We start from the raw sequence: 57,671 nt of genomic DNA, 5'->3' as shown, positions 1-57,671 counted from the left end.
CTTACCCGGCCACACAGCGAAGAAAGGAACTCTATGGCCACCCTCGAGAGGAGAGTTCTTGCTCCCGTTCCAACCGCCGCCCGGCTGGTAGCCGTGCTCCCGGGTCGCTTTACCGTCACGTAAGCCACCGTTATCGGAGGTGAAAACCAACAGTGTGTTCTCAAACTGACCAGTCGCTTTCAAAGCATCGACAATCCGTTTCACCTGCAGGTCGAGCTCGACAACCATGTCGAGGTGCGGAGTCGGCGTGGCGCCTTCAACTTTCTTCCCGTCAAACTGATCCGGCGGAACATGCGGGATATGCACCATCGGCGAACAGTAGTAGAGGAAGAAAGGTTCCCGCTTCGAAGCACTCGCTTCGATGAACTCAACGCACTTTTGGGAGAGAATATCACCGATCTCGCGAGCGTCCCACTTGGAATCTCCAGGGCCGAAACCTTTGTCGCTCACATCCTTTGCGCGGATCGCGGTCTCATCATTGAGATAAATGATCTCAGAGTCCCTTGCGATTGGATACCATTCCTCGTTCTCGTATAGCAGGTAGAGCGGCCCCTGAATCCCACACGGGCTGATAAAATCGTAATCAAAGCCAACGTAGCGAGGTCCACTACCCGCCCAGCGCGACACATCGACTTTGTCCAGAATATCACCGTTCTTCGCCCCACGGTAAATCTTGCTGCGGCTGCCTCTCTCGTAGAAGTCACCGCCCATATGCCACTTTCCCACCATGCCAGTGTTATACCCGGCGTCGCGGACGACCGTGCCGAGCGTCACTTCACCCTCGCGAAATGGCGTCGGCGCGAAGGTGCTCCACACGCCACCCGGCGAGTAGCTGCGGTAGTTGTTGTTACCACTCATTACTGCGTAGCGCGTGGGTGCGCAGAGTGCCGTCGCCGAATGCCCGTCGGTAAACCAAAGCCCCTGCTCCGCGAGAGCGTCGATATTCGGCGTCTCAAAGATCGGCTCTTCGCCTTGGATCGTCCGGGCGTGGAAACTGATGTCCCCAAGACCGAGGTCGTCCGCCATGATAAAAACGATGTTCGGTCTCGTCGGCTCCGCCCACGCAGATCCAGCAAAAATGAATAAAAGGAGGAGATGTAGTTTTTTCATATCTAGTTCGCCTTTCTTGTGGCTTTAAGTTCGCGGATGTAGGGGGTCTGTGCCTGCTCCAATTCAGGAATGAGGCCACTTCGAGCTGTCGAAAGCGTTAAAACGGCATTTGGCCATGTTCGGTTTTTTTGAGACCTCATACTAAAACCCGTGATCAAATAACTGCTCGATCTTCTTCGGATCAGCCCACGGATCGCCCGTAACAAGATAATAGATCATGCCTGCATCCGAAATGTCCGCTTTCTTTGAAGCGCGCATTCGCTCCCAAATAAATTGGATCGCCTTATTGGTCATCTCATCCTTCGAATCGTAGTCCCGCAAAAAATACCAAGGCTCCCAAAGAACCGTTCCGTCAGGCCCTGCGCTTCCTGAAGACAGTCCTTTGTAGGCTTCGAATTTTTGGTTTTGATCGTGGATTTTATCGAAGATAACTCCGTCGTCCGTAAACTCCTCGATCATTTCCCACCAAGTCCAGCCGTGGTGGGACTCGAAATCAGCAGGTTGATCCGCATGCCGGTTGTTCCAGGTTGAGTGAGAGATGCAACGGACGTGTGACAATGATTGAGGATTCAAATCACGAGCCCTGGATAGAGCCTCTCCTGTAACCTGCATCGGACCCGCTGCTACGATTACCAACGGATCTTCAGCCGTCGATCTCACGATCTGATCCCTCATTAAATCGTAGGCCCGCTCGGGATCGTCGACTCCGGAAATGATTCGCTTAGTATCAAAACCAAACAGCCTACCGCCCTCTACGGCACTCCTCTTCATTTGCTCGGCACCACCCCAGTCACTACTTCCCCAAATGTGGTCGCTGTGAATATAGAGCGCGAGACTGTCCTGGAGGCCGAGAGAGGCTAGGATCGCTAAAGAAGCTGTGGTGGCGCCCCAATCGTCAGGATCGTGGTGGTTGCCGTCCGAACTAACAACTATTCGTCCCGAGCGATAAACGACATCGGCATCTTGAACTGGAATCCGCAGTCGAGCGATACTGCTCTCACCAGTAGGGGCGTAGGCCTCCACCTGAAACTCGCTCATACCTACATCTGCCTCGAGAGGTATACCCGAAAGAACTCCATTAGGTGCAACATGCAGCCAATCAGGGCCGATAATCTTACGGAATTTCCATTCCGTCTCAGAGTCTATCAAACTCTTCCGTAGCGAATTCCAACCATCGTAGTTCCTCCCGACTGTCGCGGCTTCCCGGTAAAGCTCCGCATCAACAAACCCCGAGGCTGGTGAAATCTGATACTCAAGATGCCCCTCGCCCGCGTCTTCCTCAGGATAACCATCGGTATCCGTCTCAACCAGTTTCCAATTTCCAAGATCAGAGTCGGTGCTCTCCATTTCGATGACGACCAACCCATCATCCTCTTCAAAAACCAACTCACCCTGAACGGTTGCAATGGCCCCAAAAATCAAAGCGAAGAGCAAAATCCTGTGTTTAAATGGCTTCATCTACGGGGTTGTTCTAAGGTCTAAAGTTCAAGCTGACCATCGTGGGCGTCAGGCGCGAAGTTGCTGCGGAATATCTCGACGCCGTCCGCCTTTGGACCCCAGTTCACTTCGACGCGATTGTCCCCCAGCACTATGTTACCCAGCTTCTCGCGCATCGCATTCGCGACATCACGGTATTCTGGATTGAAAGCCAGATTATTCACTTCGCCGGGGTCAGACGGCATATGATAGAGCGCGGGATCGACATCTTCATACGCTGCAGTGAGGCCCCAATCCATGTTTCCACCATGGCTTTTGTCCGGGCGGGTCTGCATTGAAAACACAAAATCTTTCATCCGTATAAAGGCACGTGGTCCGGTGACTGCGTGACTCTCCCCGGTCACATAGTCTCGAGATGGCTGCTCACCGGAAGCGATCCTTGCCATATCAAAACCGTCGAGGTAGTCGAACTTCGGATCACCTAGATCTGCACCTGCTGCCGCCAGGATCGTGGGTGCAATATCTACAAACTCAGTGAAATCACGGACGACCTTGCCAGCGGGGAACGCAGCGCGATCTGAAGAGACAACAATAATTGGATTCTGTTGATCGATATTCCACGGCGTGAATTTTGAAACGGAGCCATGTTCATTCAGTTTCCAACCGTGATCGCCACAGACATAAACGATCATCCAAGGCTGCCCATGCCTGTTACTGTACTCCACAAAGTCCTTCGCCGCTTGACCGACAAGGGCATCCCCGTAGGCACAGAAAGCGAAATAGTCCTGAATCATCTTCTGCTTCTCTTCATCGGTGTAGTGATCGGACGCTCCAAAGCTCGTAGCTCGCTTCAGCTGTTCGGGCATCGTCTCAAGCTCCTCTTCCGTCAACTCAGGGAGTTCGTAGGTATAGCGTTGAAAACGCTCGCGATAATCGGCCGGTGGCAAGACCGGGGTGTGAGGAAAATCGTATCCGAGATGAACGAACAGCGGCTTTGACGGATCGACACCATCAAACTCCAGCTCGCCCATCTTGAAAGTCTGGTTCTCGTTCGCAAGCAGCTCGGAAAGTGAGACGTTGTAGTAGGCGTCCCGGGTTTTCCCTGCAGGCTGGGGGCTCACACCACTCAGGATCATGCCCTTGTCTTTCGCAGGTGGCTTCCTCGCGTTGTGATGACGAAGCAAATCGAATTCTTCGTTTAAAAAGACCGTGTCACCCTTTCGGTCTGGAAACAGCTCCTCTACCTCAAGCGAAAAGTATTTGATCTCCCCGTCAGGTAGAACAAAGAACCGCAAATTAGAGAGCGGCTCATCAAGCTTCACACCATCGAGTTCATTGATCCAGACCCTTCCCCAATCCACGAGTCCCTCAGCCGCTAGCTCCCGAAACGAAATACTCTGCGCGTAAGGATTGAACGCTTTCATCCACCCACCTGGCTGTTCCTGACGAAGACGAAAGCCCAGCTTGCCAATCTGTACAGTGTGGTAGCCGAGCTCTGCAAGATGCTCGGGGATACTCGGTTCACGATGCGGCGCTGTTGTATTGTGATACTCGAACTCGTAGATCCCTGAGCGGAATGGATACCTCCCATAGTGCATCGAAGCACGCGACGGCGCGCAGCCCATGGCTTGGCAGTAGGCGTTGATGAAGGTTGTGCCTGCGGCAGCAAGCTTGTCCACCTGCGGCGACTCTACGTAGCCAAGCGGACTCATTTCCTCCCCAGTCAACATCTGATTGAAAGCCCGAATCGAGTCATAGCGTTGATCGTCGGTCACGATCCAAAGAATGTTTGGCTGATCTGAAGCTCCAACGACTTGAACAGCGATCAGGATTGAGAGTAGTGCGGGGTATAGCTTCATCGTCTAAAAGTTTCCGGTCGAGCTACTCTGCTTTTCGCCGGTAGTTGATCTTCGGGAATCGATTGGGGATCCCCGGAGCTTCGTGTTCGTCAAAGTAGAGGTCATAAACTGGGAGGATCGCCTCGAGTTTCTCACGCTCGCCGAGATGCACCTCGGAGACCTGGTTCCAATTCGTGATGGGGGCAAAACTGGTCAGATCGTTGGGAGTATTTGAAACATCCCACCATTTTTCGGCACCGTCTTTGAGCACGTATTTGCCTCGGATGAACTGCTCGGGGCCGCGGAACGAGTACACCCATTTGCGGTGCTCGCGCTCCTCACCAAAGAGAAAAGGCACAAGGCTTTCTCCGTCGATCTCGTAGTCGGCCGGCAGTTCGCATCCCACAAGCTCCGCAATGGTCGGCAAGACATCAGTCAGACTCACCAAGGCGTCCTGCTTTCCGCTTTTGGTCATACCGGGCGAGTAGACAATGAAGGGAACATGAGCACCGCGTTGCTGGATGGGACTGTTTTTACCAAAGCCACTGGTGCCGTTGTCTGACGTGAAAATGATAATCGTGTTTTCTGCCTCGCCCATCGCTTCGAGCTTTTCGAGGTAGCGCCATATCTGGTAATCGATGTAGTTGAGGTGGCTGTGCATGCCAGGCTCTGTCACGGTTCCATGGGTGTCATACTCACCGTCATCGCCGGTAATCTTTACTTCAGCACGCGTGTATTTCTGACCATCCCACTCTATCACTGGAGTTCCGGGCCACTTACTGTCGGAGTCCGGATTGAGCCAGTCGAACGCATCATGCCCAAGGTGACTGGTGTGATAGATGAGAAATGGCTTCCCCTCGGCGTGGGCGCGGTCCATGAAATTGAGGGCCAAGTCCTGTTCCACATCAGGCCCGTAAGTCGTAACATCAAAGGCCGCCCGAGCTTCCGGAGTGTTCGGCCACCAGACAAGTTCTCCCGGATTTGCCGGATGATTCAGCACTTTAACATGAGGGAAAAAGTTCCAGCCATGCTGTTTGTAAGTGAAGACCTGTTCATCCGTGTCGTCGTTGATGAGTAGGCGCTGGCCATCCCGCTCCTCAAAGAGCAGGCGAAAGTCGGTGTAAGGATTATCAAGATGCTCCCAGTTCCCTGGCGTGAAGGCCCCCTCGTGGAAACCGTAGGCCTCGAAAGGACCGACCATTTGTGTCTTACCCGTCCAGAAAGTTGCGTAGCCAGCCTCATTCGCGACATGACTGATCAAAATAGGAGAGCTCTCGTAAAGCGGCCAGGTGGTGAACCTGCCACGCGGATCCTTGTAAACACCACGGTCCTTGTTGTTCCACCACTTCGTGCGGTGGGCATGACGGCCCGTCATCATCATCGCCCGACTTGGACTGCAAATCGTTGCCGCCCAGGCGTTGGTAACCCAGACGCCCTCCTCCGACAACCTATCGAGCACCGGGGTCGACGCACGTTTCGCAGGATCACTGGTATCTCCACCACGGATACCATCACACCAGACTGAAGATCCGTACAGGGGTAGCTCCCGGGCGCTGATATCGTCCGCAAAGTAGATGATAATATTGGGCTGCTTTTTTTCCGCCCCACAAACTAAAGTGCTGAAGCAAAACGCGAGTCCGGTAAGGAGCACTCTATTCATCCGTCACTACTATTTGATAAACTAAAGCGCGTAGAACTCCTCCCAACCCTCGCGGGGTGCAGGGTCAAGAAGTGCGTTAGCCGCATCGCTATTGGTGAAGCGTTTCGATTCCCGATCAAAGTGCAGCTCCCCGCCGAGGCGCTGGGAGATCATACCAATCGCGAGCACCTGCGAAAGTGTGCCTGATACGCTAAACGGTGACCGCGCGTCCTCCTCACCCTTGCAGGCAAGAATGAAGTTGGTCCAGTGGTTTGAGTTCTTTTGTGGGAAGCGCGGAAGATCGCGGCGCAGATCCAAGAACTTTTCGCGCGGAACGATTCGGAGAGGCTCCGAGTGAGAAACTGCACGGAAGACGAGGTCATTACCGTACATGATCTTACCGACGTAGGCGCTCCGGGGTGGTCTCGTGCCCTCGGGTGCGACGTAACCAGGCTGTTCACTTTTTAAATCGCGGTATTGCTCGGAGATCACAGGGAAGTTGCCCGGACCGTCGTACCAGTTTAGCTCCACGGCCGGCATATCCTCACGCTGCGGAAACTGAAACCGGATTGTCGAGTGGCTGGGATAAATAAGGGGGTGGACTCCATCGCGCATGAGCGAGGTGACTTTATCGGGATAGCCCAGTTTCAAAAACCGGTGCGGCGTATCGATTACGTGTGCTGCCCAGTCACCGAGCTTCCCGCAACCAAAGTCATACCAACCCCTCCAATTGTTCGGATGGAGCCACCTGCTATAGGGACGCTCTGGAGAGACTGAGCACCAGAGATCCCAATCGAGTCCATCGGGAACGACTTCATCCGGAAAGCTGTCGAACTTTGAATTCTTGGACCATCCGTTCCAACGAGACCCCTGGACCTGGTAGGCATCAATTTTTGTGATGTTGTTGATCACACCTTCTTCGGTCCAAGACTTGAATTGAAAGTAGTTTGCCCCAGAGTGGCCCTGGTTGCCCATCTGCGTGACCACACCTGAGCGTTCAGCAAGATCCATCATCCGTTCACATTGCCCAAAAGTGTGGGCGAGAGGCTTTTCACACCAAACCGCCTTGCCATAGTGCATCGCCATCATCGACGCTGGGAAGTGGGTGTGATCCGGGGTTGAAACGATGACCGCATCTATGTCGTCCGCCATTTCTTCAAACATGACTCGAAAGTCAGTAAACTGTCGTGCACTTGGATGCTCGGAAGCCGATTCCTGACACTGAGTCTGCTGCAAGTGGACATCGCAAAGCGCGACGACGTTGATCAGGTCTCCTGCCCCAGCGAGAAACGCTTTACGATTCCGATATCCCTTGTTTGCCGTTCCTATGAAGGCGACGTTGACCCGTTCACTAGGGGCCGCTCCACTAGTTGCCTTACTGCCTAGAGCAATGAACGAGGGAAGGACAGCAACCGCGCCAAATGCACTGGAGCGTTTGATGAAGCCACGACGACTAAGTGTATGCATAGGGTAAATCCGCGAGCGGACATCATGACCTACTCCCGTTGACCCCAACCCTAGCAAAATCCCAGTGAGGCAACCACATAGCCAAAAGATACGTTCTCTTCGAACACATAGAAGCACATCGCGATTAGCTTGAACCGCCAGGTGGGTGTTGAAATGAGAGCAGCGCACCTTTCTCGCCACAGTTCTTCAGCAAAGGCGGAAGGCGGCTTGATGTGTAGTGGGCTGAAGCCCGTGAACACCAAGCTAACGCAGCGAACTCTCATTTTAACTCCTTCCAAAGGGCTGTTCACCTGACGTTCCAAGCTAACCGCGAAGTGCTTCCAATACCGGATTCGTAAAAATGATCAAGGCCCAGACAGTCGACTCAACAAATCCACTACTCGTCCAGATGCAGGATACCCCGCTTGAACGCCTGAACGACTGCTTGCGTCCGATCCGCCGCACCCAGCTTCTCTCGAAGATTAACAATGTGCAGCTTCACCATGGGCAAAGATATTTCGAGCTTATCTTCGATCTCCTTGTTGCTGTAACCCGAAGCCAACAATTCAAGAACCGTCATTTCCCTTTCCGTAAGATTCTTGAGCTTTTTCCGGCGCGCCAGCTTCTGGGCGATGCTTGACGGATAGTAAGTCCCGCCGGCAGCAACTTCATGGATCGCCTCCAAGACATCTTCCACCTCTCCGGCCTTCTTCGTAAGATATCCCTTCACTCCGGCCTTCTCTGCTTTCCAAATGTCCTCTTCCGAATCGAAAACCGACAAAAGGATAATCTTCGCGTCTGGAAACTCTCCTATCAACTGGCGCGTGCATTCGACCCCGTTAATCCCAGGCATCTGGTAATCCATCGTAATTACGTCTGGCTTCAATTTTCGGACGAGTTCAATTGCCTCTTCTCCGCTACCTGCCTCTCCCACCAATTCCAGGCCAGGCTCGATCGTAATCGTCTCCGTCAAACCAAGGCGTAGGAGAGCATTGTCATCCACTACCAGAACCCGAATCTGCTTTGCTTTCGTCACGGTCTCTCAAGTTCCATTGTATCGGGTATCAGCAAAACAACACTCGTTCCTTTCGACGCTTCACTCTTGATTTCCAATTTACCCTTTAAACTTACAGCGCGCTCCTTCATTCCAATCAACCCGAAATGCCCTGCCTTCTTCCGCTGATACGGATCAAAACCCACCCCATCGTCAATGATCGTTAGTCGAAGCGAGCTCGTTCTGTATTCAATCGACACGTCAATTCGTTTTGGCTCGCCATGACGGATTGCATTAGTTGCAGATTCCCGAGCGATAAGCAAAAGATTGCGTTCCGCCGATTTCCGAAGTTTTCGGGCAGAACCCAAGACTTCAACCGTGACCTGAGCTCCGCTACCTTCGGTAATCAATTCAAGGGCCACATCGAGGGCCGATGGCAGATCCATCCGCTCCAATAGACCCCCTCGAAGGTCCAAGATCGACGCCCGTGCCTCCTCGCTACAGTGAGCGAGCATCTCCTGCGCTGTCCTCACTGTTCGTTGGCTTTGCGCTGAGTCATGTGCGATCTCCTCAAGTCGACCCTTAAGATGGGTTTGCAAATTTGGATCCGCTTGCTCGCTCAGATTGATTGATCGACGAACCGACTGCTCTGCCTTGTTCGCGAGACGCTGGAGGAGTTTGTAGGCACCCCGCAGCTGAATCGCCATCGCGGCCAGCCCTTGCTCCAGGTTATCGTGAAGTTCACGTGCGATTCGTTGGCGCTCGTCTGAGATCGTCTGGCGCTCGATCTGACTACTGATTGTCGACGTCTGGCGCTCGACAGTTCGACGCAGCAAAAAGACCCAAACAACAAAGAGCGACATGAGGACAAGAGCGATCAACAGCAGCAAGACCAACCGGAGAGGCGTCCAGAAGGGAGCTGCTTTGAGAACCTTCACATCTTCGAGCCCTCGAAGCTGTAGCGATAAGCCATCTACAAAGATGATGCCAAGTGCCTCTGGAGCGACCTCGAGGCGACAGATACCTGTTAGGGAAAGAAGCGCACCTGGCTCAACTCCGCTCAAGGTCTCACCTTCCGGAAGATAGGCCTCGAAAAGATGTGGGCCTGACCGACACAAAAGCGACACTCGTTCCTTCTCTTCAACATCGAGAACCGAGATCTCGAAACTCTTCCCGATATCGACCAATTCAGCTTCCAGCTGAATCAACTCAAAATTCAGACCTGAATCAATTTCATTTCCGAGGACGACCTGCTTCGGTTCAGGCGGATCTCCTTCCCGCATTCTCTCGACCTCAATTGCGCGAAACGCCGGGCTGACGGGTTGCGGCCATACCAGACCACCGACGACCACCGTGTCACCTAGCGAAACATCAGGCACTTCCTTTGGCACAACCAATAGCGAACTCTCTTTGCCCCGCAGAAAAAGCTCGGAATCGCTAACGTAGGTCACCACTCCTTCCGTCTGAACGGACTGCCTCAACCGTGCACCCACTCGCATTAGCTCATGAATCCCGAAAGAAGGCATATCCTCAACCAAAGCACCCTCCCGAAGCGGGATAAGATCCTGAGCTGAGTTTACAAAGAAGATTCGCCCTGTAAGCTGCCGATTCGTGTTAAAAACCGATCCCGCAACGGCATCAAACCGCACCAGCCGAAACATCAATTCACGCACCCGCTGAAGCCCCTCTTCCGTCTTAGGCAACTGCGCGTAGACGGTAATCCCATTCATATCCAGCCCGATCACGATAGCATTCAATCTATCGAATACGGTAACGGAAATTAGGCGCCCCATTACCGAAACCCAGTCCGAGTCGATATTCGTATCAAAAATCTGGTAGAGGTAGAAAGGTCTCGCCTCGGGTAGCGGTGCACGGCCCGTCTTTTGAAAGGTCTCAGGTTGAATCGACGGCGTAAAATGCCCGGGCTTCGTATATCCTTCAATGCGGACAAGATCACCTGCCGTAAGATCCTCGAAGGATTTTCCCGGTGGGAGCCCTTCGACGTAAATGCCAGATTGCCCGTCATGCAGGAAAAAACCGTGCCCCGCCGGGTGGACTCTGATCGCCTGTCCCTCGAGGACAACCCTACGAGACTCTTCGGCTTCACTCTCTGTCAAGACTCGGACTTCACCAATCAACCGGATCGGTTCTGTCTCTTGCGCGAACACCGGTGCAACGCACCACGAAGCTCCAAGAAAAAACACCAGACGGAACCATCTTTTCACAGTTTCTCTCATGAGGAGCAAACAAGCGTCGAGGTAAACAGCATCAGGCGAGATGATTCCGCAACTTGAAGAAAATCGCAAGGCTCAGCTCGTTCATGAAAGCAAGAAAACCCGCGCCCACGGCAGCCCGTCCTTTAGCCTGTCCAACGGTAAACACTATGGTCAGAACTGACAAACACTCACTGTCGAACCAGAGGATTTAGTGGGATTGGACTTGGACGAGAGACTTTTTGCGGCTAGGAAGACTAGTTCCCCCACCAGCTGTAGACCAGTTCCCCTACCACATCCACTAGGGCGAGGGATGCAGCGTTAATGAGAAGGAGCATACCGAACTTCTCTAACGGTCATGAAACTAGCCGACCAAGACTCCATTCAAATGCTAAAGTCTGGAATTGCTGACCTCCAGAATCAATTCAAAGTAGAACAACACTAACCACCAATTGAAATATACTTGGAGGTATAATTCCAAATTAAAGAAGGACTATCTGATGCAAAACTACTCCTCTTACATTGAAAACCTTGACGGCAAGGTTCTCCTTGGCTGCGACGGTTTCATCGACGAAGTGTATCAAGTCGTTCAGCAGCGCCAGAGTGTCAGCGATTTCTCCGCTATGGAAAAGCTAAGATTATTCGGCGAGTTGATCGTTTCGCGAGCCGAAGGAGGAGTAGGACTAGAAATTGTGCACAAGCGTCGCTGTGAGGGCGGTTTTGTAATCAATACAGGTCGAGTAGCCGGATTGCTTGGCATCAGGCCTACCCTTCTTGGTCTATTCGGCCAAGACAAGATCGACCCCGCGTTCGCCTTTTTCGACGATATCTGCGAATTGGTGTCGCTCGGTGACCCAGCTCTTACGATTGCTTTCGAATTCAACGACGGCAAAGTTCTGATGAGCGACCTCAAGACAGTTGCTAACCTGACTTGGGATGACGTGGTCGAAAGACTCGGAGAAGAGACTCTCAAGAAACTCTTTTCCAGCGTTGATATCCTTGGGCTTGGTTACTGGTCACTCACCCCAGACTTTGATAACTTGCTAAGTGGTTTCATCAATCTGAGCGAAACCGCTAGACCACCGAAGCGCATGTTCTTCGACTTCGCGGATATAGGGAAGAAATCTGCCGAATCCTTAGCCGAAAGTCTGGAGCTCATCCGAGAGCTAAATATAGGAATTCCCATGACGCTGAGCGCGAATGAGCATGAAGCTGGTGAGCTGTTTCGTGTTTTCGACGTGCGAGATCCGGGCGAGAATCCTGCAGCAGTCAACTCAGCGCTCTTGAGGGTCCGTGAGGCTATTGAAATTGATGAAGTCATCGTTCACACCCCCACCTTTGCAGCCGCGTCGAGCTCCACTGGTGAAGAGGCATTTGTTGTGCAGGATACTCAGACAAAGGTTGTCCGAACCGCAGGTGCGGGAGACAGTTTCAACGGTGGATATCTCTGCGCCTCTCTAGGAGATCTCTCGATCAAGGAACGCCTTGTCATAGCAAACGCTACTACGGCCTTTTTCGTTACCCACGCTCGTCCGCCAAACAAGGAGGAACTCATTGCCCAAATTGAAATGGCAAGCGATAAGTGAACTGAAACGAATTGAGGATCTGCTTATTCCAGAATGTACTCACTCTAAGATGTAGTTCACCGATCAGGAGGTTGATGACACTGCGCTTTACAGAGCACTTCGCGGATAGGTTGACCTGTCGGGTGGGAAACAAAAATGTAAGCAGCGCACTTGTCTCGCCGTAGCTCTTCAGCGAAGGCTGACGTCGGCTTGGTATGTAGCCGGCTGAAGCCCGTGAACACCATCCTTTGTGTCGTGAACGGCTCTCAAATTCAACGCTTTGCCAGAACCTCGCCTTCGTAGCTCTTGATATCGTTCATAAGGTCGGTCTCGCTAGGCACGTCGCTGCGTTTACAGAATTCATCCCAAACGAAAGCCCAAGGCATCGACTTGCATTGCTCTAAGAGGGCTAGGCGCGTCGTGTAATCTCCCACTAGCTCGGCTCCTTTCAAATCTTCAACTGGCTCCAGAAGGGCCATTAGTAATGCCTTTTGCGCCGAACGAGTGCCGATTGCCCAAGCCGCGATACGGTTGATTGAAGCGTCGAAGAAATCCAAGCCGATATGCGTGCGAGGAAGCGCATCGCAGCGAACCAGCTCCTGCATGATCGCCTGAGTCGGATCGTCGAGCAACACGACATGATCACTGTCCCAACGTACCCCACGAGAAACATGGAGAAGCAGTTCCGGCACATACATGAGCACCGACGAGATCTTGTCGGCAATGCTCTCCGTCGGATGAAAGTGCCCGGCATCGAGACAAAGTGCTGTCTGGTTCTTCGCAGAATAACCCAGATAGAATTCATGCGACCCCACAACAAAACTCTCTGATCCAATACCGAAGAGCTTCGACTCAACCGCATCAATGTTGTGGTTCGAATTCAGCGGTTCCGCAAAGACGGTATCCAAACTAAGTTCGAGTCGCTGCCGATAGCTCAGCCGGTCTGTAGGCAAATCCTTCATGCCATCTGGTATCCAAACATTGGTGACGCAGGGACTCCCCAACTGCTTGCCAATTTCCGCACCAATCGCCCGTGAGCGCAAACAGTGCTCGATCCAAAAATCCCGCGTCCCTCGATCCGGGCTACTTAGCGTAAGACCATCATCTGCTCTCGGATGCGAAAAGCAGGACGGGTTGAAATCCATACCGATACCCTGCGCCTTTGCCCATTCGATCCAGCCCTGAAAGTACTTCACTTCGATCGCATCGCGGTCGACCCGCTGGCCACCGAAATCGCCATAAATTGCGTGCAGGTTCAAACGATGCTTTCCCGGTAGTAAGGAGAGCACTTCTTCAAGATCCTGTTTCAGTTCAGAAATTGAGCGGGCCTTGCCGGGATAATTTCCGGTTACAGCGAGCCCGCTACCGAGCACGGTATTATTTCCCTCAAAGCCACCAACATCGTCGCCCTGCCAACAGTGCAGGGAAATCGGGGTGCGGGCTAAAGTTTCGAGGGCGCTCTCGACGTCAACGCCGAGCGCAGCGTACTTTTCACAAGCGTGATCAAACATGGTAGTCTTAGTTTTAGAGTAGGAACTGTCTGGACACCATACTCTACCCGCTATCTCGATTTCGATAAATGCACTTTTCGGAACAGTGTTTGCACAATTTGGCTGCAATTGATGTAATCAGAATGATATGCGGGAAAAATCCTCCAACAACCGTTATCTTGCCGCCGACCCCGAAGTAGAAAAATGGGGCTGGCAGATTGTCGATGCAGGAGCGCAAAGCGTAGAGCCCGGAGTCTCCTACCCACCAGAGAAACACCCTCAGGCCTACCTTTTCGGCGCAGACGGGCGGAGAACGTTGATGGAGTGCCAGATCGTTCTCCTTACCAGTGGAACGGGGCAATTTCAATCCCGCTCCCAGAGGACTACTCGCCTCGGTGCGGGCGACGCTTTTGTTCTCTTCCCCGGCGAGTGGCATCGCTACAGGCCTGATCCTGGGACCGGATGGAAGGAGCGCTGGGTCGGTTTCCAAGGGCGGGAGGCTCTTCGGCTCGTGCAGGAATTTCTTCCTCGCAGCCACCCAATCTACCCAAGTGCTGGAAGTAGCGAAATGAATGAGATTTTCCAGAAGCAATACGACTACCTGAACAACGTCGATCCAGGTTCCGAACAGGTGGCAGCCAGCTTGATTCCCCAACAAATCGCCCTCTTGCGCCGCAGCCGAATCGCCAAAAACAGCCAACAGAGCCGGCGGCGTGAAATCATTGTCTCGGCTAAAGCCGCGATCTTATCGGACCTCAGCAAGAGGACTGATTTTACTCATTTGGCCACCGAAATCGGCCTTTCCTATTCGCGATTCAGACGAATTTTTCAAAGCGAAACGGGGCACGCCCCTCGTGAGTTCGAGAACGTCATGAAGCTGACCCGTGGACGGGAACTCTTGAGCGGAGGTAGGCACAACGTTAGTTCTGTAGCCGACCTTTTGGGTTACTCTTCCGTCTACTATTTTTCGCGGGCCTACAAGAAACACTTCGGGCGTCCACCCTCGCAGGATTCATCGATAATCTGAATCGTGATTTACCCACTCAGCGCCCGAACCGGAATCTAGCAAGCACCTTCTTCTGTGAGCTTCGTTCAAGCAACTTTCGATTCGGTCGGCATCGGCCTCGGACAACTTTCGAGCGCCTCCGAAAGCTACGTTAGCGACAAGTATCCTCGCCCATTTTTCGAACATCACCTTGGTGTTGATTACTTCGAGGTCGGATTGACTGGGAATGTGCGTGCCATAATTTTCCAGTAGGGTAACTTTGGACGCTTTCCCATGCTCGGCCTCGAAACTGCGTAGAGAACCGCCCGCTGCAAGTGCGCGAGAGTCGCTCGAACGCTTTTGGGGTTCAAAAACAACCAGTACTTTGGATGGGAAATAAAATGAGAGTTCGACAAGTTTTTCGAGTGTGCCTTCTTCGCACTCAAACTCGGTCTAGCGGAGAAATGCTTCATGCAGGCCACCATCAACGATCATGACATGCCCAGTGGTCTTGGAAGCCCGGTCGCTGGCCATGAAGTGAATCGCTTCGGCCTGATCCTCCGGCGTTATCGGTTCATTCGTCAAAGTTCGTGACGCATAGAACCTCGCAAGTTTATTGCGAAGGTCCTCGGTCTCTTCCGAATCGGTGTAATCGATATTGTATTTCTTTAGCGATGCCATGACCCGATCCCGTGGAAACATTAGCGAACCCTTAACGACTGTAGCTGGCGCGATGCCGTTCACCCGAGCATAGGGAGAGAGCTCCACAGCGAGCTCTCGGATGATATGGTTAGCCGCTGCCTTTGATGAGTCGTAGGCGACAGATCCCTTCTTTGGAACAACCGCATTGACCGAAGTTGTAATCACAACTGAACTTTTCATGTGTGGGCCTTGAGCCTCAAATATCTCCCGCGCAGAATCAGCCACGAGGTAGGGTCCGAAGGAATTAATGCGGAAAACGGTCTCCCACTGGTCGACGCTAAATCTACCGTCCACATTCGGAGCGAGGAAGATACCAGCTGTTAGCGCCAGCACATCGATGCCTCCAAAAGCGTAAACCGTATCAGCGTAACAGGCCTCGATACTCGTTGGGTCCGTAATATCGATTTTGCAGGCGATCGCGTTTCCACAATTGGACAGACCGGTGCCAGCGACACCGATTCCGAGACCGGTTTTTTCGAGGATCGCATCGGCAGTTTCCTGCGCAGCATCAAGATTTAGGTCGGCGCATACCACGTGGGCTCCATCCTCTGCGAAGCGGAGAGCCGTCTCGCGACCAATTCCAGAGCCAGCTCCTGCGACGATGACAACCTTGCTCGCAAATTCCTTCTCTTTTGGCATGCGCTGGAGCTTCGCCTCCTCAAGGAGCCAGTACTCGATATCGAAGGCCTCCTGTCGTGGAAGACCAATGTACTCATCAATCGCCTCCGCTCCACGCATAACGCCAATAGCGCAATTGTAGAACTCAGCAGTCACGCGCGACTCGGATTTGTTTTTACCAAAAGAAATGAGGCCGAGACCTGGAATCAGGATCACAGTCGGGTTCGGGTCGCGCATAGCTGGAGAATCGTCGTGCTTGCAACTCTCGTAGTAGGCTGAGTAGTCGGCTCGGTATTCTTTTAGACCATCGAGAAGTAGCTCCTTCAGTTTCTCAAGGTCTCCGGACTGTGGATCCCAATCGATAAAGAGTGGCTTGATCTTGGTGCGCAAAAAGTGATCTGGACAGGAAGTGCCAATTTCAGCCAAGCGCGGAGCATCTGCCGAGTTTACAAATTCTAGAACGGCGGCGTCGCGGTGAACGGTCGCGATGAAACGTCTCTGCTGGGAGACATTTCCACGCAAGAATGGCAGCAACTCCAAGGTCAAATCTTTCGCGCGATCCTCATCGATTGAGCTGTATTTTTGACCGCTAAAGGTCTTCGCTCCCTTGTCCTTCGAATCAATAAATCGACCGGCCTTCTCGATGAGCTCAAGCGTTAGCTCATAGCAGGCCTTGTCATCATCAGCCCAGTTGATCAGGCCGTGCTGCCCCATGTTAATTCCAACAGCGGCTTTGTTGCTCTCGAAGATCGCCTGCATCTTTAGACCAAGATCGAAACCCGGTCGTTGCCATGGGAGGTAATCCAATTGATCTCCGTAGATTTCTTTGGTCAGTGCTTCGGAGTTTTTGCATGCGGCGATCGCTATAAAGGAAATCGGGTGCATGTGGTCGACGTGCTTCGCGCCAATAAAACTATGGAGCGGTGTATCGATCGACGAGGGGCGCGGATTCAGGTTGAAGGTTGTGTGCGGATACATTCCGACCATCGCATCTTCAATGGGTGTCTTCACTCCATTTGGCGTTGTCTCGGCATAGATATTCTGAAGAGCGATCAGCTTCTCCTGATAAAGCGAAGAGAAGTTGGCCTTCTTTGAAGTTCGAAGGTCACCACCTGAGCCTTTTACCCAAAGAACCTCAACCTTCTCGCCGGTGAGCGGGTCCGTTTCTGCAATTTTTGAGGACGTGTTACCACCACCCGTGTTGGTAATTCGCTGATCCGTGCCGAGAATGTTTGAACGGTAAACCAAACGTTCGACGGGCGTGAGCTTGTCAGCATCGGTGTCATTCCAGAGGTAACTAGCATGTATATATCCTGATGATTCACTCATAATCCGTGGATTTCTTTTTGAATATTTGATCTTTTTGATCAAAACCAAATATTTTCCATATTAGTCAACAAATTTATTGCAATAAACCAAATTTATCCAAACAAACTCCGTATGTTAGCCCAAGAGCGACATCAACAAATTCTCAACCTTCTGGAAGAACGCGGCACCGTTCGGACGATCGATCTCGCCGAAGAATTCGAGGTAACCGACGAGACCATTCGAAGGGACCTGCAGAATCTGGCCGACAGTGGTCGACTGGCGCGTATCCACGGCGGAGCCAGTAGTTTGAGTGGGCGACCCAAATTGCAGTCCTTCACAGAGCGGCGATCTATCAACGTAGAGAATAAACGGAGGATCGCCCGTTCAGCTTCGAAGCTCATCCAGCCGGGCCTGACCTATGCTTTCGACAGCAGCACGACGGTCTTTGAATTGGTCTGTGCCCTACCCGATGACCCTTTCCGAGTTGTGACCAACGCCTTTGCTGTGGTCGACCAGCTTATCGGCCATGAACAAATCGAGGTAATTTGCACCGGCGGACGCTATCACCCAAAAACCCACACTTTCGTTGGCGGAGATAGCATCGATACCCTTCGTCGGCACAACATTAACACCGCCTTCATCTCCTGTATCGGTTTTGACGCTACCCGTGGGGCCAGCGAAGGTTTCGAGCAACAGGCCACCTTCAAAGAACGCCTCGTACGTTTTGCCGACAAGGTCATCCTCTTGGTTGACTCAACAAAGTTGAGCGAGCGGTCGGAGTACTTTTTCGCGGGGATCGATCAGATCTCAAAAATCATCACTGACAACGAGGCCGATCCCTCCCTTGTTCGCGAACTCGTCGCAGCCGGCTGCTCCGTGACGCTCGCAGAATAAGCGTTCCACCAAATGAGTTTAAACAAAGTCTATCTCGCAGTTGATCTTGGCGCCGGCAGCGGACGTGTTCTCGCAGGCGAGTTCGATGGCAAACGAATAGAGCTCCATGAGCTCAACCGCTTCGAAAATACTCCGGTTCAGCTACCAACAGGCTGGCACTGGAACATAACGAATTTACATCAACGTATCCTCGAAGGACTCACGCTCGCAGGCGAGCGTTTTGGGGATGCCGTCGTCAGCATCGGCATCGACTCATGGGGCGTTGACTACGGGCTAATCGACAAGAATGGCCGTCTCCTCGGTCTACCCTACCAATATAGAGACAGCCGGACCGATGGAATGATGGATCGCGCCGACCAGATCGTTGGCAACAAAGCCATCTACGATGCGACTGGCGTCCAGTTCATGTCTTTCAATTCGCTCTACCAAATCCTTTCGGAAGTGGAGTTCAAAAACCCTTCAATAGATGCCGCTGAGGATCTTCTTTTTACGCCTGACTTACTCGGCTACTGGCTGACAGGCAATAAGACCCAAGAGCGTAGTATTGCCAGCACCTCTCAACTCTACAACCCGAAGACCGGCGATTGGGACCACAATTTGATCGAGAAACTTGGCATCCCAAGTCGGCTTTTCAAAACACTCAGTGATCCGGGCGACGTCCTTGGAGAGCTTACGGACTATGTTGCCGCAAACACGGGCTTACAAAATGTGAAGGTCGTCACGGTTGCCGGACACGATACCGCAAGCGCGGTCGCCGCCATTCCAAGTCAGGCAGAGACCCCTGCCTACCTCAGTAGTGGCACCTGGTCTTTGATGGGGCTGGAGCTGCCCGAACCGATTATTAGTGATGAGTCCTTCTCCGACTCGTTTACGAACGAGGTTGGAGTCGGAAAAAAGATCCGTTTCCTTAAAAACATCTGTGGCCTTTGGCTAATCCAAGAGTCGAAATCCTATTGGAAGATTGAGGGCGAAGATATTCCTTACAGTAAGATGGCCTTACTCGCCGCCGACGCACCTGCCTTCAGGTCATTGATCGATCCAGACGACGAACGGTTCGCAGAAGCTGGTCGTATGCCAGAGAAAATCCAGCAATACTGCGAAGAGACCAACCAACCCGTTCCTGAGACGAAGGGCCAAATCATCCGTTGTGTTTATGAGAGCCTCGCCCTTCGCTACGCGGAGGTTTGGGATAAGCTGATGAACTACACTAAAAAGCCGCCTACGACGCTACACATCGTCGGCGGTGGGTGTCAGGATAAGCTCCTCAATCAATTTGCTGCCAATGCTATCGGAACGAAGGTCGACGCCTGCCCGGTCGAAGCAACCGGACTGGGAAACATCCTCGTGCAAATGCTTAGTGACGGCTCTATAAACGACATCTCCGAAGGGCGACAGATTGTCCTCAACTCATCCCTCTTGGAAACCTATGAACCGTCTGACCCAGAGGTCTGGCATGAGGCAAAGGAGAAATTTCTGCAAACTTCGATCCATTGATTGAAACCAGAGAATGAAAAGCGGAACCCACATTGAAAACCCGGATGTTATCCTGATCGGGAGTGGCATCATGTCAGCTACTCTCGGCGCAGTTCTCAAGGAACTCGACCCCAGCCTTCGGATCCAGCTTTACGAATGCACCAAGGGTCTCGCAGACGAGGCATCCAACGGCTGGCACAACGCAGGCACCGGACACGCCGGACTGTGCGAGCTCAGCTACACGCCGGATTACGGAGCAGATGGGGAAGTCAATGTCGCCAAAGCAATCGAGATTTTCCACCAGTTTGAGCACTCCCTTCAGTTTTGGGGCTACGCCGTGCGGAAGGGAATGATCAAAAGACCACAGGATTTCGTAAATCCCGTTCCCCACCTAAGCTTTGTCTATGGGCAGGAGCAGGTCGACTTCCTGCGCTCCCGCCACCGCCAAATGTCCGCTCACCATTTCTTTAGCGAGATGGAATACTCGGAGGACCGTGAAAAGATCCGTAGGTGGGCACCGCTCATTCTCGACGGCCGCGATCCCGGTCAACCTGTGGCCATGACCCGCATGCCCAACGGAACCGATGTCAACTTTGGTGCACTTGCAAGCGGTCTTATCGAATGGCTCGGCAAGCAAGAGGGCTGTGGCTTTGCCACGCTCCACCGCGTCACTGATTTGACGAAGCAAAATGGCCACTGGAAGGTTTCGATCAAAGACCTCGAAACAGGCCGAAGCTTCACCAACTCTACAAAATTTGTGTTTATCGGCGCCGGTGGAGGCAGCTTGCCGCTCCTGCAAAAGTCCCGCATCCCTGAAGCAAAGGGCTTTGGAGGCTTTCCCATTGGCGGTCAGTGGCTCATTTCCGAAAGCCCGGAACTGATCGAGCAGCACAACGCCAAAGTCTATGGCATGTCGCCCGGAGCCGCACCGACCATGGCCGTGCCCCACCTCGACACTCGGATCATCGGCGGCAAGAACGCACTCCTCTTCGGACCGTATGCGGCGTGGACCACAAAGTTCCTCCATGAAAAGGGCACCGTCTTCGACCTGCCCCGCTCCATCCGCCCGGACAATATCGGTTCACTCATCAAGGTGGGCCTGCACAATATTCCACTCGTGCGCTATCTGGTTCAGCAGGGCACACAGAGCATGGAGACGCGCCTCGGCGAGCTCCGAAACTTCTATCCTAGCGCGAAGGCCGAGGACTGGAAACTGATCGACGCTGGCATCCGCGTGCAGGCCATCAAGAAGGAAGACGGAGACGCCGGCATTGTTCACTTCGGCACCGAGGTTTTGACCCATGCCGACCGCAGCCTATCCGCCTTACTCGGGGCCTCGCCCGGAGCCTCCGTTTCGACCCACATCATTCTCGAAATCGTTCGCAAGTGCTTCGCAGATCGGCTTTGCGAAACGAATGGCCACGAACGCATGAAGGCCATGATCCCAAGCTACGATGAATCACTCGTCGAACCGGCAATGGCAGAGCGCCAAAAAAAGCTGAATAGAGAGGCCACGAAATCACTCCAGCTGGTTTCCTGATCCAGATGGTGACGGTTCTCTTGGGATAGTGTTCAAATACTCGTCCGGGTTGAGTTCGGGACTGTAGGAGGGCATGAAGATCTGTTCGATGCGGTGCTTGTTCTTTTCGAGCCAGCCTTTGATGGCTTTGCTGTGATGGACTCTGAGGTTATCGACTACCAGATAGACCTTTCGCTTGAGGAACTTGATCATTTGGCGCAGGAACCTCAGAAAAATGTCCGAGTCGAAGGTTTTGGTCAGAGGAATCCAATCCATCTTGCCATGCTTGTTTACCGCACTGATCAGACTCGAATGATAGCGCTTCCACCAGCGATTCAACGTGGGCTGATGCACTCCAACTTCCTTCGCGACCAAGGTTTGGCTTTTACCCTCCTTCAGGCCACAGATTGCCTGCCGGCCTATCTCTTCTTGAGCCTCTGGGCTAAGGGTTCTTGTGTCTCGATTTTCAATGCAATCATCCTAGGCACTCCTTGTACCAACTTATGATCTATTCTGAGAGCTGATCAATATTCTTCGCCTCAAGCGAAATGCTCCTTGAACAGATGTGCAACCTCGTCGAACACCCTGAGATATGGATCATTATTCTCCGCACACGTAATGCACGGTACCTCGACGGCACTGCAACCATGGCGATGCGCGACCTCATACGCTTTGCACCCAGTCGTAACCGAGACGTCATCATCAGCGGAGCCCATGAATAAGTCGAACTTGTCTTTCAAAACTCTGGCTTACTCAAAGAACTTGGCGAAGCTAATTTCCACCAATGGCATCCTGATCAGCCAAACGTATCGACCCGCAATGCCCTTGAGCGAGTAAAAGAACTATTGGGCAACAGCAACGCAAACATCACCATATTTGCAAAGGACTAGACCCACACAGCACTATGCGATTGAAACGTTTAGCCCCTTTGCTCGCATAGCTTTTGTCAGCATATGCTCACGATTTGTAATCAAATGATCAATACGTCGCCAAGGTAGGGTTTGCATATGCGAAACCTCTCCGAACTTTGAAGTATCGCTCAGCAAAATGATCTTCTCAGCTCGCGAGGCCATAGCCTGCTTCACTTCAATTTCCTGCGGGTTCGGATCTGTAACTCCTGCTCCAACATCGACCGCCGTCGCCGTGAGTAGAAACTTTGCCGCCCGCCGACGACTGAAGAAAGTAGCTGCCTCACGTCCAACCATTGTTCCCGACTCCGGACGGAGCAAACCACCTGAAACATAGACGGTCGGTCTTGAGACATGAGGCAGCAAGGCCTGCGCAACAGGTAAACTATTGGTGAGGATGGTCAACCCTCCTGGAAGGGCTTGGTCTCTGAGCGATGCGATCGTTGTCCCGCCATCGAGAATGAGTATATCCCCCTCATCAATACAGTTGGCCGCTACATAACTGGCAATACGTTGTTTCGCCGCACGTGCTCGATCCGACTTTGCCGTGTAGTCCAGTTCATCGGCCACCGTATTTGCCATTGCTCCTCCGCGGACGCGGCGCAGTTGCCCTCGTTCTTCAAGCAACTTCAGGTCTCGCCAGACCGTCATCGGCGTCACGCCAAGCGACACCTCTAAATCGGCACAACGAATTTCCCCCTGCATTTTTAAAAACTCTAGAATTCGCCGATGGCGTTCGTGGGCATAATCAGCCATGTTATAAATAAGTAGTTATGTTATGTTTGTTAAATACTCTCGATTTCCAACAACTGCCTGTCAACAGTCGTTCGCATGCTTGAACAATTCAAGGAACTCGCCCGATACTACAACGGATCGACTGCCGAAATGAACGGAGGCCAAGTCGTCGAACGCACTCTCAGTCAACTCAAAGGATGTTTCGCGGATGAAGCAGCCTTCGAGGCAGCTCTGGAGAAAGAAGACAGCCTACTCTATCGAGTCACCGCAATCGAACCAGCCAAAGGCAACGGCGACCTACACTACGGCCTCGGCATTCTCTATCCAGGTAAGATCGGCAACGAATACTATCTGACCAAAGGCCACCTACACAGCACCCGCGAAGCAGCCGAGGTCTACATTGGCCTCTCCGGCGCGGGCTACATGTTGCTTGAAGACGAGAAGACTGGCGAGTCCCGCCTCGAACCGCTCGGCGAAGGCTCCGTTGTCTACGTGCCGGGCTACACCGCTCACCGCACGATGAACACGGGAGATGCGCCACTCACCTACTTTGGCGTCTACCCTGCCAACGCAGGGCACGACTACGGTCTCATCGCCAAGCGCAACTTTCTCAAGGTCCTCGTAGAAGAAAACGGCGAACCAACCCTCAAGGACCGCTAACTTCCCACGAGACCGTCAGACTTTCCCACCTTCAACCTTCCACATTTCATGAACTACGTCACCAAACCCTTCCCCGCCGAGAAGCCCGAGCCGGATCACGTCGTCCGCCCTTGGGGGCAATTCAAACAATACGCCTTTAATGAAGACTGCACCGTTAGCCTCATGGAGGTAAAACCAGGTATGCGTCTATCGCTTCAAAGTCACACCGGTCGAGCTGAGCTTTGGATCGTGATGGATGCCGGCGCACAAGTGCAGGTGGGCGATAAAATCCGCGAGTGCCAACCATGGGAAGAGATTTGGATTCCCGCTAACGAAAAGCACAGACTCTCCTGCGTCGGCGACACGCCATGCCGTGTGCTCGAAGTCGCATTCGGGAACTGGCAGCAATCCGATATCGAGCGCTATGAAGACGATTTTGCCCGCCCCGATAAAGGAGAATGAGCCATGAGCTACTTACAAAAACTCGGCATGGGTGAGGCCAACTATGACCTCAAGCCCTACATTCCTGTCAAAGGATACGAGAGACAGTGCTGGACAGATTGGTCCAGCATTGGCACGGAGCTGAAACGCTCCATCGACGCTCTGGGTAAGAACAAGGTCGTCGTCGCGATCGAGTGCTACTCCGGCATTATCGAAGAAGAGGTCGTTCCCGCTCTGCAAGCAGCGTTGCAAGCAGACATCTGGATCGGCACTGAAAAGGACTCCTTTAAGGCACCGGAGGAGATCGACGACTTGCTCGCACCCGAACTCGGCGGTGACGATCCTATTTTCGGTCGCATCACACGCCTGAGCCTGAAGGACTACCTTGATGCGGGCAAAGTTGAGAAAATTCAAAAAGGTATTCAAAGGTCGAATACAGGAATGACTGTCATCTACGGCCCTGCCGCGCTGCTCTGTTGCGAAGCACCCGATCTTGTCGTCTACGCAGACATGGCTCGCTGGGAGGCGCAAGTCCGTCAACGCGACAATAAAATCAGCAATCTCGGCGTCGACAACAAAGAACTCAAGGCTTCTCTACAATACAAGCGCAGCTTCTTCATCGACTGGCGCGCCTGCGACAAACTCAAGCGCGCGACTTTCGATCAGTGGGACTACCTGCTTGACACCTGTGCCGAGGGCGAACCAAAGCTCATTACGGGTGACGCCTTCCGCGCTGGCCTTGAACAGGCCACCAAGCAACCGTTCCGTGTAGTTCCTTTTTTCGACCCTGGCGTTTGGGGTGGTCAGTGGATGCGCGAGATCTGCCAGCTCCCGAAGGACAAGCCGAACTACGCATGGTGCTTCGACTGCGTGCCGGAAGAAAACAGTCTCCTCCTCGGTTTTGGTGAAACGCGCGTGGAGATCCCATCAATCAATCTCGTATTCCGTCATCCCGATGCACTACTCGGAGAGCCCGTCCATGGGATGTTCGGCGCCGATTTCCCGATTCGCTTCGACTTCCTCGACACGATGGAGGGTCAGAACCTAAGTCTTCAGGTGCACCCCACAGTGGACTACGCTTACGAGCACTTCGGCCTGCGCTACACGCAGGACGAAAGCTACTACATCCTTGATGCCGGAGAAAACGCCGAGGTCTATCTTGGCCTCGCCGACGATGTCGACCCCGAAGCGATGCTCGCCGACCTCAAGACCGCATCCGAAGACCCCAGCAAGCCCTTCCCTGATAAAGAACACGTAGCGCGTTTCCCCGCGAAGAAGCACGACCACTTCCTCATCCCTGCGGGCACCTGCCACTGCTCCGGCTCCGAAAGCATGGTCCTGGAGATTAGCCACACGCCCTACATCTTTACCTTCAAGATGTGGGATTGGGACCGTGTCGACCTCAACGGACTGCCCCGCCCGATCAACCTCGAGCGCGGCACAGTCAACATCAAGTGGGAGCGCAACAAGACCTGGGCCGCCAAACATCTGGTCAACCGCAAGATCCTCGTAGCCGAGGGCGACGGCTGGCGCGAGGAACACACCGGCCTCTACGAAAGCGAGTTTATCGAAACGCGCCGCCACTGGTTCACCAAGAGTGTCGAACACGATTCCGGGGGCCACAGCGTCAACGTGCTCAACCTCGTCGAAGGCATCGAAGCGATTGTCGAAAGCCCGACGGGTGCCTTCGAGCCCTTTATCGTTCACTACGCCGAAACTTTTATTGTCCCCGCCGCTGTGGGTGCCTATACCATTCGGCCCTACGGCAAAAGCGAGGGCAAGGAATGCGCCACGCTGAAGGCCTTCATCCGTATCCGCGCATGAGCGACTCCCCTTCCATCTACCTCGGCATCGACTGTGGTGCGACCACCACAAAGGTCGGAGCCATTGATACCGACGACACCCCGATCACCCGGGAGCTAAGGCAACGGCCTACACGTGGCGAAGAAGGTGCCGGGGCGATCATCGAGGGTTGGGTTGCCAATGCAGAAGGCTTTATCAAAGAGCAGTCTCTCGACTGGTCTCGGGTAGCGGGTGTAGGTCTTGCCATCCCGGGGCCTTATCTCAGCTACGGAGTCCTTGGGAAACAGGCCAACCTACCTCACTCACTTGAGGGCTGGCGCTTTCTCGATGATTTGACAGCCGCGATTCAAGCGAATGCAGGTCGCGCCATCCCCGTCACCACGGCCAACGACGGGCAGCTCGCCGGCCTCGGTGAGGCGCGCCCAATTCAGGCAGAAACGCCCGGTTCGGTGCTCATGCTTGCGCCCGGTTCGGGTCTCGGCTGCGCCTTCGTCCATGCAGATGGCAGGCTCCTCGAAGGCGATAACAACGCCGCAGCGATTCTAGCGCACATGCCCGCCCCTCATGCTGCACTCGGCCTCCCCGCGTTTCCCTGCGGCTGTGGCCGCACATGGGGCTGCTTTGAAGTCTACACCGCGATTGCCGGGCTTCCGCATCTGATTCAGGCCTGCCTGCCGGATCATCCCGACCACCCTTTTGCATCGCTGGATACGATCACCAAAAAGGAATCACTGCAGCTGCGTGGACTTGCCCAACAAGGCGATGCGCTCGCTCTTGACGTCTTCAACATTCAGGCGCGTGCAATGGGTTATGCAGTAGCAACGGGTGCAATGGCCTACGACCCCACTCACATCATCATCGGCGGTGGGCTGATGGATCCAGAGTCGACGACACCACGGTTTCGTATTCAATATATAGATACAATTCGGAAGACCGCTGAAGAGGTAAGCTGGAGTTCTGTTGAACAACTCCATTTTCACGAAGCACGATTAGGCGAACTCTCGCAGGCCATCGGAGCAGCTCTACTGGCCCGTAGTTTCGCTTAGCCCTCATTGTTCACAAGGGGTGTAGTATTTGCTGATTCTCACTAAGGAAGGTCGGCCATGATCCTCGGGGAATGAAGAGGGTGTTGATTTGTGAATATTCGGACCTGATTTCGGCTGACTTTGACCTCGAAAATAAGTTTTCCCTGATGGATGGGCAAGGCAAAGCAGGGTGGATGTATTTTAGAGAGGTGGATTTGTAGGAGGTCGTAGGGCCTCGGTCTTGCTACTAAGGCCAAGCCTGAAGATTTTTCCAGACCCGTGCGAAATCATCCTGATCGGGGCACCCCTGAGGCGACTCGAAACGGATAGCCGGAGGCTGGTTTCACTATGGCGGCGATTTTGAAGAGCTTCAGGCGGATCGTGGCGCAGGCTGTCGTGGTAGTTCAAATCTTCGTATCTGATCGCCAAGGCTCCGCTGCGCTGGCGCAGCAACTCCTCTACGCTGTGTTCGATCAGATCTGGATCGCGTTCGTCGCGGAAGCAACCAGCCAGTGCCCGGATCGTTCCGGTGCGTAACTCCAGCTCGCGAAGCAAAAGTGCGCCCTGATCAAAACCGCCTACTTCAATAAATTTGGCAGAGCCATACTTAATGGAGCCCAAAAGGTGATCAGTAGCAAGGCCCCAATCATGATGATTCCGAAATGAACAGGATTAATACCGAGAGAAAATCGCAAGGCAGGGATGAGCACCGATATACCTTTTCAAAATGCGCGAACCAATCCGTAATAAAGGTAAAGTGAACCCTCGAATCTAACTTAGTTTCAAGCGATCAACCCTTTGCTCCAGAATCTCTCTGTAGCCTTCTTTGGCCCCTTCTGAAAGATAGCTACTACCGAGCAACTCTCTCCACTTGGGAAGTGCTGCACTCAATCCGTTCAGAATGGTCTCAATTTGGTTTTCGCTGAGACCCAACCTCTCGTTGCAAAAATAACTCAGCCACAGCTTCCGCGTCAGATGCTTCTTTTTGCCGCTAATAGGCAAAGCACTCTCCTCTTTGGCTCCACCCAAGACCAAAGTGGAATTTAAAAAATCATAGCCTGGTGCCAGCGACACGACTCCACCGCGATGCCACAGCGAAAAATTCTTCAAATGCATGTCCTCGTTTCCCGTAAGGAAACAGAAGAGTAAGCGCTTAGCCAACTTGGGCTTCTCGAGCGCCGGGAATGTACAGAATCTTTCGACCAGCTCAGCGACCCTTTCCAATGAACTATCATACTTTGTATCTCGATTCGCACCAATCAGTTGGGCGAAGTCTTCAACATGCACCCTCTCCGAGCGTCCTACCCGGTCATAGCGCTTCACAAAATAGACCCAACTATCGTCTACCGCCCGAAGAAGACCGTGAGCAGGAACATCGATACCTGCTGTGGCAGCCATCCTCATTGTGAGTGCTTCGTTGGCGGGAACTTCCTCAAAAGTCGGTGGGTTGGGTTTGAGAATAAACTTCCCTGCGCTATCAACCAATTCGATCGATTGCTTACTAATTCGCAGAACCGCTGAAAGTTTCGGCTGAACTCCTTGTATCGACATCTTGTCCGCACGCATACGAGCCTGCTTGATCTGCTCTTCTGCAGAATATTCCAATGCGTGCAGACCCGCCAACCGAGGATGCATCATCTTCAGACCCGCTTCCGAATACAGCTTCCCTTTGGGTGCGGGCTCCAAAGTGATCGGACAACTAGTCATGATGGCCAGCCTCCTCTTCAGACGACTCTTTAGCTGGACGGACCGAAAGGGAGCCAACCAGATCCTCGCCAACAATCATCAATTGGCCAAAAAGGTCGTAACGATCGAGCTTGTGGATGCGCAGCAAAGCTTCCAGTTGAAGGCCTTCCGGCAAGAGGCCATCAAACAACGGTGGGAAGGTTTTGAATAGATAAGGCTGTGTCTGCTTAGGCATCGTCAAGGAAACAGCCAATCCAACGTAGTTCGGCAGATAAGAAAACCGCCACGAATCATCACCCTCCTCTTCCAAATACCCAGCGAGTTGCCCCTGTTGGTAGACCTCAGCACGGCGCCCGATAGACCTTTCATCCGCACTCATTCAGAAGCCCTTCTCCGAGATTTCCATTCCTCAACAAGTGGCCCGTTCGGCTCCAGTTCAAGATTAAGGGAACTAAGCACAGACTCCAAGTTTCTCCAAGTAGTCCTACCTGTTCCAGCCTCAATATCCTGCACCACGAAGCGACTCACTCCAGCCAACTTGGCGAGCTCAATTTGCGTCAGACCGGCTTTCTTTCTATGGAAAACGATCAGCGATCCTATATCTGAAGCGCGCATGGTATTTCAGGCTTACTGGGTTAACTCCGTATCAGAATCTAAGAAGATCTAAATTTATCAAGTATATTGCATGTTATTACATGCATATTTCTAGATAAATTAGGAATCGAGGCTATTTTTCCTAATATCCAGCCAGTTTCGCCTGCTATATCAGGCAAAATTAATCGAAATGGGATAACCTACCTCAATGGCAAATCCGAGAGGGTATCTGTTTACACTACCAGAGAGGCATTATTGAAGGTTGGTCGAACCTCAGGACTCAAATATGATTCCTACTTCCCCAACAGGCAAAGCTCAAACACCAGCCTAAAACAACACAAGCCTCTCATAAGAAGAGCTTTACGTATATAAACCAGGAGATCGAAGTCCCTAAATCCTTGAAGTATCGCTTTGCTATTGTCGTCGGTAGATCAGGGAAAATACTTCGAAGCAATATGCCAACAAAGCCCTCAAAGAAACTCACACTTCACGATCATCTTTCTCGCCTCAATCTGAAGCGCGCCGAAAAATTACTCGGCCAAGATGCGAAGCGCCTGCTTAGCGAAGGGCGTCAATACGAGATCAATATCTCACAACAGGTGAAACTGGGGCGCAAACGCATACAGATACGCTTTCCAGAAGCAATCGGCGGAACACGAACTGCGGTCGTCACGCTCGACCTCTCGGAGCACAAACGTAACCGGCTCCAAATCACCTGCACTCATTGCGAACAGGAGAGCGAACTCAAAGGTGCTGTAATCGGCCTAATCTTGGAAAACAAACTCGAACTTGGCCTCTCCATTCCTCCGGGTGAAGAACCCGCATTTGAAACACTCGATCCAAAAGCGCTCAGGGCCTATGCCCTCGTCCAGCGTGAAAAGCGAGCGAGAGAGGAGCGGATGAAAATCACCAGTCAAGACCCGAGCACCCCGTGGACTGACTACACCATCTACAATTACCAATCCGGCAAAACCTACCGCGCCGCGCTTCGCAGCTTTGAGCCCGGCGATGCCTATTGCAGTTGCCGCGATTTCAAGACGAACCAGCTCGGCACCTGTAAACACCTCATCAAGCTAAAGGCCTACGTCCGTCGAAAATTTTCTGCCGAACAACTTGCTGAACCCTATGTTCAGCATGAGTTTGCCGTGGCTCTCGACTACGGAGAAACCATCACCCCTCGCCTACTCCGTCCTGAAAAACCAAAGCTATTCACCAAAACACGGACTCGGCTCAAAGCATACGCCTCACTTCCCAATCCGGCAGCACCCGAAGCCGTTCGCCGTCTGATTGAACTAATTCGCCAAATTGAAGCCGACGGACATGAAGTACGCATCTACCCTGATGCGGAAGAGTGGATTCAGGCGATCTTACTGCGCGACCATCTCGAAACAAAGGCCGCCATCATCCGCGAAAACCCTGAAGAGCACCCTCTTCGAAAATCCCTTCTAAAAACCGAACTACTCCCCTATCAGTTGGACGGTATCGCCTTTGCCGCCGGAGCTTGCCGCGCCATCCTTGCCGATGACATGGGTCTCGGTAAAACCATTCAGGGTATTGGCACAGCCGCTTACCTCAAAGCAGAGGCCAATATCAAGAAAGTCCTCATCATTTGCCCAGCCTCGCTCAAATCACAGTGGCTGACCGAGATCGGACGCTTTTCTGATCTGAGCGCACGCCAGATTCTGGGCTCCGCAGCCGAACGACCTCAGCAATACGCGAGCGAAGCCTTTTTCACGATTTGCAACTACGAGCAAATCATGCGCGACATTCTAAGCGTCGAGTCCTGCAAATGGGACCTCATCATACTCGACGAAGGCCAACGCATCAAAAACTGGGAGGCAAAAACCAGCCGAATTATCAAAGCACTGCGCTCCACCTTTGCGCTCGTGCTCAGCGGCACACCAATGGAAAACCGCATCGATGAGCTCTACTCAGTCGTTGAATTTATCGACGACCAGCGCCTCGGCCCAGCCTATCGCTTTTTCAATCAGCATCGATCAGTCAACGAAGACGGCCGCGTTACCGCCATCGAAAATCTGGATCAGCTGCGTAAGCGCATCGCCCCGATTCTTCTCCGTCGCACACGCGCCGAAGTCCTAGGCGAGCTTCCCCCTCGCACCACCCAAATCGTGCGTATCCCCGCAAAAGAGGAGCAAGCGGAACTTCATGCCGTCCATGCGCAAACCGTGGCAGCCATCACCCGGAAAAACTATCTCACTGAGATGGATTTCATCCGCCTGCAAAAGGCACTGCTCATGTGCCGCATGGCAGCGGACAGCACCACACTCGTAGACAAGCAACGCCCTGGCCACTCATCAAAGCTCGAGAAACTCAAAGAGCTGATCGAACAGTTGACCGCAGAGCCCGAGCGTAAAGTCGTCGTTTTCTCCGAGTGGACGCAGATGCTCGATCTCATCGAAGAGCAACTCGTCGAAGCTCAAGCAGGCTATGTCCGGCTCGACGGAAAAGTGCCTCAGAAGAAGCGGCAGCAGCTCGTTAAAACCTTCCAAGGAGATAGCGACTGCCGCTTCATTATCATGACGAATGCAGGCTCGACGGGTCTGAATCTCCAAGCAGCTGACACCGTCATCAACGTCGATCTTCCCTGGAACCCCGCTATCCTTGAGCAACGCATTGCCCGTGCGCACCGCATGGGCCAAAAACGCCCCGTCCACGTCTACGTGCTCGTCACGGAAGACACCCTTGAGGAACGCTTACTCGATACGATTTCGGCTAAAAAAGAACTCGCCAGCGCAGCAATCGATATCAATTCAGAGATTGATCGAGTCGACATGGAAAGCGGTATCGAAGAACTCAAGCGACGACTCGAAGTGCTCCTCGGATCTGAGCCACACGCAAATGTTGATGAAAGCCAACAACGCGAAACGGAAGCAGCCCTTCAGACTCGACGTAGCGAACTCGCCGCTAGCGGAGGACAAATGCTCAGCGCCACCTTCGCATTTCTCGAAAAGCTGCAGCCTAGGCCTACAAGTAAAGAAGCCATCGAAGCACAAAATGCATTGCAGAAACAATTTGCGGAAGGGCTCAGTCAATGTGTCACCCGAGACGAATCTGGCCGTCCAACACTGCAATTGACACTTCAAGACGAAGACAGCCTTCAAAACCTTGCGGCCAGTTTCGCAAGGTTCGCTTCGCTGGCCCAGACGCCGCCATCAAGCCAACAACGAGGAGCTACAGAATAAGCGGAAACGGCATACCACGAATTCAAGTAGCTAGCACTCGTTTTCAAACGCCACACGCATTCGCTCTATCTCGCCACGACTGATTCCCATCCTCTCTGCGATAGAATCCCAGCCGGCAACCGCCTCTCGGATCTCCTTGATGTAAGTATCCTGCTCCCGCTCTGAGAGTCGGAAATAATGCCCCACCGACCGAGCCAAATCCAGATCGCAGGCATTACTAACTTCGTCGATATTCAAAGCCAATCCTACAGCCCAAGGCTGCGGATTGAGATCGTAGGCCAGTGATAGTTTCCAACCAGATTCCCCAAGCAGAAAACCATGGTTTCGCAGATGATCATCCGTGTTATGTATGCAAATATTAAACACGATTCGCTTCCATAACTCTATAAGATCTGCCTCCACATTAGCACCATAGCGCTCGATTAAATCAACCAAGTCCAGATAGCTCGCCCCGGTTTTCGCTCCGTCCCCATCTTGATAGCCCAACAGGCACATTGCCGAAGCAAAATGCACTCGCCTCTGCCCCTGCCGATCAAAGCGCTGGCTCAGAAAAGTATGACCGGCTCCCGAAAATTTTTCCACTCTGGCAGACGCGACATTGAGTCCAGCCCCATGAGCAAGCTGCGTGACCACGCCCTCCCATGCGCCGACATCGTATTCGTCGTTGCGGCTAGGGAACTTTGCCACCCACAGATTGCCTTCGGGATCCAGCACACTGGCCTTAGGTCGCGCACCTCCGAGAGAAGTCCCCGGAGCGAGCAGCATTTGCAGCCATTGCACATAATGCGGATCTTCCGAATCTGCCGCTTCAAAGTTAAGAGACGCCTGCTCCAACTCTCGAAGCATATGCATTGGAGGCACTGAAAGCGCTTCATCTTCGGCGAGAAAAGCGCCATCCAAATCCAACTTGAAGCGTAAACCGCCCATTCGGCAAGTGTCAGCAGCTGCGAGCACATAGTCTGACTCATACAAACTCCTTGGCTCTTTCTCTAAGGCTGCTCGACGCTGAATCAACAACCGCCCCCAGCGATCCGGAGCAGAGTCAGTCAAAAGACCAAATGCACTAGACGCATCGGGATATTGACGCCCTTGGACCAATTGCAGACGAGGATCAAGCAGCATAGCGTCTCCCTGCTTCAACCATTCCTGCTCATACTCAAATGCAAGCACCTCCTCCCCACGCACCACGGAGCGATGCATCACCCCCATCAAGGCGGGCTTCTCCAACCACACCCAATCCGCATAAACATAGATCGGTGGTCGCTCAGCCATTTAAGGCCTTTCGCCGAGGAGCCCTTTTCTTTGTAACCAGATCCAAATCCTGAAGTTTACGACCCATTTGATCATCCAAAGCCAATAGTCCGAAATCAGCCTCCAAGCCTAACACTCGGAGCACTTGAAAGTAACTCCCCATTGCCACATTGGGATCCCCCAATTCTATCTTGTGCAACGTCGCCCGACTGATACCAGAGCGCTCCGCCACCAATGTAGCCGAAAGGCGGCGACGTAAACGGGCCAACTTTAACCGCTCACCGAATTGAGTGAATTGGCGGCGTTGACGAGGAAGCAAATTCACTGAACGCTGCATAATGCTTATAAAAAACGACAAAAATAGGTATATTGTCAATTTTAATAAACATTATAATCAATTCTCCTCTCCTATCGAATAAGATTCAGCGATTCCAAAGCTACGAGACAAAGATACGGCACAACGCTCACAGCAGCGTGGTCGGGATGACTGGATTCGAACCAGCGACCTCTGCGTCCCGAACGCAGCGCTCTGCCAGGCTGAGCTACATCCCGTTAGAAGCAGGACCGAATCAGACCTCCCGCGGTATGGCAAGACCGCTTCTGCCGTGGATCATTGCCCGAAATCCAGATCGAGAAAAATGGGGCGGTGATCGGTGCCGACCCGCCAGTAGAAAGAGTCTAGGATCTTACCCTCCGCGCCTTTTACACAACGAGACAAATCAGTGGACGCCAGAAAAAAGTCCACGCGCTCATAACGGTCGAATTTCTCGTAGTGGTAGGTCCACTTTTCGCCGCGTGAGTCAAAGGCGTCGATCATCCGTGTAATCTGTGTGTCGCCGCGATTGGCGAATCTCCTCAGGGAGGCGCTATCCCGGTGATCGTTGAAGTCTCCGACCACTAGAAAATATCCGTCCCCGTTCGGAAACTGCTCGAGAATGCGGTCACGAGCCGCCCTCGCCTCCTTTTCCCTGCGTTCTCTCGAGTCTGGATCTGAATCATTGTCCGTTAACCGGCTCTTGAGATGAACGACAAACAAGCTCCAGAAATCCTCTCCATTCTCCTGTTGAGGAAACACCACTTCGAGAAGCCCGCGCTTCATTTTCATCCGCTCTCCAAAGTAGGGGAAATCCATATCCCTGTGTGGAATCACCTCAAGTGGCTCGATTTTCGAAAGAACCGCAACATGACGCTCCTCATCTTCTCCCTCCATCAGGATCATATAGGGGAAAACCTGTCCCTCCTTTTCCAAATCCTCCTGAAATTCCCTGAGCAGAAGGCCAGGACCCATCTCCTGGACTGCGAGAATATCGGGGTTAATTTCTAAAACCGCTCTTCTCAGTGCAGCCTTTTCGACTTCAGGCTTCGGATAGTCCTTCACCCATCGATTGTCTACCCTCCGGTCCATGATGAGATAGTTTTGTAAATTCATGGAAGCGACACGGATTTCCCCTGCGCCTGCGATGGAACCGAAGACTATAAGCAGAAAAATGTGTTTCAGAGGTCCTCTCACCACCTCTCGCTTCCCCCATCGGGATCGGTATCGGTATCGAGTCCATTACATTCCTCTTTAACGGCATAGCCTCGCTTCCCCAATCGGCTCAGCATTGCTACCATTCGATCCAGATCAACCTTCAGCTCATTGCTTTCCATCTCACTCAACGCCTCTCCAGCGACAAGGACATCCTGGATTGCTGCGCATTCAAGTGCAGACCCTCTCGCGATCTCGAAGAATCTCCTTCGATCAGGCTCAGTAGCCTTGCCGTTACCCTCGGCGATATTCAGAGGAATCGACTGGCTCGCCCTCAGCCACTGATCTCGGGCGTGACGGTGAAGGCCATTCAAATTATTAGAATAGCCAAAAACTCGGGAAACGTAGAGAACTGCCAATCTGTAAACATCCAATTTCTCGTGTCCGAAGCTCATCGTGATTCGATTCTGGAGGTTCTCCGATTTATTGATGTCGCTCCGCTCGCTACGATACCGATCGCGATGCCGATTCTCTTTACTCAGGCCAACTGTGCACTCTCTTCTTCGGGAGTCTTCGGCGAATCCGCCAATGCCTTCAAACTCTTCTCCCGCTCCCTCAAGGTCGGATGGGAGTAGTGAAAGCGACTATAGCTTGGATGGGGGATCAAGTTACCGAGATTCTTCTTATACATTGCCCGAAGCGCTGAGATAAGCGGTTTAGGCGATCCCATTGCGTCGCGGGCAAAGCGGTCGGCCTCATACTCATGCCTGCGGGATAACCAGTTGAAAAGCGGACTGATCCAGAAAGTCACTAATCCCCCCAGAATGACGAAAAGAAGAAAGGCAGGTACATAACGCGCCATTTCCCCATAGAGTGCGGGACTAAGGTCGAAACCGAACCCGCCAATGAACCAGTCCTGCCCGGAAAGCCATTGCAGGATCCAAAAACCGAGAGCCAAACTTACTGCTGAAACTGCAATCATCCGCGGGATGTGACCTTTTCGGTAATGGCCGATCTCATGGGCCAAAACCGCCTCGATCTCCTCCGGGTTCAGCTGTTCAATCAAAGTGTCAAACAGGACGATTCTCCGAAACCGCCCAAACCCGGTGAAGTAAGCATTGGAGTGGGAAGAACGCTTACTCCCGTCAATGACCTGGATGGTTTTGGCCTTGAATCCAGTGCGATCCGCCAGAGCCATCAGGCGATCATTCAGTTCTCCTTCGTCAAGGGGCTGAAGCTTGTTGAACAGCGGCACGATAAGAATCGGATAGAGAACGAGCATCAGTAGCTGCACTCCAAATACGACAGCAAAGCCGATCAGCCACCAGAACTCCGAGAACCGTGTAGGGATCCAGAGAATAAGAGCGGCCAGCGGGACACCGATCGCGTAGGTAAGCAATAGACCCTTTGCCTTATCAGACCACCAAAGTTTCAAGGTAGTTTTGTTGAATCCAAACGATTCCTCCAATCGAAATTGCGAATACCAATCGAAGGGCAACCCCGGAAGCGACAAGACAAACAAAAGGGTTACAAACACGAGTGCCTGCCCCCAAAGGCCAAATCCAAGCCACCCGGAAAGCAGGTCGTAGAGAAAGGGTAATACCCCAAGCAAAAGCACCAGCGCCAAAACTATCCCGTCGAAGAAAATCTCTTTCCGCCCCAGCCGAGATTTCGCCAACGTGTAGTCGTTGGATTTGTCGAAAGTTTCCCGATCGAAAACACCCTTAAAAACCGAAGGCAAATGGTGCCGGTTTCGCGCTACATAGTCTGCGTTTAGCCGCTCGAGAAAGAACTCAAAACAGACTTTCAAGGTAAGAATCACAATTACCGCCAAGAGTATAACCGTCATCTCCCGTACTGGAGTCTGTTGCGGAAAGATTTGCAAGAAAGATGGGAGACTGCTTGTTTTCGTAGTCTCAAACCGCTTTATTTACCGTTTATGAGCAAAAAAAACGAAGAGGAAATTTCCTATGAGGAAGCCTTCGGGAAGCTTCAGGAAATCGTCTCCCGGCTGGAGGAAGATGAGCCCGACCTCGACCATTTGGTGCGCGATTATGAGGAGGGTATGGCACTGCTCAAAACTTGTCACGAACGCCTGAATGAGGCGGCTCTCCGTATCGAGAAAGTTGCCGATGACGAAAAAATGTCACTTGAGCCATTTGAAAGAACCTCCTCCCCAACAGAGGCCAGTTAACCCGAGTGCCCCAGAACGCCAGTGAATAACGACAGCATTTTGGCCAGGATTCAGGGTCCTGCTGATGTAAAGGAATTGGAAAAAGACCAACTCGATGAGCTGGCAACAGAGATCCGAAAACGGGTGATCGAGGTCACGGCTGCCAATGGCGGCCATATCGGACCTAACCTTGGCGTGGTTGAGCTCAGTATCGCGCTCCACCGGGTATTCGACACGCCTACTGATCGCTTTGTTTTTGATGTCTCTCACCAAGGCTATGTCCACAAACTCCTAACCGGCCGAAACGATGATCAATTTACCAAAATCCGGAAAGCGGGCGGCTACAGCGGCTTTCTCAACCGGTCCGAGAGCGAACATGATTGTTACGGAGCGGGCCACGCGGGCACTGCCCTTTCGGCTGCTCTCGGTATGGCCGCTGCCCGCGATCAGGCCGGAGGTGACGAACACGTAGTGGCCATTTGCGGGGACGCCGCGTTCACCTGTGGCATCACCCTGGAAGCCCTCAACAACATCACTGATTCCACGAAACGTTTGGTTGTAATTCTCAACGACAACGAATGGTCGATCGATAAGAACGTTGGTGCACTCTCTCGCTACTTCAATGAGCTGATCACCACGCCTTTCTACAACCGGATCAATGAAGACCTGGAGTCCTTTTTAAAGCGGGTTCCGGGCGGCGATGCTTTGATTCGCCTCGGATCGAAGTGGAAGCGCGAAACCAAGGATTTCTTTACCTCATCCTCTATTTTCGAAAACTTCGGACTCCGCTACATTGGTCCAATCGACGGTCACAACCTGAGCGAGCTGGAGCAGTACCTACTCTTTGCGAAAAATGCGCCTGAACCCCTCGTCTTGCACGTAATTACCCAGAAAGGAAAAGGCAGCGATGTGGCACTCGCCCAACCGGAAAAGTTCCATGGGACTTCGCCATTCGATCCAAAAACCGGCTCTTCCAAACCAGGCTCCGCCAACCCGCCTCCCAAGTACCAGGACGTTTTAGGAAACGCCGTCGTGGCCCACTGTAAGAAGGACAAAACAGTCATCGGAATTACTGCCGCCATGCCAAGTGGAACGGGGTTGAACCTGTTACGAGATTCGCTTCCTCAGCAATATTACGATGTGGGCATTGCTGAAGAGCATGCAGTGCTTTTTGCAGCGGGAATGGCGACTAGCGGAATGCATCCCGTATGCGCAATTTACTCGACCTTTTTGCAGAGAGCCTTCGATCCCATCGTTCACGACATTTGCCTGCAAAATCTACCCGTCCTTTTCTGTATGGACCGCGCTGGTCTCTCTCCTAACGATGGCGCAACTCACCACGGGCTGTTTGACATTGCTTACGTCCGAAGCATTCCCCGAACCGTGATTATGCAGCCTAAGGATGAAGATGAGCTTACCGACATGATAGCGACGGGCTTGCATCACCAAGGCCCCGCCTTCATCCGCTACCCTCGTGGAAACGCAGAGGGCGTTCCGATCAAAGAAGAACCCAAGATCCTTGAGATTGGAAAAGCCGAAGTTCTTCGGAGAGGTGAAGAGATTCAGATCTGGGCTTTGGGCCCAATGGTTCACGAAGCAGACATTCTCGCTTCCCGAGTGTCTGAAGTGACCGGCTTCCGTGTAGGCGTTGTGAATGCGCGGTTTGCCAAACCCCTCGATCGCAAACTTCTCGGTGAGCAAGCCGCTTCCGCAAAGCTCTTTGTGACTCTTGAAGATCACGTCCGATCAGGTGGATTTGGTTCGGCTATTCTAGAAACGCTCTCGGAGTCGGGACACACCTTACCTGTGGAAAGAATCGGTTGGCCGGACCGTTTCGTTGACCACGGAAATTCCGACTCCGATCTTCGGGAGGCGAACGGACTTGGTCCAAACGATATGCTCGATGCTGTGCTTCGCCGGTTAGAGAAAATGGTTCCGGACAGGGAAGACTCAGATGACATGCCCGAAAACCCAGTTAAGGATAATCTCTCCGATGAAGGTGCATTACAGACCGAACCGGAGCAGGAGCAACCGCTGACCGGAAGCTGAACCGATTCTGGTATTTTGGTTTTACACGAGCGGGATCCCGTCATGTGTAGCTAGCCGAAAGAACCCGTATTCTGCCATGACACCTGTAGACCGAGATAAACGAGCGGGACTTCTATTTGGTTCTTTCGCGGCAGACGCCCTTTCCCTTGGAGTCCATTGGATTTACGACACCGATGAATTGGAGGGCAAATTCGGATATGTGGATCAGTTTTACGCGCCTGGGAAAGACTCCTATCATCCGAATAAGGAAGCTGGGGCGCAAAGCCACGTAGGTGATCAAGCACTCCAACTCGCTCAGTTCCTGAACAACAATCGCTCTTGGAGCGGAGAGGCTTTTTTCCGCGATTGGACCACTTTGTGGGCGGACTACAACCACTATTTTGACCATGCAACCAAGACGGTTTTGGAAAACATCCAAAACGGCCTGGGTGTCTATGAAGCGGCGAGCGAATCAAGGGAATTGGCCGGGCCTGGCAGGATAGCCCCTCTGGTGGCCTTTCTTTTCGAAGAGTCTGAAGAAGTGGTCGTGAAAGCCTGCGTTGAGCAGACGGTTCTGACCCACAATTCCCCGGAAACTTTGGAAGCTACCACTTTTCTGGCGTCGGCAACCCACCGTCTGGGAAAAGGTGCTCCGCTTACGGATACTTTAAAGGAGACCGCGCCGCAGTGGGCCTTCGAAAAGGCTGAAAGCGTTCAGGATCAAGAGGCCATCGAAGCCATTGGAAAACTCGGTCAATCGTGCACCACTCCTTCTGCCTTACCCGCGGTCATCTACCTCGCCCTTCGCCACGGTGAAGACCTTCCGAAAGCCTTTTCTGAAAACGCAATGGCGGGGGGCGACAATTGTGCCCGTGCCCTTGCACTGGGAATGCTCTTAGGCGCAGCGCACGGGATCGAGAGAATCCCACCGCAGTGGATAGAGAACCTCACCTCAAAAGGAACACTGAAGTCTCTTTTGAAGTGATCTTTTAGGTATTGCACTCTCACGCTTTGCTTCCTTGTGGGCCTGCAGGCGCTCGCAGGAGCACCCTAAAAAGGCACAACCCAAAGAAGAGGAAGGACCGCCTTCTAGAGCCCTTAAGAGAAAACCTTGTTCAACGTCTCTCAAAATGAGAACCTCCTGCCCAATGCCACGTAAATCAAAGAAGGAAGAGGACGAAGGACCGAAGAAAAAATCCGTCTACTCGCTCAAGCTTGACGACTCGGAGCGCGACAAGCTGAGAGAGATTCTTGAGTCGGGTCCTTACTTTGACTTTACGGTCGAGTATTCCGATTTCGCCTACAAGGGGGATGGTTTTAACGTGGTTTGTTACCAAAGTGGAAAAGTCGTGATTCAAGGTAAAGGAACCGAAGACTTTGTTCGAGATGTTCTGGAGGCTCAGGTAACGGGTGACCCGCAGCTCGGCTACGACGAAGTCCATCACCCGGAATGGTTCGAGCCTCATGCAGGACTTGACGAGAGTGGAAAAGGAGATCTGTTCGGCCCGCTAGTCGTTGCCTGCGTAATTGCTGACGGTTCGGCAGTCCGAACCTGGATGGACAACGGGGTTCAGGACAGCAAAAGCATCTCCTCGGACAACCGGATCCTCGCTCTGGACAAAGAGATTCGCAAAACCACTGGCGTCACGATCAAAACCCTTTTTGCCGGGATGCCCAAATACAATGCCCTGCACGGTAAGTTTGGTTCCAATACGAACCGCCTGATGGCTTGGATGCACGCGACTGCCCTGAAAGAAGCTCTGGAAACCCAGCCAGTCGAATGGGGAATGCTCGACCAGTTTACCAAACAACCGCTGGTTCAACGTAATCTGAAAGGGCTGAATTTTGATCTCCGTATGATGCCCCGCGCCGAATCCGATCCAGTGGTCGCCGCAGCCTCAATCGTCGCAAGAGCCGTCTACGTCCGGCAGATGAAGAAACTCTCTGAGGAAGCCGGCTTGGACCTCCTTCGGGGCGCGAGTGCTCAGGTAAAGCAACAGGCCGTGGAGCTTGTGCAAAAGTTTGGAGCCGAGGAGCTCGAACGTTTTGCCAAAACCCACTTTAAGACCGCTTCGGAGGCGGTGGAATTGGCGGGAGGTTGATCGCTTCGAAGACGAACGTTTAACTCTAGACTCTCAACGCTGAACATTGAAAGAGATGCAACTTCGCTCTAAGTTTAGAGTTGGAAGTTCAACGTGTAAGGTTCGCGCTTTTTAGACTTTAACATGACCGCAGACGCACCCCGCAACTTTTCTCCCGATCCGTTCCCGTATCACCACCAGGTTGAGCTACGGGTAGATCGTCTGACCAACCTCGGTGCCGGAGTTGGGCGGGTGAATGATTGGGTGGTGATGGTTCCCTACGCTCTTCCGGGCGAGTTGGTGCGGACACGCATCTACCGCAATCGTCCGAACTTTTCTGAGGGTGACTTGATTGAAGTTCTTGAACCCTCCCCTGATCGAGTAGAACCAAGGTGTGATCTGTTTGGCACCTGTGGAGGTTGCCAGTATCAACAGTTGGCTTATCCGGCCCAGCTGGAATGGAAACAGGAACAGGTCAGAGAGGTTTTCGAAAGAATTGGAGGAATCACCGAAACCATTAATCTGCCAAAGCGTTCGCCCAAAGAGTTTGGATATCGCTCAAAGATCACACCGCATTTCCAGAGGTGGCAGGATGGAGGTCGGTTCCCTATCGGCTTCCTCAAATTTGGTCAGAGGGGCCGCATTGTCGATGTCCCTCATTGCCCAATTGCTACAGATGCGATCAACGAAAAGCTTCCGGAGGTCAGGCGGATTTCCCTAACCACTCCTCCTAAAGGAAAGAAGCGTAAAGGTGCTACGCTTCTTCTCAGAGATGTGATGGAAGGCGTGGAAACCGATGCGAAGGCACTGGTGACCGAGCGCGTGGGAAACATCGTTTTCCAGTTTAAAGCGGGCGAGTTCTTCCAAAACAATCCCTTCATTCTCCCTGACTTTGCTAATTACGTAGGTGACCAGGCCTCCAAAGGGTCACGCTATTTGATCGATGCCTATTGTGGGTCCGGCCTATTCTCCCTTACTGCCGCTTCCCGTTTCGACCGGGTTGTGGGAATCGAAGTCTCCGCGGCCGCGGTAACCCTTGCGGACTCAAACGCCGCCCTCAACCGGATCAAGAATGCAGAATTTCGCGCGGGTGAAGCCGAGGCAATTTTTACGGAAGTAACAGATCTACCCGCAGACGAAACGAGCGTAATCATTGATCCCCCTCGTCGAGGTTGTGACGAGCAGTTCCTTCATCAGCTCATTGCCTATTTGCCCCGTAGAATCGTCTACGTATCCTGCGATCCAGCAACCCAAGCGCGCGATCTCAGAATCCTCACTGAATCCGCCTATCGAATCGAGGAGATCCAGCCCTTCGACCTGTTCCCCCAAACGCGGCATATTGAAAACGTGGTCACTCTGTCGAGGTGACCAAATAGCTACTGTGAAGAATCCCAACGTTACCGAATCTGTTTGAAGATCACCTATTTTCATGCATGAATTCATGCATGGCTACAAAGACAATTACGTTAGAAATTGATGCTTATGACAAGCTGCGCCGAGCTAAGAGAGGCCGTGAGTCGTTTTCCTCTGTGGTGCGGCGAGCTACCTTTACCCCGGAGTTATCAACCGGTGAGTCGATCCTCGAAGATGCGACAAGACTAATGTCTTCGAGAGATGGAGTGAAGAATACTCAAGAGGAATACTGGAAAAAGGTAGCTGCTTTCGAAGCCGAAAGCCATGTTCCGTCACCGAGTCCATGGGATGATCAAAAATGATCTTAGATACCTGTTTTTTGATCGACCTGCACAAGGAAATTCGACGTCGCAAACCAGGAATCAGCCAAAGCTTCCTCGAAGAGCATCGACAGACCCCTTTTGCCATATCGGAAATCACCGCTATCGAGTTCCTCGAGGGTTTCGAGGATCCAAAAGACGGAGAGCGCTTCCTGAGTCCCTTCAGGAGGGTTAGTATCGATTCAGTCGTCACCGATCAGGCAGCAACGATCAGACGCTCACTCCGTCTGTCCGGGTCGATGATTGGTGACTTCGACATATTGATCGCTGCTTCAGCCATGGCACTCGCACTTCCAATCGTCACGAAAGACGAAGATCACTTTTCTAGAATCCCTGGCCTCAAGATCATCCTGTATTGAAGAAAAACCTGCCCCAAAGGGTCATCGGTCTCACTGTAGACGCTGCAAACCCAGGATTACTTTTCGACATTCAGAGAATGGTCGCCTATGCCATTGTAACCAATGAAGGATACCAAAGTTTCCGTTCTCGGTCTGGGAATCATCGGCTCTGTCTGGACCAAGCACTACGACGATGCAGGCGTTCTTGCTGCCTCGTGGAACCGCAGCCCCAAACCCGAGAGTCCACTCTGGGAAAAGGATCCTGCAGATGCGGCTGCAAAGGGCGACGTCATCCATCTTTGCGTTTTTGATCCTCCTTCAGTTAGGGAAACTTTGGAACGAATCAACCCCACGCTAGGGCCTGAGAAAACCGTCGTCCAATCGACTACCATTGATCCCGAAAGTGCCGAGAAATTTGCTTCGATGGTGAGCGAAACAGGTGCCTCTTACGTGGAAGCGCCGTTTACGGGTAGCAAACCTGCAGCGGAGGCCAAGAAGACCGTCTTTTTTCTTGGAGGCGGTCCCACCGTTGTATCAAGAGTCGATCCGACCCTCGCCCTACTTTCCCGTAAATGCTTTGTCTTCGAAAGTCCGCGGCAGGCGGCAACCATTAAACTCGCAATGAATCACCAAATCTCGGCGATCACCGAGGCTCTCTGCGAAGGCATTTCCTGGGCACGCAGTGCCGGGCTATCGGACGACCAATTCTTTGACGTTCTCCGCGAGAATGTGGCGTGGTCGGGAGTTGCAGGCCTGAAAGAGGACAAGATCAAGAACATGGATTTCAGCCCACAGTTCTCGCTTCGAAATATGCAGAAAGACCTTCGTCTTGCTGAAGAATGCTCCCCTTTTCACCTTCCCTCCCTCTCTCTTGTCAAGGAACGGCTTACCGAAGCATTAGAGGCCGGAATGGGAGATGACGACTTTGTTTCCCTTCTTCGTCTTCTTCCGTGATCGAACGTATCTTCACCGGTTACGAGCGGCCGATTCTCCACACTCTACTCGAACATCTGGATCAATTTGATCAACACGGGGTCGTAGACCTTTCACAGACTGTTCTTATTCTTCCGACTCGCAACGTTGGTAGGCGGGTGCGAGAACAGCTTGCAATTCGTGCCGGAGAATCAAACCGCGCCGCACTGAGTCCTCTGACCCTGACTCCCGGCTCACTATTTTCGTCCTTAGCTCCGGAAGAAAAGACCTTTCGACCAGCCAGCCAAATCCTCGCTGTAATTAACGTTCTCGAGAGCCTTTCTTCAGAAGTTCTCCAACGGGCATTTGGAAGGGAGGAATTCGGCGGATTCAACGAGTCTCTCTCGTTCGCTCGAGTATTCCTACACTCTCGTCGAACCCTTGCCGAGGGTCTTTTCGACTGTGCGAGCGTGTCCAGACACCCTTCCATTCCCGACAGAGACCGTTGGGCCGCACTCGCGACGATCGAAGCGAAGTATCGAAGCTTACTGCAAAACGAGCGCTTGTTGGATCCTGACGATTGGGCTGCCGAAATGGCAACCGCACCATCTCCCTGTCCCGAGTGGAAGAGAATCATCGTCGCTGGGACGCCTGATTTTCCAGAAAGAACAGCCGTTTTCCTCCGAAACCTATCCCAAACTGTTCCCGTCGAAATACTCATCCTGGCTCGTCCTGAGGAAGAAGCAGCCTTTGATGACGTTGGCCGACCGCTCGAGAGTTGGTTTCTTAAAAAGTCTATCGAAATACCTGAAGAGTTTCTACACATCGCTACGGATGTGGTCGCTGCCAACGAGAGGATCGCAACACAACTGGTCCGGTATCCCGATTCGCGTTCTGCGGCCGTCTGTGGTGTCGGGCAAGCGGTAGACGGTGATTCGCTCGCATATACCCTTACCTCCCGACGCGTTCCTGCATACAATCCAGCTGGGGTTCCCTTTGTATCGACTCCTCAAGGACGATTCCTACAAATCCTTGAAAGGATCGCCTTCGGAGAAGACCCGGAAGACTTCGCTTCCTGGCTCCGCGACCCTTTCGTTGCGACTTGGGTCGCAAACGAGGGAGAAAGTCTGCCCCGTGAAGAATGGATTCAGGGGATCGACCAAATCCGGGCAGAGAGTCTTCCCGCAACGATCGGTAGCTTTCTTCAGATCCTTAAGGCCCGCGGTGCTAAACCCAAGATTATTGGACTCACCCAAAAGATCCGAAAGATTGCGCGGAAGGTTGGAAACATTTTCCAACTCCTGGAGTCGGAGGAAATGAGAACCCTGCTGACGACTATCGAGCGAGAGGACGGTGTCACCGACTTCGCAAAAAACCTCTTCACGATCCGGGAGGCTTCGCAGCAATACACCCTGAAGTCAGATTCCGCCCTGTTGGGTCAGTGGGCGATCAAGGAAGCACTCCAGTTCTCAATCTATCCGGAACGTCCTGCCGAAGTGATTGAAGTGCTCGGATGGCTTGAGCTCCTTTGGGACGAACATCCTTGGCTGCAGATACCAGATTTTTACGATGGGTCGATTCCCGGCGAAACCGTCAACCAACCTTTTATCCCGGAAGCCCTCCTGAGGGAATTGAGTCTACCCTCCCGCAAACAACGCGATACGCGGGATGCCTACATTTTGAAGACGCTGATCCGTCTCCGGAAAGACGGAGGACGAGTAGACCTATACGTTCCGGGGCGGGACTTGACTGGCAAAACAGTTTCTCCATCGCGCTTTCTCTTCTACACGGATGAACACGACCTTTCGAAACGAATCGCTCTCGTATCCAAAGGTCCAATTCCCTCCGAGGCTCCTACCCCGGCCCCTTCTCTCCTTTTCGACCCGTCAGCAAAAGCCCCTCACTCTTCTTGGCTTTCCGAAATAGATCGGATCTACGTGACCAGCTTTGCCTCCTGGATCCGCTGTCCGTTTACCTTTTATCTGGAAAGGGTCTGTGGAATGACCACCGTCGAACCAGATCGAATGGAGATGGATCCACGCTACTTCGGAACTGCAGTGCACGAGGTCATGCGCATTCTTGATGAGACCTTGATGGATAAGGCTGAGTGGGAGGATTTGGACAAGGTCCAAACGAAAGCAACTGAGCTTCTTGAAAATTGGTTCTCTAGAGTCTTTGGGAGAAAGACCGGCCTACTCCTTCAACTCCAAAAGGAGGCGATTCATAGAAGGATCTCCGCAGCAGTTTCGATTCGTAGAGAAACTCGCATAGAAGGATGGACCCCGATGCACATCGAGTGGAATTTTCGCCCCGAAGGCCTTCTCGAGATCGACGGAATCCCGCTCTCCGGTCAGATCGATCTGGTCGAAGAGAGGGGTGATGAAATTCGTCTTATTGACTACAAAACGAGCGATCAGGCTGAATCTCCATCCAAAGCTCATCTAGAGAATATCGAGAGAAAAAAGCGATTCAGCCCTTCCAGCCTACTCACTATCAATAGCGAACCGGGTTCCGGCTGGAGAAATCTGCAGCTTCCACTCTACGCCAAAGTAATCGCTGAAAAGTATCCTGAACGCCCGATCCGAGTCGCCTACATCCTCCTTCCCAAGGCAGTAACAGAGTCAAGACTTGAAGAATGGAAAGAGTTCTCCTTACAGCTTGCCGAAGAAGCCGTGGAAGCCGCCGAGAAGATTGTCGACCTGTGGAAAAACGCGGGCTTTTGGCCTCCATCTTCGACTTTCGAAAGATCGGACGCGTTTGATTGGTCAGGACCTGAAGGTCGCGAGGCGTGGCAGCAAGGAACCCTTCTCGATCTATCGACATTGGCAACGGAGGGGAAATGATGTTTGAGCGACACTATCGTAGCGGAACGATCCGGAGGTCCCGGCATGATCTCAGGAAGGGTCCGGCTCCGTCCGGACCGGGGTGTTCGTTCCAAAAACGCGGCCAATGAACCCGAATCCACGAGACCATCTTATGATCAGGGCTTCCGCGGGCTCGGGAAAGACCTATCGATTGGTCCGGCGTTTGATCAGTCTGCTCGCGGACGGCGAGGCTCCAGACTCCATCCTCGCTGCTACCTTCTCAAGAAAAGCTGCGGGGGAGTTTCGGGCGAAACTACTTTCTGCCCTCGCGACTGCCGTCGAAGATAGGGAAGCCAGTCAAACTTTGAGCGATGAAATCGGCTGTCCGGGTTGGGGCACTGATGACTACCGCACCCTTCTAAGCTCACTGGTCCGCGATCCCGACCTGCTTCGCCTGAGCACCATCGATGCATTCTTTCTCGAACTGATCGGGCTCTTCCGCTTTGAGCTGGGACTGGGTGCAAACGTTTTTCTCGGTTCGGAAACTGGCGAAGAATTCGAAATACGCGACCTTCTCCGCACTATCTTTACTGCGGCCGAAGAGGACACACGAAAAGCACTCTTCCACTTGGTCGAAGAAGATCGAGGCGACGATTCCGTTCGGAGCTTTCAGGCGGTGCTCGAGGAGTGGATCAAGTCAGCGCTTTCTCTCTATCGTCAATGTCCCGATTCGGAGAAATGGGGAAAGCTTCCGGACGGGCTTACTCTCCCGAAGGTTACACCCGAAGAATGGACGAAACGCTTGAGTCTTTTTACACAGAGGCTCAATGAGGAGTCTATCGCGGAACAAAGTCAGCCAGCGGTTCAAGAACTGATCGCGCATCTGCAGAACTGGGATTTTTCGCCGGTCTTACCGAAAGAGTACGCCAAGTGGATCAAAGCCGGCGCGGTCGATCAGGAGAAGCTCCTCTTGGGGAAGAAAGGATTTATTATCAACCGGAAGAAGATCACCCTCTCACCTTCCACAGGGGAAGCCCTCATCTCGCTTGCGGAAATCTTTTATGCAAACGCCGTCCAGTTGGCGGTGGGCAACACCAAGGGGGCGCACAAGTTTCTTGCTCATTTCGAGACTGAGAATGAAGCCCGTCGGTTGAGTGTGGGTCATCTTCGATTCGAAGATCTCCCTTTCTTGCTTCGCAATCTCGACTCACCGGAAGGCTCTCTTCTCGCCTACCGTCTCGACGCTCGACTCAAGCACTGGCTCCTCGATGAATTTCAGGACACCAGTCGAAGTCAATGGGAGGTTTTGCATCCATTTATCGAAGAGCTTTTCTACGATTGCGAGGAACCTCGAACCTTTTTCTGCGTCGGCGATCCCAAGCAGGCGATCTACGGCTGGCGAAAAGGAGATAGTCGATTATTCAAAGAGATTGCAGCGAAATACAGCGCCTTTGAACCCCGACCACTAGTAGTCGAATCGATCGCGAAAACTTACCGCTGTTCCCCCCCCATTGTTGAGTTTATCAACCAGCTCTTTGGAAGCCGTGAGGCATTTCCCAAGGACCTGAATGAAAACGTGGCCTCCCGATGGCTCGACCAATGGGAACTTCATCAATCGGCCAAGGAGTTTCCTCTAGGAATAGTAGAGGTCGAATCGTTTCCAGACAAAGAATCGCCAGACGAACTAATCCTGAATCGCCTGAGGGCCAACAGCCATCGAAAGTCCGATAGATCCGTCGCCATCCTCTGCCGAACCAATAAGACCGCTGATCATTTCGACGCATTACTTCGTGAAAATGGAATTCCCACCGTTCGGGACGGAGCACTCTCAATCACCCGAGACTTTTCCTCTGGTCGCCTCATCTATGCGATCTTCAATGTCCTACTGTGCCCTGGAAACACGCTCGCTCTTGGAGTGCTCACCAGCAGCTCAGCGGTCTCATCGATCGAGCAGTTCTGCGGAGGCAAAATCAGCCCGCAGTCCTTGAGGAAAAAGTGGGAATCGCTCCCTCTGCCACAGTTTCTCGCTGACTTCGAATCCTGCCTTAGCTCGGGCGGATGGATTGATTCTTCCGAGCACCGTTGCCTCGAGGCCGTGTATACGATTCTTCGGGAGGCTAAGAGCAAGGAAGGTCCGGAACTAAAAGAAATCGTCCAGACGCTGAGCCATTCGAGACTGGAAGATCCTGGGTCCGCATCGGGTGTCCAAATCATGACCATTCACCGTTCAAAGGGGTTGGAATTCGACACTGTATTTCTTCCCGACCTCGCGCCCGGACCCGGTATCGCGCCACACAAAGAGTTATGGGTTAGCGAAGAGGAAGGACGAATTACCGCGGTCCTCGAAAGAGTAAACCAAGACGCACAGGCAATCTTCCCACCATTACGGGAATGGGGCGATAAAGTCGCTGAGGACCGCACCTTTGAGAGCCTCTGCGTTACCTATGTCGCGGCAACCCGCGCGGTTGAAGAACTCTATGTTTATTGTCCGAAAAGAAAGAGCTTCCTTAGTCAATGGATCGAGAAAGCGTTTTCTCCCGATCCAGAGGATGTGCCCCTTGTCAAAATTGGAGAACCGGTAGAATCAACTCCTCCAAAACCCGTTTTCAAGGCACCCCCTGAACCGTCGCCTCCGGTTTTAGAGAAAACACTTTCGTCATCCCTTCGTAGGGACCTTTCTCCTTCTAAGAAGGGTTCCGGTGAGGCCTCTTCCCTCTTTCTTCCCGATAAAATGGCCTTGCTCGAATTCGGCACAAAGGTTCATCGGGTTCTCGCCTCCTTCGAGTGGCCTGCCTCCGACTGGGACCCGAAAACCGCGGATCCAGATGTTCGACCGATTCTTTCCCAAGCCTTCGCTCACGATTCTATTCGTGAACTCCTTAGTCGACCGCAAAACCCGACCGAGGTTTGGCGCGAACGGGCTTTCGATGCTAGGATTGAAGACACGTGGGTCTCCGGCGTTTTTGACCGGGTTCATCAACGTTGGCCAAAACCAAACGAAAAATCGAGACCCCTCATCATTGACTTCAAAACTGACAGTTCTCCTCAAGAAATTCCCCAATCCTACCGGGACCAACTACTGACCTACCGAAAGGCACTAGCCATGATACTCTCTACAGATACCGATCAAATTGACGCCAAGCTTGTATTCTTGCGCTCAGGCGAAATCGTCCCTGTTTAGCGGTGTAGCTCTTCTATATTACCGGCTTCGACCGTCTCACGGTATACCGGTTTTTCGGCAGAGGATTGCTCTCTCAAAGATTCCACATCCATCAACACTGCCGCAGTCGACCTTGCATCCGCCATCGCCGCACTTGGATCAACTACCCAGACCCGTTTATTTAAAGCGGCCGCTTGGTTGCTGAAGGGTGAAATGATATGGGCTCCTTGGATCGCAGTTCCCGAGGCACTCAGCGCTTCATTCCGCAGTCCTAGCTCTCTCCGAGTCTCATCTCCCACCAATGCTACCTCCCATTGCTTTTCACCAAATGCCAAGTGGGTGCTGCTTCCCGCAGATAGAAATCCGGCTTTGATGCTGCCCTCATCCTTGAGCAGCTGGAGAAGACAATCCAGAGCATATCCCTTTCCAATTCCTCCCAAATCGATTTCCCTGCCCGCTTCGAGACACTGGACGACGGGCCGATCCGGCACAATCTGAAGCTGACCGCCAAGCACTGGCATTGAACCCTCAGCACTGGTCTTCCGATGCTCGATCTGTTTGCCGAGAGTAACATCAAAGTACCCGTAGGTAAGCTGGTAAGCCTCCATCGAAAGCAGCAAACACTGATGACATTCGTCGCTCACAAAGAGACTCGAACCGCTTTCCATATGGTTGAGCTGCCAAATGTCACTACCCGGAATGTAACGACTTAGCTTGTTTTCGATCTCATCAATGCGCTGAAAACAAGCACTTGCCAGCGTTTTCGCATGGTCACCGCTGTCACATTCCAAATTGAGCGTGAAGGTGGTTTTCATCGCTTCATGTCCGTGCTGATGAACTGCCATCATGAATCCGACTCCTTCATCCATGCGTCCCAAAGATCACTCCGAATAAAAAGTAGGATGGGCACATTATTGCGAAGACTCCTAGGCACCTCGATATGACTTTCATCCAACATTTTCCGGACTTCCTCGAAATGATCGGGCATTACAATCACTACCGGAAGCTGCTCGAGTTCCGGGCTACCTTCCGGCCAATAACCTACTGGACCAACATCTCTCAAATACCAAGGTAGAGGCCAATACTCCTGTCCGACTACCGCAATCGGGTCATCCAGAGAATTCACATGAATCGACCGAAGCTTCTCTATCCATGAAGAGACTCGTTCCACGTCTCTGTTAGTCGGAACATAGGCGTAGGGATTTCTGGCATCATTGGCCAATCGCCCAGTTGCCTGCACCGATTGTTGAACCTGAAATGAGAGACCGAGAACGATGAGGGCCACTACAAAGGCTCCGAAACCGAATCGCTCGAACCGCATTCGGTAGACCGCCGCTCCAGCCAGTAGACAGGTCAGCGACCAAGGCAGCAATAGGAGCCAGGTAGTCTTGTAGCCAATCAAACTATAGATCGCGAAATGAATGACCACGGCAATCCCAAGAAATCCGGTAAATCCGCGGCTCTCCCGCGACGAGATACCCGCCAAAAAGCCAATGACTGCCAACAAAAATACAAACGCCTCCGTCCACCAGCTACCGACCAGCTCTTTAGGCCTGAGGAGGAGATCAAAATAGAAGGATACCGGCTTCTGATGACCCGGAACGGTCTCGTATACAAAGAATGACTTGAAGGCATCCGTTAGACCCTCCGGCCTGCTGAAAAACTCTGTGTAAAAAACGGCTCCAACAATGATCGAAGTCACTGCAACCAGAAGAAGAGCTCTAAAATACTCCCAGATCGTGGAAACCTGTCCGCCTTGACTCGAAAAACCCTTTAGGAAGATCAACAGAAAGACTACCCCGGCACCGAAACTTAGAAGCGATATTGCGAATGTCACTTTAGTCGAAAACATCAGTCCGACGCAGACACCTGTTACGAGACCATTCAACCAGTTGGGCCTCAGGGCTAAACGGTAGACCGCAGCCGCGGTGAGCATTCCAAAAAGAACCAACCAGCTCTCATGGATGAACATGCGATTGTAGTAGATCAGTAGAGGGGACGTCGCAAGTAAGGCACCTGCCAATAGTGCTGGACCTGAGCCGATAATCCTGAGCCAGAGAAGCGGAGTCAGAATAGTCAGCACTCCGGCAACTACAGGTCCCAGTCGAATGGTAGTAGCGGTCAAATCCTTCCACCCTTCTTCGCCAGATGCTCTGGCAATCGGAATGGCGCTCAAACTCAGCCAAGGACCGTGGAAATGCTCCGGATCAAAAACGTAGTCCTCCCCTTCCAGCCTGTCCGCGAGCATCCGCGCATTCGTGGCTTCGTCGAAATGCAGCGGACGCTCCTCCAAATCAGCCAGCCGCAACACGCTTCCCCCGGCCACAACTACGATCCAAGCTAGGAAAGTGAACCAACTACGCGACATTGGAAGAGTAAGAATAGAGCGGACAGGAAAGTGCTGTGGACGATTTTCAATTGCCTAGCAAAAGGGAGACTCGCACATTAAAGGTTCGTTGAAGCAGATCACTTTAGTAACCCCAGTATACAACGATTCCAAGCGCTTATCGGTCTTCGGTCCAAAGTTGGCTAAAGCTGTCGCTGAAGCCAACCTACCGATACAATGGATAGTCTCTGACGACGGGTCTGATTCAAACGAAAAGCGACTGGTTGAGAAGAAGGTCGAGGAGTTACTCAAAATCTACCCGCAGATCCGTTTTCTTCCACTCGCTGAGCGAACTTACAAGGGAGGTGCCGTTTATGAAGCATGGGATCAGTCAAACGATTCTGATTGGCTTGGTTTTGTGGATGCCGATGGAGCCATCGATGCACAGACCATCATAAACCTTTTCAAAGAGGCGTTAGCCTCATCGTCTCCATCGGCTTGGATTGCGGTTCGGCAGAACTCTCCCAGCACCCCAGTAGATCGAGGAATCGCCCGAAAACAATCGTTTCGAATATTCAATAGCCTCGTTCGCAGGCTTCTGGGAATTCGCTTTAAAGACACCCAATGTGGAGCGAAAGTTTTGGCAGGACCCGTTTACCGGGAGATCTCGAATCGACTCGAAGAACGCGGATTTGCTTTTGACCTCGAGCTCCTCGTGGCTCTCGAATCCAACCACTACGAAATTCGCGAGGTGCCAATCCCCTGGCGGGAAATTGCCGGGAGCAAGGTTCATCCGCTTCGGGATGCGTGGCCGATGTTGAGGTCCGTCCTAAGGATCAGAAGAAGGTTGAAGGCAGGTCACTACCGAAAAGACCGCTCTACTGATTAATCGATTACTCCACGCGGACCTTCGCCCGTTTCAACCCGAGATCGATCTTGAGGGCTAATCCATTGCTCCTAAAGGACCTGTTCCCCGTCGACCCAATACTCTTCCAGCTCGGAACGGAAACTTCCAATCTTCGCCTCACTCTTCAGTTTAATGGGAATCATGCGTTCGTCGTCGGTGAGCCAGACATCAATCAACGCACCTTCCGGCCGGGCAAAGATCGCTCGGACGCCAAGAAAATCTGCGGTTATCTTTAACGCACTGAACTTTCCCGCAGGCACTCTAAGCTTCTCAGGCCCCGAAACCTTAAACTCGATCTGATCAATTACTTTACCGTCCGTTACCCAAACACGATGGGTTCCGACCGAACAAGGAACTGCACCGCTTCGAAAAGCGAAAACGATGGACAGCGGATCCTGACAAAGAGGTTGAAGTGGTATCGGATTTCTCACGTCGCCGTTTTTCGAATACCGAACGATTCCATTTTCCCAATCAAAGATTGTCTCGTGAAGATTCTCGGAAGCCGTCTCGTCCCGCGAGTAACCCAATGATTCCTCTAAATCAGGAGCAAAACGGCTTTTGATAATTGTGTGGAAATCGTAAAATCTTCTCATGAAGGCATTGGCCTTCGCATCAAGTGTCGCTTCAACTAGGCCAGCTTCCTCGGATACCTCATCCAGCCGTATCTCAACCTCACCTACCCCCACAACACCCCACTTGAGTTTGTAGAGGGCCTTTTCCCCAACGACCGCGCCGGTCGGTGAAGTTCCTCCACTAGCCAACGTCGATCCACACAGAAAAACCGAAAGAAGAGTGACCAAGATCGCAGGACGAAACGCCTTCTCTCTACAAAGGAGACCTTGTGACTTAGCCACGGTCTATCTACCGACTCCAGTCCAGCATGCGTTTGAGTGGGACATAAGCCTTCCGTCGGGTCTCTTCATCCATAGTGATTTCGGGCGTCCCATACTTGAGTGCATCCCGCACACCTTCAATCGTGTTCATTTTCATGTAGCGGCAATAGTTACAGGCACCCCTGTCAGATGTGCCGGTTCGATAATCACCGCAGGCAACCTGCTGGGCAGGAGCTGCAATAAATGTCTTCTCTGGGACATCTTTTCGTAGCCGATAGAGCATGCTACTCTCTGTCGCGACGATAATGTCCTCACTCGAATGCTCGCGGGCATACTGAATCATTCCCTCCGTGCTACAAACGTGGTCAGCAAAGGATCGAATCGCGTCCGTGCACTCCGGATGGGCAACCACGGGCGCACCAGGAAACTGGTCTTTCACCCGTTGGATGGACTGCACTGTAAAGAGAACATGAACGTAGCAACTTCCCGGCCAGAGCCGCATTTGCCGTCCCGTCTGCTGGGAGACCCATTGGCCAAGGTTCTGGTCGGGAACAAACAGGATCTCGCGATCCTCAGGCACCTGGCTCACAATCTTAGCGGCATTTCCACTCGTGCAAATCACATCGCAGAGTGCTTTCACTCCAGCCGAGCAATTGATATACGCCACCACGTAGACATCCGGGTTCTCCTCCTTGAAGGCAGCGAGTTTCTCCGGAGGACAGGAATCAGAAAGGGAGCAACCTGCCTCGAGGTCTGGCAGAATCACTTTTCTTCCCGGATTCACGATTTTGGCGGTTTCCGCCATAAAATGAACACCGCAGAAAACAATTTGGTCGGCATCCGCCTCAGCAGCTTTGTAAGCAAGCCCCAAAGAGTCCCCTAGGTAATCGGCGACTTCCTGGATCTCGTTGATCTGATAGTTGTGAGCAAGAAGCACAGCATTCTTCTCTCTTTTCAGATCCATGATCTCCTCCTGAATCTCGCTCAAACGCTTTGCGCCGGATTCTTTCCCCACGATAAAGGGAGGAGGTTCTGTTTCAGTGACTATCATTCAGTGTCCATACAGAGCATAACTTCGCGAAAAATACCAGACGGAAGGAGGTTTCTTGCCTTATCCCCAGGGGTCTCCCATTCTCTCCCCTTTCCATGGCGGCCATTCCCATCATCCTTAGATTGATAGCAGTCACCTGGGGCCTAGCCGTGGCCCAGTGGACCGCTTCGGGCGTTGTTTTTCAGAGTGGTCTGAGTTTCGTTGGTGCGGTAGCCCTTCTCGGTATTTTTCTGACGCTCCTCAAGCCGGTTCTGGTTTTGTTGATGTTGCCGCTGGTGGTTTTGACTCTCGGTCTGGGTCTTTGGGTCGTGAACGCCCTAATCGTGATGTTAGCCTCAGCTATCATTCCGGGGTTTGATCTAGCAACATGGGGCTCGGCTTTTTGGACCGCGCTGTGGGTGAGCCTTTTCACCCTAGGAACAATCGCCGTGACTGGGAAAAACGATCAGCGCTTCAGGAAAGTCGTCTTACACCAAAGCGGGTTTCGCAGAAACGTCGATCCGAAAAAGAAGGTGGATAACGATGACTTCATCGACATCTGATTGAAGGGTATTCACTCTGTCAGGGCTGCAAGTCGCTTGGATAGGCTTGCCTTTTTCCGACATCTGAACTGATAAGAATTTAGGAGGCCACCGTTACCGGAATTGCCTTCCATCTCCACTTTAAGAATTTTTATGAGCAACGAAACGATTCAATACGACCTCGTCGTGATCGGCGGAGGACCTGCCGGATACGCTGGGGCAATCAAAGCGGGTCAGTTGGGCCAAAAGGTAGCCTGCGTCGAAATGGAACGCGCCGGAGGCACCTGCTTGAACTGGGGATGCATCCCCTCGAAAGCGCTTCTCACCAGTGCAGAGCTTTACCAGAGAATGACCCACAGCGCTGACCTTGGTTTCACCGTCGGAGACATTGATATCGACTTTCCAAAGGTCATGAAACGGTCCCGGAACGTTGCTGATCAAATGGCAAAAGGCGTAGAATTTCTCTTCAAGAAAAATAAGGTCGATTACGTAATTGGTAAGGCACGCTTGAACAAAGGAAATTTAGTAGAGGTTTTCGAGGGGCCAGATAAGGGAAAGACCCTCTCCGCTAAGAAAGTTCTCATCGCCACGGGTTGTAAGCCCAGAATGATTCCTGGTGTCGAGCACGACGGAAGCAGGATCATGAATTCGCGTGATGCTTTGGCGATGACCAAACAACCAAAGTCAATCGTGATTATTGGTGCAGGCGCGATCGGAGCTGAGTTCGCTTACTTCCTGAACGCTCTCGGCACCAAGGTAACGCTCGTCGAAATGCTTCCCAAGATCCTTCCTGTCGAGGATAACGAAATCTCCGATGCGGTTGCCCGGGCCTTCAAAAAACAGGGGATTGACTGCCGCACCGATACCAAGGTCGAAAACCTCAAGTCCCTCAAAACCAAGGTAACGATGGACTTGGTAAAGGGATCAAAAACCGATAAGGTCGAGGCCGAATCCGTGCTTGTTGCCATTGGCGTTCAGGCGAACACTGAAGGTCTTTTGGGCGAGGGAGTCTCTCTCGAAATGGATCGGAACTACATCCAGACGAAGGACAATTACGAAACGAGTATCGAAGGGGTGTATGCCGCTGGAGATATCATTGGTCCTCCCTGGCTTGCCCACGTTGCCACATGGGAGGCGGTGCATGCAGTAAAGGGAATGTTCGAAGCGCACCACCCCGAAAAGGTGAAGGCCTTTCCGGGATGTACCTACTGCCAACCACAGGTAGCAAGTATCGGAAAGACCGAGCAAAAGCTTAAGGAGGAAAAAGTGCCCTATAAGGTGGGTAAGTTTCCCTTCACCGCATCCGGCAAGGCAGTTGCCTCAGCACATTCTGAAGGTTTCGTAAAGCTGCTGGTTTCCGAAGATTATGGAGAAATTCTCGGAGCGCACATTGTGGGTGCGGAAGCTACTGAGTTGATCTCCGAGTACGTTCTGGGCATGAAGCTAGAGGCGACTGCTGAAGAGATTCACGATACGATCCATGCTCACCCAACGATGAGCGAAGCGTTGATGGAAGCTTCGGCAGCGGTCTACGGAGAAGCTATTCACATCTAGCCAGGCTTGGTGGCAAAACCTAAGCAGCAATTTCAAACAGCTGCCTAGTCCGCACTCAGGAAGGGACGACACCACCTAGACGTAGTATTATACCACTTCAAAAAATTTCTGGCGAATTTGGTGCGGGCATGAATCGAAGCAGCGCGAGGCGCAGGCCTTGGGAGCGTATCGAGATACGACCCAAGGCCTGTAACGCTGCGAACTTCGATCCACGCCGCATCTCTGCGAGACGGGCGCAGGAGCCGATGGAGCAGCGTTGCCCCGCG

48 protein-coding genes and 1 tRNA gene (1 of these 49 running past the window's edge) are annotated in these 57,671 nt (G+C 52.6%); 24 read left to right on the top strand and 25 right to left on the bottom strand.

Annotated features, from left to right (window positions below):
• From AAGJ81_00245 to AAGJ81_00215, 7 genes are all read right to left on the bottom strand, one after another.
• Window positions 1-1,110: the 5' portion of an arylsulfatase gene (locus AAGJ81_00245; GenBank protein MEM0964563.1), read on the bottom strand. 405 nt of this gene lie to the left of the window's left edge; the window shows 1,110 of its 1,515 coding nt (coding positions 1-1,110); its start codon is at window positions 1,108-1,110; its stop codon lies off the left edge, out of view.
• 141 nt (window positions 1,111-1,251) lie between these two features.
• Window positions 1,252-2,568 (bottom strand): hypothetical protein, encoded by a 1,317-nt coding sequence (locus AAGJ81_00240; protein MEM0964562.1) that lies wholly within the window; start codon window positions 2,566-2,568, stop codon window positions 1,252-1,254.
• 20 nt (window positions 2,569-2,588) lie between these two features.
• A complete protein-coding gene (locus tag AAGJ81_00235) occupies window positions 2,589-4,406 on the bottom strand; it encodes a sulfatase-like hydrolase/transferase (protein MEM0964561.1) in 1,818 nt (605 codons plus the stop codon).
• A gap of 22 nt (window positions 4,407-4,428) precedes the next feature.
• Entirely contained in the window at window positions 4,429-6,045 is a 1,617-nt protein-coding gene (locus tag AAGJ81_00230) for a sulfatase-like hydrolase/transferase (GenBank protein ID MEM0964560.1), read from the bottom strand.
• A 21-nt stretch (window positions 6,046-6,066) separates the two neighbouring features.
• The gene (locus AAGJ81_00225; GenBank protein MEM0964559.1) at window positions 6,067-7,491 is read right to left on the bottom strand and encodes a Gfo/Idh/MocA family oxidoreductase; all 1,425 of its coding nucleotides are present in this window, start codon (window positions 7,489-7,491) and stop codon (window positions 6,067-6,069) included.
• Window positions 7,492-7,867: 376 nt separating this feature from the next.
• Complete coding sequence (locus AAGJ81_00220) at window positions 7,868-8,506, bottom strand: response regulator transcription factor (protein MEM0964558.1); 639 nt, start codon at window positions 8,504-8,506, stop codon at window positions 7,868-7,870.
• Complete coding sequence (locus AAGJ81_00215) at window positions 8,503-10,689, bottom strand: sensor histidine kinase (GenBank protein MEM0964557.1); 2,187 nt, start codon at window positions 10,687-10,689, stop codon at window positions 8,503-8,505. The genes AAGJ81_00220 and AAGJ81_00215 overlap by 4 nt, the downstream gene beginning before the upstream one ends.
• Window positions 10,690-11,177: 488 nt before the next feature.
• Here AAGJ81_00215 and AAGJ81_00210 point away from each other — a divergent pair, with 488 nt between their 5' ends.
• Window positions 11,178-12,263: a PfkB family carbohydrate kinase gene (locus AAGJ81_00210; GenBank protein ID MEM0964556.1), complete on the top strand. Its 1,086-nt coding sequence runs from the start codon at window positions 11,178-11,180 to the stop codon at window positions 12,261-12,263.
• Window positions 12,264-12,514: 251 nt separating this feature from the next.
• Here the strand turns inward: AAGJ81_00210 and AAGJ81_00205 are convergent, their stop codons facing one another.
• Window positions 12,515-13,753 (bottom strand): L-rhamnose isomerase, encoded by a 1,239-nt coding sequence (locus tag AAGJ81_00205; protein MEM0964555.1) that lies wholly within the window; start codon window positions 13,751-13,753, stop codon window positions 12,515-12,517.
• A gap of 127 nt (window positions 13,754-13,880) precedes the next feature.
• Between AAGJ81_00205 and AAGJ81_00200 the strand changes: the two genes are divergently transcribed.
• A complete protein-coding gene (locus AAGJ81_00200) occupies window positions 13,881-14,759 on the top strand; it encodes an AraC family transcriptional regulator (protein ID MEM0964554.1) in 879 nt (292 codons plus the stop codon).
• Window positions 14,760-15,170: 411 nt separating this feature from the next.
• Here the strand turns inward: AAGJ81_00200 and AAGJ81_00195 are convergent, their stop codons facing one another.
• Window positions 15,171-17,366, bottom strand: a complete 2,196-nt coding sequence (locus AAGJ81_00195) for a bifunctional rhamnulose-1-phosphate aldolase/short-chain dehydrogenase (protein ID MEM0964553.1) — start codon at window positions 17,364-17,366, stop codon at window positions 15,171-15,173.
• A 111-nt stretch (window positions 17,367-17,477) separates the two neighbouring features.
• Here AAGJ81_00195 and AAGJ81_00190 point away from each other — a divergent pair, with 111 nt between their 5' ends.
• The 3 genes from AAGJ81_00190 to mqo are packed head-to-tail and all read left to right on the top strand — an operon-like array spanning window position 17,478 to window position 21,252.
• The gene (locus AAGJ81_00190; protein ID MEM0964552.1) at window positions 17,478-18,239 is read left to right on the top strand and encodes a DeoR/GlpR family DNA-binding transcription regulator; all 762 of its coding nucleotides are present in this window, start codon (window positions 17,478-17,480) and stop codon (window positions 18,237-18,239) included.
• Window positions 18,240-18,251: 12 nt separating this feature from the next.
• On the top strand, window positions 18,252-19,733 hold the full coding sequence (locus tag AAGJ81_00185; GenBank protein ID MEM0964551.1) for a rhamnulokinase family protein: 1,482 nt from the start codon (window positions 18,252-18,254) through the stop codon (window positions 19,731-19,733).
• A 13-nt stretch (window positions 19,734-19,746) separates the two neighbouring features.
• The gene (gene mqo / locus AAGJ81_00180) at window positions 19,747-21,252 is read left to right on the top strand and encodes a malate dehydrogenase (quinone) (protein ID MEM0964550.1); all 1,506 of its coding nucleotides are present in this window, start codon (window positions 19,747-19,749) and stop codon (window positions 21,250-21,252) included.
• Here mqo and AAGJ81_00175 read toward each other — a convergent pair.
• The gene (locus AAGJ81_00175; GenBank protein MEM0964549.1) at window positions 21,232-21,606 is read right to left on the bottom strand and encodes a transposase; all 375 of its coding nucleotides are present in this window, start codon (window positions 21,604-21,606) and stop codon (window positions 21,232-21,234) included. The two genes, mqo and AAGJ81_00175, sit on opposite strands and share 21 nt — an antisense overlap.
• Before the next feature lie 173 nt (window positions 21,607-21,779).
• On the opposite strand from AAGJ81_00175, the gene AAGJ81_00170 reads away from it, so the two are divergent.
• The gene (locus AAGJ81_00170; protein ID MEM0964548.1) at window positions 21,780-21,953 is read left to right on the top strand and encodes a hypothetical protein; all 174 of its coding nucleotides are present in this window, start codon (window positions 21,780-21,782) and stop codon (window positions 21,951-21,953) included.
• A 180-nt stretch (window positions 21,954-22,133) separates the two neighbouring features.
• On the opposite strand, the gene AAGJ81_00165 is transcribed toward AAGJ81_00170, so the two are convergent.
• Window positions 22,134-22,895, bottom strand: coding sequence for a DeoR/GlpR family DNA-binding transcription regulator (locus tag AAGJ81_00165; protein ID MEM0964547.1), 762 nt, complete (start codon window positions 22,893-22,895; stop codon window positions 22,134-22,136).
• Between the two features lie 75 nt (window positions 22,896-22,970).
• On the opposite strand from AAGJ81_00165, the gene AAGJ81_00160 reads away from it, so the two are divergent.
• The 4 genes from AAGJ81_00160 to AAGJ81_00145 are packed head-to-tail and all read left to right on the top strand — an operon-like array spanning window position 22,971 to window position 26,803.
• Complete coding sequence (locus AAGJ81_00160; protein MEM0964546.1) at window positions 22,971-23,534, top strand: glucose-6-phosphate isomerase family protein; 564 nt, start codon at window positions 22,971-22,973, stop codon at window positions 23,532-23,534.
• Window positions 23,535-23,582: 48 nt separating this feature from the next.
• The gene (locus AAGJ81_00155) at window positions 23,583-23,975 is read left to right on the top strand and encodes a phosphomannose isomerase type II C-terminal cupin domain (GenBank protein ID MEM0964545.1); all 393 of its coding nucleotides are present in this window, start codon (window positions 23,583-23,585) and stop codon (window positions 23,973-23,975) included.
• Window positions 23,976-23,978: 3 nt separating this feature from the next.
• Window positions 23,979-25,778 carry a mannose-6-phosphate isomerase gene (locus AAGJ81_00150; protein MEM0964544.1) on the top strand — a complete coding sequence of 600 codons (1,800 nt, stop codon included), beginning with the start codon at window positions 23,979-23,981 and terminating at the stop codon, window positions 25,776-25,778.
• The gene (locus tag AAGJ81_00145) at window positions 25,739-26,803 is read left to right on the top strand and encodes an ROK family protein (protein ID MEM0964543.1); all 1,065 of its coding nucleotides are present in this window, start codon (window positions 25,739-25,741) and stop codon (window positions 26,801-26,803) included. The genes AAGJ81_00150 and AAGJ81_00145 overlap by 40 nt, the downstream gene beginning before the upstream one ends.
• Before the next feature lie 180 nt (window positions 26,804-26,983).
• On the opposite strand, the gene AAGJ81_00140 is transcribed toward AAGJ81_00145, so the two are convergent.
• The 4 genes from AAGJ81_00140 to AAGJ81_00125 form a co-directional block, all read right to left on the bottom strand.
• Window positions 26,984-27,403, bottom strand: coding sequence for a transposase (locus AAGJ81_00140; protein MEM0964542.1), 420 nt, complete (start codon window positions 27,401-27,403; stop codon window positions 26,984-26,986).
• 150 nt (window positions 27,404-27,553) lie between these two features.
• Window positions 27,554-28,489 (bottom strand): HipA domain-containing protein, encoded by a 936-nt coding sequence (locus AAGJ81_00135; protein ID MEM0964541.1) that lies wholly within the window; start codon window positions 28,487-28,489, stop codon window positions 27,554-27,556.
• A complete protein-coding gene (locus tag AAGJ81_00130; GenBank protein MEM0964540.1) occupies window positions 28,482-28,847 on the bottom strand; it encodes a HipA N-terminal domain-containing protein in 366 nt (121 codons plus the stop codon). Before AAGJ81_00130 ends, AAGJ81_00135 begins: the two co-directional genes overlap by 8 nt.
• The gene (locus AAGJ81_00125; protein ID MEM0964539.1) at window positions 28,844-29,083 is read right to left on the bottom strand and encodes a helix-turn-helix domain-containing protein; all 240 of its coding nucleotides are present in this window, start codon (window positions 29,081-29,083) and stop codon (window positions 28,844-28,846) included. Before AAGJ81_00125 ends, AAGJ81_00130 begins: the two co-directional genes overlap by 4 nt.
• Before the next feature lie 434 nt (window positions 29,084-29,517).
• Here AAGJ81_00125 and AAGJ81_00120 point away from each other — a divergent pair, with 434 nt between their 5' ends.
• The gene (locus AAGJ81_00120) at window positions 29,518-32,265 is read left to right on the top strand and encodes a DEAD/DEAH box helicase (GenBank protein ID MEM0964538.1); all 2,748 of its coding nucleotides are present in this window, start codon (window positions 29,518-29,520) and stop codon (window positions 32,263-32,265) included.
• 30 nt (window positions 32,266-32,295) lie between these two features.
• Here the strand turns inward: AAGJ81_00120 and AAGJ81_00115 are convergent, their stop codons facing one another.
• The 6 genes from AAGJ81_00115 to AAGJ81_00090 all read right to left on the bottom strand — a co-directional run bounded on the left by AAGJ81_00115 (window position 32,296) and on the right by AAGJ81_00090 (window position 36,833).
• Complete coding sequence (locus AAGJ81_00115; protein ID MEM0964537.1) at window positions 32,296-33,537, bottom strand: HipA domain-containing protein; 1,242 nt, start codon at window positions 33,535-33,537, stop codon at window positions 32,296-32,298.
• Window positions 33,530-33,853: a helix-turn-helix domain-containing protein gene (locus AAGJ81_00110; GenBank protein ID MEM0964536.1), complete on the bottom strand. Its 324-nt coding sequence runs from the start codon at window positions 33,851-33,853 to the stop codon at window positions 33,530-33,532. Before AAGJ81_00110 ends, AAGJ81_00115 begins: the two co-directional genes overlap by 8 nt.
• Window positions 33,854-33,991: 138 nt before the next feature.
• Window positions 33,992-34,068: transfer RNA gene (locus AAGJ81_00105), tRNA-Pro, on the bottom strand.
• Between the two features lie 58 nt (window positions 34,069-34,126).
• Window positions 34,127-34,945: an endonuclease/exonuclease/phosphatase family protein gene (locus tag AAGJ81_00100; protein ID MEM0964535.1), complete on the bottom strand. Its 819-nt coding sequence runs from the start codon at window positions 34,943-34,945 to the stop codon at window positions 34,127-34,129.
• A gap of 77 nt (window positions 34,946-35,022) precedes the next feature.
• Window positions 35,023-35,439 (bottom strand): four helix bundle protein, encoded by a 417-nt coding sequence (locus AAGJ81_00095; GenBank protein MEM0964534.1) that lies wholly within the window; start codon window positions 35,437-35,439, stop codon window positions 35,023-35,025.
• 83 nt (window positions 35,440-35,522) lie between these two features.
• A complete protein-coding gene (locus AAGJ81_00090; protein MEM0964533.1) occupies window positions 35,523-36,833 on the bottom strand; it encodes a M48 family metallopeptidase in 1,311 nt (436 codons plus the stop codon).
• A gap of 90 nt (window positions 36,834-36,923) precedes the next feature.
• Here AAGJ81_00090 and xseB point away from each other — a divergent pair, with 90 nt between their 5' ends.
• The 10 genes from xseB (at window position 36,924) to AAGJ81_00040 (ending at window position 50,234) form a co-directional block, all read left to right on the top strand.
• Window positions 36,924-37,178: an exodeoxyribonuclease VII small subunit gene (gene xseB, locus AAGJ81_00085; protein MEM0964532.1), complete on the top strand. Its 255-nt coding sequence runs from the start codon at window positions 36,924-36,926 to the stop codon at window positions 37,176-37,178.
• A gap of 21 nt (window positions 37,179-37,199) precedes the next feature.
• The gene (gene dxs, locus AAGJ81_00080) at window positions 37,200-39,206 is read left to right on the top strand and encodes a 1-deoxy-D-xylulose-5-phosphate synthase (protein ID MEM0964531.1); all 2,007 of its coding nucleotides are present in this window, start codon (window positions 37,200-37,202) and stop codon (window positions 39,204-39,206) included.
• A gap of 76 nt (window positions 39,207-39,282) precedes the next feature.
• A complete protein-coding gene (locus tag AAGJ81_00075) occupies window positions 39,283-40,170 on the top strand; it encodes an ADP-ribosylglycohydrolase family protein (GenBank protein MEM0964530.1) in 888 nt (295 codons plus the stop codon).
• A 163-nt stretch (window positions 40,171-40,333) separates the two neighbouring features.
• Window positions 40,334-41,287, top strand: coding sequence for a ribonuclease HIII (rnhC, locus tag AAGJ81_00070; protein MEM0964529.1), 954 nt, complete (start codon window positions 40,334-40,336; stop codon window positions 41,285-41,287).
• Between the two features lie 123 nt (window positions 41,288-41,410).
• Window positions 41,411-42,634, top strand: coding sequence for a class I SAM-dependent RNA methyltransferase (locus AAGJ81_00065; GenBank protein ID MEM0964528.1), 1,224 nt, complete (start codon window positions 41,411-41,413; stop codon window positions 42,632-42,634).
• A gap of 77 nt (window positions 42,635-42,711) precedes the next feature.
• Window positions 42,712-42,981, top strand: coding sequence for an antitoxin VapB family protein (locus AAGJ81_00060; protein ID MEM0964527.1), 270 nt, complete (start codon window positions 42,712-42,714; stop codon window positions 42,979-42,981).
• On the top strand, window positions 42,978-43,358 hold the full coding sequence (locus tag AAGJ81_00055; GenBank protein MEM0964526.1) for a type II toxin-antitoxin system VapC family toxin: 381 nt from the start codon (window positions 42,978-42,980) through the stop codon (window positions 43,356-43,358). Before AAGJ81_00060 ends, AAGJ81_00055 begins: the two co-directional genes overlap by 4 nt.
• A 102-nt stretch (window positions 43,359-43,460) precedes the next feature.
• Complete coding sequence (locus AAGJ81_00050) at window positions 43,461-44,291, top strand: NAD(P)-dependent oxidoreductase (GenBank protein ID MEM0964525.1); 831 nt, start codon at window positions 43,461-43,463, stop codon at window positions 44,289-44,291.
• Entirely contained in the window at window positions 44,288-47,092 is a 2,805-nt protein-coding gene (locus tag AAGJ81_00045) for a PD-(D/E)XK nuclease family protein (GenBank protein MEM0964524.1), read from the top strand. The genes AAGJ81_00050 and AAGJ81_00045 overlap by 4 nt, the downstream gene beginning before the upstream one ends.
• A 106-nt stretch (window positions 47,093-47,198) precedes the next feature.
• Entirely contained in the window at window positions 47,199-50,234 is a 3,036-nt protein-coding gene (locus tag AAGJ81_00040; GenBank protein MEM0964523.1) for a UvrD-helicase domain-containing protein, read from the top strand.
• Here AAGJ81_00040 and AAGJ81_00035 read toward each other — a convergent pair.
• Window positions 50,231-51,082, bottom strand: coding sequence for an FAD:protein FMN transferase (locus tag AAGJ81_00035; protein MEM0964522.1), 852 nt, complete (start codon window positions 51,080-51,082; stop codon window positions 50,231-50,233). The genes AAGJ81_00040 and AAGJ81_00035 overlap by 4 nt on opposite strands.
• A complete protein-coding gene (locus AAGJ81_00030) occupies window positions 51,058-52,581 on the bottom strand; it encodes a flippase activity-associated protein Agl23 (protein ID MEM0964521.1) in 1,524 nt (507 codons plus the stop codon). The genes AAGJ81_00035 and AAGJ81_00030 overlap by 25 nt, the downstream gene beginning before the upstream one ends.
• Window positions 52,582-52,669: 88 nt before the next feature.
• Here AAGJ81_00030 and AAGJ81_00025 point away from each other — a divergent pair, with 88 nt between their 5' ends.
• Window positions 52,670-53,428: a glycosyltransferase gene (locus tag AAGJ81_00025; protein MEM0964520.1), complete on the top strand. Its 759-nt coding sequence runs from the start codon at window positions 52,670-52,672 to the stop codon at window positions 53,426-53,428.
• Window positions 53,429-53,496: 68 nt separating this feature from the next.
• Here the strand turns inward: AAGJ81_00025 and AAGJ81_00020 are convergent, their stop codons facing one another.
• Together AAGJ81_00020 and nadA are read right to left on the bottom strand one after the other, a co-directional pair.
• Entirely contained in the window at window positions 53,497-54,300 is an 804-nt protein-coding gene (locus AAGJ81_00020; GenBank protein ID MEM0964519.1) for a DUF3108 domain-containing protein, read from the bottom strand.
• Between the two features lie 7 nt (window positions 54,301-54,307).
• Entirely contained in the window at window positions 54,308-55,330 is a 1,023-nt protein-coding gene (gene nadA, locus AAGJ81_00015) for a quinolinate synthase NadA (protein ID MEM0964518.1), read from the bottom strand.
• 95 nt (window positions 55,331-55,425) lie between these two features.
• Here nadA and AAGJ81_00010 point away from each other — a divergent pair, with 95 nt between their 5' ends.
• Window positions 55,426-55,872: a phage holin family protein gene (locus tag AAGJ81_00010; protein MEM0964517.1), complete on the top strand. Its 447-nt coding sequence runs from the start codon at window positions 55,426-55,428 to the stop codon at window positions 55,870-55,872.
• Between the two features lie 132 nt (window positions 55,873-56,004).
• Window positions 56,005-57,405, top strand: a complete 1,401-nt coding sequence (lpdA, locus tag AAGJ81_00005; GenBank protein MEM0964516.1) for a dihydrolipoyl dehydrogenase — start codon at window positions 56,005-56,007, stop codon at window positions 57,403-57,405.
• The last annotated feature ends 266 nt before the right edge of the window (window positions 57,406-57,671 follow it).

Source organism: Verrucomicrobiota bacterium (assembly GCA_038744685.1).
GTDB lineage: Bacteria > Verrucomicrobiota > Verrucomicrobiia > Opitutales > Puniceicoccaceae > Puniceicoccus.
This window is presented reverse-complemented; position numbering and strand designations above follow the sequence as displayed.

Bases quoted from the DNA above. Each gene is read 5' to 3' on its own strand.
- AAGJ81_00240 (MEM0964562.1), bottom strand. From the start codon at position 2,568: ATGAAGCCATTTAAACACAGGATTTTGCTCTTCGCTTTGATTTTTGGG.
- AAGJ81_00235 (MEM0964561.1), bottom strand. From the start codon at position 4,406: ATGAAGCTATACCCCGCACTACTCTCAATCCTGATCGCTGTTCAAGTC.
- AAGJ81_00230 (MEM0964560.1), bottom strand. From the start codon at position 6,045: ATGAATAGAGTGCTCCTTACCGGACTCGCGTTTTGCTTCAGCACTTTA.
- AAGJ81_00225 (MEM0964559.1), bottom strand. From the start codon at position 7,491: ATGCATACACTTAGTCGTCGTGGCTTCATCAAACGCTCCAGTGCATTT.
- AAGJ81_00210 (MEM0964556.1), top strand. From the start codon at position 11,178: ATGCAAAACTACTCCTCTTACATTGAAAACCTTGACGGCAAGGTTCTC.
- AAGJ81_00205 (MEM0964555.1), bottom strand. From the start codon at position 13,753: ATGTTTGATCACGCTTGTGAAAAGTACGCTGCGCTCGGCGTTGACGTC.
- AAGJ81_00200 (MEM0964554.1), top strand. From the start codon at position 13,881: ATGCGGGAAAAATCCTCCAACAACCGTTATCTTGCCGCCGACCCCGAA.
- AAGJ81_00195 (MEM0964553.1), bottom strand. From the start codon at position 17,366: ATGAGTGAATCATCAGGATATATACATGCTAGTTACCTCTGGAATGAC.
- AAGJ81_00190 (MEM0964552.1), top strand. From the start codon at position 17,478: ATGTTAGCCCAAGAGCGACATCAACAAATTCTCAACCTTCTGGAAGAA.
- AAGJ81_00185 (MEM0964551.1), top strand. From the start codon at position 18,252: ATGAGTTTAAACAAAGTCTATCTCGCAGTTGATCTTGGCGCCGGCAGC.
- mqo (MEM0964550.1), top strand. From the start codon at position 19,747: ATGAAAAGCGGAACCCACATTGAAAACCCGGATGTTATCCTGATCGGG.
- AAGJ81_00170 (MEM0964548.1), top strand. From the start codon at position 21,780: ATGCTCCTTGAACAGATGTGCAACCTCGTCGAACACCCTGAGATATGG.
- AAGJ81_00165 (MEM0964547.1), bottom strand. From the start codon at position 22,895: ATGGCTGATTATGCCCACGAACGCCATCGGCGAATTCTAGAGTTTTTA.
- AAGJ81_00160 (MEM0964546.1), top strand. From the start codon at position 22,971: ATGCTTGAACAATTCAAGGAACTCGCCCGATACTACAACGGATCGACT.
- AAGJ81_00155 (MEM0964545.1), top strand. From the start codon at position 23,583: ATGAACTACGTCACCAAACCCTTCCCCGCCGAGAAGCCCGAGCCGGAT.
- AAGJ81_00150 (MEM0964544.1), top strand. From the start codon at position 23,979: ATGAGCTACTTACAAAAACTCGGCATGGGTGAGGCCAACTATGACCTC.
- AAGJ81_00145 (MEM0964543.1), top strand. From the start codon at position 25,739: ATGCGCCACGCTGAAGGCCTTCATCCGTATCCGCGCATGAGCGACTCC.
- AAGJ81_00135 (MEM0964541.1), bottom strand. From the start codon at position 28,489: ATGACTAGTTGTCCGATCACTTTGGAGCCCGCACCCAAAGGGAAGCTG.
- AAGJ81_00130 (MEM0964540.1), bottom strand. From the start codon at position 28,847: ATGAGTGCGGATGAAAGGTCTATCGGGCGCCGTGCTGAGGTCTACCAA.
- AAGJ81_00125 (MEM0964539.1), bottom strand. From the start codon at position 29,083: ATGCGCGCTTCAGATATAGGATCGCTGATCGTTTTCCATAGAAAGAAA.
- AAGJ81_00120 (MEM0964538.1), top strand. From the start codon at position 29,518: ATGCCAACAAAGCCCTCAAAGAAACTCACACTTCACGATCATCTTTCT.
- AAGJ81_00115 (MEM0964537.1), bottom strand. From the start codon at position 33,537: ATGGCTGAGCGACCACCGATCTATGTTTATGCGGATTGGGTGTGGTTG.
- AAGJ81_00110 (MEM0964536.1), bottom strand. From the start codon at position 33,853: ATGCAGCGTTCAGTGAATTTGCTTCCTCGTCAACGCCGCCAATTCACT.
- AAGJ81_00100 (MEM0964535.1), bottom strand. From the start codon at position 34,945: ATGAATTTACAAAACTATCTCATCATGGACCGGAGGGTAGACAATCGA.
- AAGJ81_00095 (MEM0964534.1), bottom strand. From the start codon at position 35,439: ATGAGCTTCGGACACGAGAAATTGGATGTTTACAGATTGGCAGTTCTC.
- AAGJ81_00090 (MEM0964533.1), bottom strand. From the start codon at position 36,833: ATGACGGTTATACTCTTGGCGGTAATTGTGATTCTTACCTTGAAAGTC.
- xseB (MEM0964532.1), top strand. From the start codon at position 36,924: ATGAGCAAAAAAAACGAAGAGGAAATTTCCTATGAGGAAGCCTTCGGG.
- AAGJ81_00075 (MEM0964530.1), top strand. From the start codon at position 39,283: ATGACACCTGTAGACCGAGATAAACGAGCGGGACTTCTATTTGGTTCT.
- rnhC (MEM0964529.1), top strand. From the start codon at position 40,334: ATGCCACGTAAATCAAAGAAGGAAGAGGACGAAGGACCGAAGAAAAAA.
- AAGJ81_00065 (MEM0964528.1), top strand. From the start codon at position 41,411: ATGACCGCAGACGCACCCCGCAACTTTTCTCCCGATCCGTTCCCGTAT.
- AAGJ81_00060 (MEM0964527.1), top strand. From the start codon at position 42,712: ATGGCTACAAAGACAATTACGTTAGAAATTGATGCTTATGACAAGCTG.
- AAGJ81_00055 (MEM0964526.1), top strand. From the start codon at position 42,978: ATGATCTTAGATACCTGTTTTTTGATCGACCTGCACAAGGAAATTCGA.
- AAGJ81_00050 (MEM0964525.1), top strand. From the start codon at position 43,461: ATGAAGGATACCAAAGTTTCCGTTCTCGGTCTGGGAATCATCGGCTCT.
- AAGJ81_00040 (MEM0964523.1), top strand. From the start codon at position 47,199: ATGAACCCGAATCCACGAGACCATCTTATGATCAGGGCTTCCGCGGGC.
- AAGJ81_00035 (MEM0964522.1), bottom strand. From the start codon at position 51,082: ATGGATGAAGGAGTCGGATTCATGATGGCAGTTCATCAGCACGGACAT.
- AAGJ81_00030 (MEM0964521.1), bottom strand. From the start codon at position 52,581: ATGTCGCGTAGTTGGTTCACTTTCCTAGCTTGGATCGTAGTTGTGGCC.
- nadA (MEM0964518.1), bottom strand. From the start codon at position 55,330: ATGATAGTCACTGAAACAGAACCTCCTCCCTTTATCGTGGGGAAAGAA.
- AAGJ81_00010 (MEM0964517.1), top strand. From the start codon at position 55,426: ATGGCGGCCATTCCCATCATCCTTAGATTGATAGCAGTCACCTGGGGC.
- lpdA (MEM0964516.1), top strand. From the start codon at position 56,005: ATGAGCAACGAAACGATTCAATACGACCTCGTCGTGATCGGCGGAGGA.